49 protein-coding genes (1 of these 49 only partly in view) are annotated in these 57671 nt (G+C 40.6%); 22 read left to right on the top strand and 27 right to left on the bottom strand.

The genetic code is table 11. The annotated features are described in order from the left end of the window. Positions 1-65: 65 nt before the first annotated feature. From PSH50_RS16840 to dnaK, 9 genes are all read right to left on the bottom strand, one after another. Positions 66-1484 carry a coniferyl aldehyde dehydrogenase gene (locus PSH50_RS16840; RefSeq protein WP_055253983.1) on the bottom strand — a complete coding sequence of 473 codons (1419 nt, stop codon included), beginning with the start codon at positions 1482-1484 and terminating at the stop codon, positions 66-68. A gap of 155 nt (positions 1485-1639) precedes the next feature. After that, positions 1640-3364 carry an ATP-binding protein gene (locus tag PSH50_RS16835; RefSeq protein WP_138579083.1) on the bottom strand — a complete coding sequence of 575 codons (1725 nt, stop codon included), beginning with the start codon at positions 3362-3364 and terminating at the stop codon, positions 1640-1642. A gap of 171 nt (positions 3365-3535) precedes the next feature. After that, positions 3536-3802: a hypothetical protein gene (locus PSH50_RS16830; RefSeq protein WP_004588716.1), complete on the bottom strand. Its 267-nt coding sequence runs from the start codon at positions 3800-3802 to the stop codon at positions 3536-3538. Positions 3803-3988: 186 nt separating this feature from the next. Beyond that, a complete protein-coding gene (locus PSH50_RS16825; protein ID WP_054981853.1) occupies positions 3989-4240 on the bottom strand; it encodes a hypothetical protein in 252 nt (83 codons plus the stop codon). Between the two features lie 148 nt (positions 4241-4388). Further along, a complete protein-coding gene (locus PSH50_RS16820; RefSeq protein ID WP_024031358.1) occupies positions 4389-4757 on the bottom strand; it encodes a response regulator in 369 nt (122 codons plus the stop codon). 57 nt (positions 4758-4814) lie between these two features. Continuing rightward, positions 4815-5219 (bottom strand): DUF1761 domain-containing protein, encoded by a 405-nt coding sequence (locus tag PSH50_RS16815; protein ID WP_004588719.1) that lies wholly within the window; start codon positions 5217-5219, stop codon positions 4815-4817. Between the two features lie 120 nt (positions 5220-5339). Next, a complete protein-coding gene (ybaK, locus tag PSH50_RS16810; protein ID WP_248443890.1) occupies positions 5340-5801 on the bottom strand; it encodes a Cys-tRNA(Pro) deacylase in 462 nt (153 codons plus the stop codon). 301 nt (positions 5802-6102) lie between these two features. Next, positions 6103-7245: a molecular chaperone DnaJ gene (gene dnaJ / locus PSH50_RS16805; RefSeq protein ID WP_024031901.1), complete on the bottom strand. Its 1143-nt coding sequence runs from the start codon at positions 7243-7245 to the stop codon at positions 6103-6105. A 201-nt stretch (positions 7246-7446) separates the two neighbouring features. Then, positions 7447-9366: a molecular chaperone DnaK gene (gene dnaK / locus PSH50_RS16800; protein ID WP_273586298.1), complete on the bottom strand. Its 1920-nt coding sequence runs from the start codon at positions 9364-9366 to the stop codon at positions 7447-7449. Positions 9367-9607: 241 nt separating this feature from the next. Here dnaK and PSH50_RS16795 point away from each other — a divergent pair, with 241 nt between their 5' ends. Beyond that, a complete protein-coding gene (locus tag PSH50_RS16795) occupies positions 9608-10429 on the top strand; it encodes a thioesterase family protein (protein WP_004588723.1) in 822 nt (273 codons plus the stop codon). Between the two features lie 24 nt (positions 10430-10453). On the opposite strand, the gene PSH50_RS16790 is transcribed toward PSH50_RS16795, so the two are convergent. After that, on the bottom strand, positions 10454-11140 hold the full coding sequence (locus PSH50_RS16790; RefSeq protein ID WP_273586297.1) for an ABC transporter substrate-binding protein: 687 nt from the start codon (positions 11138-11140) through the stop codon (positions 10454-10456). A gap of 206 nt (positions 11141-11346) precedes the next feature. Between PSH50_RS16790 and PSH50_RS16785 the strand changes: the two genes are divergently transcribed. Genes PSH50_RS16785 through PSH50_RS16775 form a run of 3 tightly spaced genes read left to right on the top strand, consistent with a single transcriptional unit; the run spans position 11347 to position 14773 of the window. Beyond that, positions 11347-12513 carry a paraquat-inducible protein A gene (locus tag PSH50_RS16785; RefSeq protein WP_273586432.1) on the top strand — a complete coding sequence of 389 codons (1167 nt, stop codon included), beginning with the start codon at positions 11347-11349 and terminating at the stop codon, positions 12511-12513. Then, complete coding sequence (pqiB, locus tag PSH50_RS16780) at positions 12510-14165, top strand: intermembrane transport protein PqiB (protein WP_029771939.1); 1656 nt, start codon at positions 12510-12512, stop codon at positions 14163-14165. Before PSH50_RS16785 ends, pqiB begins: the two co-directional genes overlap by 4 nt. After that, the gene (locus PSH50_RS16775) at positions 14165-14773 is read left to right on the top strand and encodes a membrane integrity-associated transporter subunit PqiC (RefSeq protein WP_024031907.1); all 609 of its coding nucleotides are present in this window, start codon (positions 14165-14167) and stop codon (positions 14771-14773) included. The genes pqiB and PSH50_RS16775 overlap by 1 nt, the downstream gene beginning before the upstream one ends. Here the strand turns inward: PSH50_RS16775 and PSH50_RS16770 are convergent. After that, positions 14770-15270 carry a GNAT family N-acetyltransferase gene (locus PSH50_RS16770; protein WP_273586296.1) on the bottom strand — a complete coding sequence of 167 codons (501 nt, stop codon included), beginning with the start codon at positions 15268-15270 and terminating at the stop codon, positions 14770-14772. The two genes, PSH50_RS16775 and PSH50_RS16770, sit on opposite strands and share 4 nt — an antisense overlap. Positions 15271-15556: 286 nt before the next feature. On the opposite strand from PSH50_RS16770, the gene PSH50_RS16765 reads away from it, so the two are divergent. Then, positions 15557-16939, top strand: a complete 1383-nt coding sequence (locus PSH50_RS16765) for a Na+/H+ antiporter NhaC family protein (protein ID WP_273609856.1) — start codon at positions 15557-15559, stop codon at positions 16937-16939. A 118-nt stretch (positions 16940-17057) separates the two neighbouring features. Here the strand turns inward: PSH50_RS16765 and PSH50_RS16760 are convergent, their stop codons facing one another. Next, a complete protein-coding gene (locus tag PSH50_RS16760; RefSeq protein WP_273609855.1) occupies positions 17058-19949 on the bottom strand; it encodes an insulinase family protein in 2892 nt (963 codons plus the stop codon). Positions 19950-20117: 168 nt separating this feature from the next. Between PSH50_RS16760 and PSH50_RS16755 the strand changes: the two genes are divergently transcribed. Further along, a complete protein-coding gene (locus PSH50_RS16755) occupies positions 20118-20537 on the top strand; it encodes an MAPEG family protein (protein WP_264389826.1) in 420 nt (139 codons plus the stop codon). A gap of 48 nt (positions 20538-20585) precedes the next feature. Here the strand turns inward: PSH50_RS16755 and PSH50_RS16750 are convergent, their stop codons facing one another. Continuing rightward, positions 20586-21344, bottom strand: coding sequence for a peptidylprolyl isomerase (locus PSH50_RS16750; protein ID WP_273609854.1), 759 nt, complete (start codon positions 21342-21344; stop codon positions 20586-20588). Positions 21345-21640: 296 nt separating this feature from the next. Here PSH50_RS16750 and ushA point away from each other — a divergent pair, with 296 nt between their 5' ends. Next, positions 21641-23263, top strand: a complete 1623-nt coding sequence (gene ushA, locus PSH50_RS16745; protein WP_273609853.1) for a bifunctional UDP-sugar hydrolase/5'-nucleotidase UshA — start codon at positions 21641-21643, stop codon at positions 23261-23263. Between the two features lie 41 nt (positions 23264-23304). Here ushA and PSH50_RS16740 read toward each other — a convergent pair whose 3' ends face one another. Then, on the bottom strand, positions 23305-24249 hold the full coding sequence (locus PSH50_RS16740) for a hypothetical protein (RefSeq protein WP_273609852.1): 945 nt from the start codon (positions 24247-24249) through the stop codon (positions 23305-23307). Continuing rightward, positions 24242-25123: a hypothetical protein gene (locus PSH50_RS16735; RefSeq protein ID WP_273607992.1), complete on the bottom strand. Its 882-nt coding sequence runs from the start codon at positions 25121-25123 to the stop codon at positions 24242-24244. Before PSH50_RS16735 ends, PSH50_RS16740 begins: the two co-directional genes overlap by 8 nt. A gap of 233 nt (positions 25124-25356) precedes the next feature. On the opposite strand from PSH50_RS16735, the gene PSH50_RS16730 reads away from it, so the two are divergent. Both PSH50_RS16730 and PSH50_RS16725 read left to right on the top strand, forming a co-directional pair. Continuing rightward, positions 25357-26202, top strand: coding sequence for a S1/P1 nuclease (locus PSH50_RS16730; protein ID WP_273609851.1), 846 nt, complete (start codon positions 25357-25359; stop codon positions 26200-26202). A 329-nt stretch (positions 26203-26531) separates the two neighbouring features. Beyond that, positions 26532-29672 carry a TonB-dependent receptor gene (locus PSH50_RS16725; protein WP_029772091.1) on the top strand — a complete coding sequence of 1047 codons (3141 nt, stop codon included), beginning with the start codon at positions 26532-26534 and terminating at the stop codon, positions 29670-29672. 213 nt (positions 29673-29885) lie between these two features. Here the strand turns inward: PSH50_RS16725 and PSH50_RS16720 are convergent, their stop codons facing one another. Beyond that, positions 29886-30311, bottom strand: coding sequence for a MarR family winged helix-turn-helix transcriptional regulator (locus PSH50_RS16720; RefSeq protein WP_029772092.1), 426 nt, complete (start codon positions 30309-30311; stop codon positions 29886-29888). A 415-nt stretch (positions 30312-30726) separates the two neighbouring features. On the opposite strand from PSH50_RS16720, the gene hmgA reads away from it, so the two are divergent. Both hmgA and maiA read left to right on the top strand, forming a co-directional pair. Continuing rightward, positions 30727-32025, top strand: a complete 1299-nt coding sequence (hmgA, locus tag PSH50_RS16715; protein ID WP_138611306.1) for a homogentisate 1,2-dioxygenase — start codon at positions 30727-30729, stop codon at positions 32023-32025. Between the two features lie 5 nt (positions 32026-32030). Beyond that, positions 32031-32660 carry a maleylacetoacetate isomerase gene (gene maiA / locus PSH50_RS16710; RefSeq protein WP_273609850.1) on the top strand — a complete coding sequence of 210 codons (630 nt, stop codon included), beginning with the start codon at positions 32031-32033 and terminating at the stop codon, positions 32658-32660. On the opposite strand, the gene PSH50_RS16705 is transcribed toward maiA, so the two are convergent. Further along, positions 32657-32890 (bottom strand): TIGR02647 family protein, encoded by a 234-nt coding sequence (locus tag PSH50_RS16705; protein ID WP_004588741.1) that lies wholly within the window; start codon positions 32888-32890, stop codon positions 32657-32659. The two genes, maiA and PSH50_RS16705, sit on opposite strands and share 4 nt — an antisense overlap. 117 nt (positions 32891-33007) lie before the next feature. On the opposite strand from PSH50_RS16705, the gene PSH50_RS16700 reads away from it, so the two are divergent. After that, entirely contained in the window at positions 33008-33310 is a 303-nt protein-coding gene (locus PSH50_RS16700) for a DUF1496 domain-containing protein (RefSeq protein WP_273609849.1), read from the top strand. A gap of 54 nt (positions 33311-33364) precedes the next feature. Further along, on the top strand, positions 33365-33673 hold the full coding sequence (locus PSH50_RS16695) for a VF530 family DNA-binding protein (protein WP_004588743.1): 309 nt from the start codon (positions 33365-33367) through the stop codon (positions 33671-33673). Between the two features lie 38 nt (positions 33674-33711). Here PSH50_RS16695 and PSH50_RS16690 read toward each other — a convergent pair whose 3' ends face one another. Continuing rightward, positions 33712-35331, bottom strand: coding sequence for a diacylglycerol kinase family protein (locus PSH50_RS16690; protein WP_273609848.1), 1620 nt, complete (start codon positions 35329-35331; stop codon positions 33712-33714). A gap of 457 nt (positions 35332-35788) precedes the next feature. Between PSH50_RS16690 and PSH50_RS16685 the strand changes: the two genes are divergently transcribed. From PSH50_RS16685 to PSH50_RS16660, 6 genes are all read left to right on the top strand, one after another. Continuing rightward, on the top strand, positions 35789-36313 hold the full coding sequence (locus tag PSH50_RS16685; protein WP_024031922.1) for a sigma-70 family RNA polymerase sigma factor: 525 nt from the start codon (positions 35789-35791) through the stop codon (positions 36311-36313). Next, the gene (locus tag PSH50_RS16680; RefSeq protein ID WP_024031923.1) at positions 36310-36993 is read left to right on the top strand and encodes an anti-sigma factor; all 684 of its coding nucleotides are present in this window, start codon (positions 36310-36312) and stop codon (positions 36991-36993) included. The genes PSH50_RS16685 and PSH50_RS16680 overlap by 4 nt, the downstream gene beginning before the upstream one ends. Positions 36994-37368: 375 nt before the next feature. Beyond that, positions 37369-38961, top strand: a complete 1593-nt coding sequence (locus PSH50_RS16675; RefSeq protein ID WP_029771656.1) for a DUF4331 domain-containing protein — start codon at positions 37369-37371, stop codon at positions 38959-38961. Between the two features lie 10 nt (positions 38962-38971). Beyond that, positions 38972-39484 carry an Ig-like domain-containing protein gene (locus tag PSH50_RS16670; protein ID WP_138579117.1) on the top strand — a complete coding sequence of 171 codons (513 nt, stop codon included), beginning with the start codon at positions 38972-38974 and terminating at the stop codon, positions 39482-39484. Between the two features lie 56 nt (positions 39485-39540). Then, positions 39541-40569, top strand: coding sequence for a tetratricopeptide repeat protein (locus PSH50_RS16665; protein WP_273609847.1), 1029 nt, complete (start codon positions 39541-39543; stop codon positions 40567-40569). Continuing rightward, positions 40566-41669 carry a HupE/UreJ family protein gene (locus PSH50_RS16660; RefSeq protein WP_273609846.1) on the top strand — a complete coding sequence of 368 codons (1104 nt, stop codon included), beginning with the start codon at positions 40566-40568 and terminating at the stop codon, positions 41667-41669. Before PSH50_RS16665 ends, PSH50_RS16660 begins: the two co-directional genes overlap by 4 nt. A gap of 42 nt (positions 41670-41711) precedes the next feature. Here PSH50_RS16660 and PSH50_RS16655 read toward each other — a convergent pair whose 3' ends face one another. The 7 genes from PSH50_RS16655 to PSH50_RS16625 all read right to left on the bottom strand — a co-directional run bounded on the left by PSH50_RS16655 (position 41712) and on the right by PSH50_RS16625 (position 51739). Further along, positions 41712-42338, bottom strand: coding sequence for a TetR/AcrR family transcriptional regulator (locus PSH50_RS16655; RefSeq protein WP_024031928.1), 627 nt, complete (start codon positions 42336-42338; stop codon positions 41712-41714). 78 nt (positions 42339-42416) lie between these two features. Next, positions 42417-43832, bottom strand: a complete 1416-nt coding sequence (locus tag PSH50_RS16650) for an efflux transporter outer membrane subunit (protein WP_054981830.1) — start codon at positions 43830-43832, stop codon at positions 42417-42419. Further along, the gene (locus PSH50_RS16645) at positions 43829-46963 is read right to left on the bottom strand and encodes an efflux RND transporter permease subunit (protein WP_054981829.1); all 3135 of its coding nucleotides are present in this window, start codon (positions 46961-46963) and stop codon (positions 43829-43831) included. Before PSH50_RS16645 ends, PSH50_RS16650 begins: the two co-directional genes overlap by 4 nt. A 12-nt stretch (positions 46964-46975) precedes the next feature. Then, complete coding sequence (locus PSH50_RS16640) at positions 46976-48145, bottom strand: efflux RND transporter periplasmic adaptor subunit (protein WP_055253940.1); 1170 nt, start codon at positions 48143-48145, stop codon at positions 46976-46978. Between the two features lie 258 nt (positions 48146-48403). Beyond that, positions 48404-49684, bottom strand: coding sequence for a hemolysin family protein (locus tag PSH50_RS16635; protein ID WP_055253938.1), 1281 nt, complete (start codon positions 49682-49684; stop codon positions 48404-48406). 114 nt (positions 49685-49798) lie between these two features. Then, positions 49799-50509: an ABC transporter substrate-binding protein gene (locus PSH50_RS16630; protein WP_273586286.1), complete on the bottom strand. Its 711-nt coding sequence runs from the start codon at positions 50507-50509 to the stop codon at positions 49799-49801. A 120-nt stretch (positions 50510-50629) separates the two neighbouring features. Then, on the bottom strand, positions 50630-51739 hold the full coding sequence (locus PSH50_RS16625; protein ID WP_054981827.1) for an arginase family protein: 1110 nt from the start codon (positions 51737-51739) through the stop codon (positions 50630-50632). 435 nt (positions 51740-52174) lie between these two features. Here PSH50_RS16625 and udp point away from each other — a divergent pair, with 435 nt between their 5' ends. Beyond that, entirely contained in the window at positions 52175-52930 is a 756-nt protein-coding gene (udp, locus tag PSH50_RS16620; protein ID WP_004588758.1) for a uridine phosphorylase, read from the top strand. Positions 52931-53011: 81 nt separating this feature from the next. On the opposite strand, the gene cdd is transcribed toward udp, so the two are convergent. Both cdd and ppc read right to left on the bottom strand, forming a co-directional pair. After that, positions 53012-53938 (bottom strand): cytidine deaminase, encoded by a 927-nt coding sequence (gene cdd / locus PSH50_RS16615; RefSeq protein WP_273586285.1) that lies wholly within the window; start codon positions 53936-53938, stop codon positions 53012-53014. A gap of 107 nt (positions 53939-54045) precedes the next feature. Continuing rightward, positions 54046-56691 (bottom strand): phosphoenolpyruvate carboxylase, encoded by a 2646-nt coding sequence (gene ppc / locus PSH50_RS16610; RefSeq protein WP_273586284.1) that lies wholly within the window; start codon positions 56689-56691, stop codon positions 54046-54048. 120 nt (positions 56692-56811) lie between these two features. Here ppc and PSH50_RS16605 point away from each other — a divergent pair, with 120 nt between their 5' ends. Beyond that, positions 56812-57210 (top strand): thiol-disulfide oxidoreductase DCC family protein, encoded by a 399-nt coding sequence (locus PSH50_RS16605; protein ID WP_273586283.1) that lies wholly within the window; start codon positions 56812-56814, stop codon positions 57208-57210. After that, positions 57207-57671, top strand: partial view of an SDR family NAD(P)-dependent oxidoreductase gene (locus PSH50_RS16600; RefSeq protein ID WP_273586282.1) — the 5' portion only. Its footprint extends 258 nt past the window's final position; only the first 465 of its 723 coding nucleotides appear in the window; it begins with the start codon at positions 57207-57209; its stop codon lies beyond the right edge, outside the window. The genes PSH50_RS16605 and PSH50_RS16600 overlap by 4 nt, the downstream gene beginning before the upstream one ends.

Here is a 57671-nt window from a genome sequence, read left to right as displayed (position 1 = left end):
CCTAGCAAAACCTAAGTGTTTAACAAGGGCAAATGCATCTCGCATTTGCCCTTTTTTATACCAATTTACTTAATATATAAAAATTTAAGCAGCTTAATAATAAGGTTGCTCTGTTTGAGTAAAAGCGCGGTACGCGGGTTAAACGAGCTAGACACCAAGGTGTTTTTTGCATGACTAAAGGTTAAAAACCCCTCTTTACCATGATAATGCCCCATTCCTGAATGCCCAACGCCACCAAATGGCACATCGTCTGCTGTCACCTGCACTAAGGCATCGTTTACAGCAACTGTACCACTTAATGTTTGCTCCATGATGTAATCTTGAGCGTGCTTATCTTGGCCTAAAATATATAGCGCTAAAGGGTGATTATGCGCTTTTATGTAGCTAATTGCCTCATCGAGCTTTTCGTAGGTTTTAATAGGCAAAATGGGGCCAAATAACTCATCTTGCATTAGCGTCATATCATCGCTAGGCGCGGTAACAATATGCAAACCCATTCTATGCTTTTGTTTGTCTTGCTGGTTTTGATCTAGCGGCTTAATTACTTGCGCACCTAACTGCTGTGCTTGTGTTAAATACCCTTCTAAACGAGTGTAATGCGCATCGCTAATAATTGACGTTAAGTTTTTGCCTTCAACCCCGTCTTTAAAGTGCTTTTTATAAAGCTCGCACAATTGCTGCACCAGCTGATGCTCAAGGGCCTTAGGCACAAATACATAATCTGGGGCTACACAAATTTGCCCCGCATTAGCCATTTTACCAAACAATAATGTTTGCGCTGCTTTTTTAATATTAGCTTGCTCAGTAATGATCACCGGCGACTTACCACCAAGCTCCAAGGTAACAGGAGTTAAATTTTCGCTGGCCGCTTTCATAACCAGCTTGCCCACTGACGTTGAGCCAGTAAACAGCAGATGTGCAAATGGCAGTGCAGAAAACTCACTCGCTACATCGCTTGCCCCTAACACCACTTTACAGTGCGCTTGTAGCTCGTCTGCAAATATTTTTTCGATGACTGCATTAGTATGCGGGGTAAATTCGCTGAGCTTAAGCATAACTCTATTACCTGCAGCAATGGCGGTAATAACAGGCACTAATGCCAATTGTATGGGGTAATTCCATGGTGCAATCACACCAACTACACCAAGTGGCTGGTAAGTCACACTCACTTTTGATGGCCACAAACTCAAGCTAGTTGAGCGCTTACTGGGTTTTGCCCATTTTGGCAGTTTTTTAATTATGTGCGCTAAACCCTGAACCGTTGGCAGAATATCGCCAAGTAACGTATCGAACGCGGTTCTGTAGCCAAAGTCTTTTGATGCTGCATCGATAAGCGCTTGTTCATTGCTAACAATTCGTTTGTGCAGCGTTTTTAATAATACGATACGCTTATCTATCGGGAGGTACGACTGGGCTAAAAAGCTATTTTGCAGCTCATTAAACGTATCGCTGAGTGACGGTGTGTGTGTGCTATCAGTATCCAAAAGGTGCTACTCGTGTATCATTTTGCTACGACTATAACGCCGTTCTGATTTTCGAGCAATAACACTAACTATCTAAAAATTACCGTTTTTGTAGGAACAAATAGCCACAATTAACCACTACTCGCTCAATAATTTAGCCCTTAAATTACTTTTATTTAGCTCGTTAGCGGCTCACAAGGAAGCGTAATAATAAATTTAGCGCCGCCTTGCTCGCGGTTCTGTGCGCTTAGCGTGCCATTAAGCGCGCTAATAATTTGCTTAGAAATACACAACCCAAGCCCTAGCCCATCAACCGATTTAGTACTGTAAAAAGGCTCAAAAATAGTCTCTATATCGTGCACTTCTATGCCTGGACCGGTATCTTCAATACACAGTTGCACACTATTATTTAGATAATTGGCACTGATACTCAGCTCGCGAGTAATACACCCTTGCATTGCTTGGCTGGCATTCGATATTAAGTTAACTAACACTTCTTCAAGGGCCGCTTTATCTGCTAACACGTTTAATTGGCTGTCAATTTTAGGCGGTAAAACACTTATATTGTCCTGCTTTAGCTGGTTTTTATTAATCTCAAGTGCCTTGGCTACTGATTCACTTAATGGCACTTCGCTAATAATCGCTTTTGCAGAATCAGAAAAATAATTTAGCTGTGCAACTATCTTATGCACTCTTGCTACTAAGGATTCAATAAACTGTAAATTTTCGTTTAGGGCTTCAAACTTTCCTTTAGCTAGCAAGCGTTTAGCACTGGCTAAGTAAGTATTAATGGTATTAAGCGGGTGATTAATTTCGTGGTTAAAGCCCATGCTAAGCTGGCCAATTGTTGCAAGCTTAGTTGATTGTACAAGCGCATCTTGCTGTGCTTTAAAAGCATTGGTACGTGCACTAATTTCCTGACTGACACTGTGATGGGAATAAACCAGCTTTTTAACGCCAACAAAGCGCCTTAAAACAACATACCCTAGGGCAATAATAAGCGCATAAATTACCACAAAGCCAAATAACGCCGGTAATTGGGCAATATTTGCATTAGATACATTTACTAATACGGTAACCGATGCGTTCAAAAAACGTAATTTTTGCTCTACCGATAAATAGTTATGCTCATCAATTGTGCTAAACAGTAACCTTTGTGATGTGTAATTTGAATGGGCAATCAGCTTAGGTTGATAATCTAAATACGCTCGACGCTGAGCGATGTCTCGCCGATGAGTAATATCAAGCGTAGAAAACGTATTCAGGCGCCAATTTTCCATATCTGAAATAGCAATCACGCTATCTTCTAGCTGCACGTAAAAGTGGCTGCCCTTGGCGGTATTTAAAAGCTCACGGTCACTTTCAAATTTGTTCACATTAACTTTTAAAACAACAACCCCTACCGCTTGATTATTGTTATAAATGGCTTGTGAAAAATAGATGCCACGCTCTTTTGTACGCATACCTACGGCAAAATACGCTACTTTCTCCCCTGCAAATGCGCGCTTAAAATACGGTCTAAACGACAGATCGCTGCCTAAAAAGTTATGATCGGCCTGCCAGTTACTGCTTGCAATCACAGCGCCTTGTTCATCAAGAATATAAATATCTGAGGCACCACTGGCTTGTTGTATATCAGCTAAGTAGTTATTAATCTTTTTTTCGTTATTTTGCGCCGCACCTAAAAAATCAATAACCTCATTGTTATAGGTAAGAAGCTGAGGAATTTTTGAAAAACGCGCAAGCTCAGCATCAATATAATGCTTTAACTGAGTTGCTTGCTGGGCTGCTTTTTGCTCGGCCTGATTATAATAATGAGTTCGGCCATAGCAAAACACGACCGACAATAGCACTATCAGTACAACAAAAGATAAAAGAAGTTTTTTAGAAAAGGAGAACATGCCCTAGCTCACAACAAAATAGCTATAAAATTTAAGGGCGCTAGTTTAACGGGTTATGGGCGCTAACAACAGAAACTTTGTGTTAACAAATACAATAAATCTTAATTTATTTATAAACTGCTGCAAGTCTGTACTGACTCGCAACAGTAAACATCATTAGCGGTACTAAAATTAAGAGTTAGTGGCTAATTGAGGCTTATTTTTAGCGTACTTGTATAAGCCGATCAGTGAAGCTGCAATCCAGAAAATCTCAATTACAAAGCTTGCAAGGTTAAAGTTGTAACACAAACTGATTAACAGCAAAATTGCCCCTGTTAAATTCATTATGTTGTACAATAACCCCGTTGGGGATGCTTTATTAAGTTGTAATAAAAAGAATGCACCAACAACTAAGAAAGTACCCGCCATACCTACAATATCAAATAACAGTGCTATCACACGTTTATCCTTTGCTTAAAAAACCCAACTAACTGGCCCTATCCTTGGGGAGGGTGTTTTTCAATCATTGAAACAGCAAAACCGGGCGAGTATATCAGGCTTGTTTATTGGTACAAGGTCAATTGTCCGCCTTACTAAGCAGCAAATCTAAGTTTTTGTAGTTATTACATTTTTAAACGTATTGGGTTATTTAAAGGTAACCTTACCGCCAATTATTTTATAAGCTGGCGTACCGCGTATGATTGCTGAGCGCGCAAATGGGCGCTCGCATTGGGGGCAAATACACGGTGTAGTTGTGTAATCTTGGGTTATTCGCTCTATAAAACACTTTACTAAAGCGCCTTTGCCACCTTTTCTATATTTAAACAGCGCCGCTTTGCAAGCAGAGCAAAAAATATCGACAGTTTTAGTCGGCCCTTTTTTATTTGGCTTAGCCATACACTCCTTAACATACCTACATTGATACAAAGCAGGCATTTTAGCAGTTAATAAATAAAAACGTTACAGAATCTAGCCTAATAAGCGGTGGAGAAAACGCAGGGGATTAAATAATAGGTACGATATAAAACACCATAAAAGCGTTTCGCTAATCTCTAAAAAACAAACGGTTTAATTGCGCTGATAACACATTCATATTAAATGGTTTAATAATAAACCCCGACACTTTTGCTTTAATAACTTGTTTTACTGTATCAGCGTTATCTTCGCAAGTGACCATAATAACAGGTAAATCGACTAAGGCTTGGTCGTGGCGTATATTATCAAGCAAGTTTACACCGTCTACTTTAGGCATATGTAGGTCGGTTATTACTAAATCAAACTTTTGCTGACGCAGTATTTTTAACGCCTGTTGGCCGTCAGTTGCCTCCACAACATTTTTGTAATCAAGCTGCCTTAACATATTAATTAATACGTGGCGCATAAGTGGCATATCATCAACGACTAATATTTTCATAATTATCTTTATTGTATTTTAGCGCTTAGCTTAAAGGTGGCGCCTTATCTAGCGTACTTAGGGCCATACACCTATAATAAAACCCATTAATGTAAATTGTAATGTGTAATACCCTGCATTAATTATAAATAACTTGATTGGCCGCTGCTCATAAATGTAACTGAGCCCCAGCGAGCTACCTACCCAAAACAAACCGATGGCAAAACCTGTAAAGGCGCCCTCTCCCATTCCGGCCTCTTTACCTAAAAATAATGAAAGCACCACCGCCGACAAAAGTGCAAGTACCATACTGCCGCCAAAAATTAACGCAGGTTTTGCTGTTTGTAAATCAAGCTCCGTAAGGCCTGTACACTCTAACCAGGCATTTTTAAAAAAAGCGTTTGAATACCAAATACCGCCAAGCATAAAAGAGGAAAGCGCCGCCACAAGCACGGCAAAAAAATTAACATCAGTAAAATTCATACATACTGCCATAATGCATAGTGTACAAGGGTATTTTGACTGTAGTTAAAAATACCCTAAGCAGCAAATTATCGCCTTTAAAATATATGGTATAGGGCGCGTTGGTTTTTGTGGAGGCTTTTAAAAATCGCCATAGGTGGCACGCGTTTGTGCCTTTAAATCGGTTGGCGAAAGCGCTACCTCAAGCCCTCGCTTACCTGCACTTACATACACTGTTTTAAAGGCCATAGCGCTTGAATGAATAAAAGTGGTTAGGCGCTTTTTTTGCCCAAGCGGGCTAACCCCTCCCAAGATATACCCTGTAGCGGCTTGTACCTTTGGCGCGCTTGCCATTGCGACCTTTTTAGCGTGACTCAGTTTGGCCAATTGCTTTAAATTTACTTGCTGGGATACCGGTGTAATGGCAACAATTAACTGCCCTTCATTGGTTTCAAGCACGAGGGTTTTAAATACCTGCTCACTGTTAAGGTTTAATTTTTCAACGGCTTCTTGGCCATAACGCGTTGTATTAGCATCGTGTTGATAACTGAGTACATCGTGAGGCACATTTTGTTTTTTCAGTAATTCTATTGCCGGGGTCATACAATTTAGCCACATCATTTTAAGCGCATTATTAATCTACAATAAGGGTTAATCATTTTGAAGAGTAACTTAATAGCAGATACGTAAAAAGCCTTTTATTGACGAGGGTATAGGTACAAAGGGTAAAGCAATGTGGGTCAATTGCCTAAGGCAACAAAATAGCTCAGTGAATTAATCGATTGAGTATACGCACTTTATAATATTGCTAAGTCGTGCCCAGTAAAATGGTTAAATCACATGAATTTGAGCCAAAAAAAACGGTGCATCAAGCACCGTTTTTTTTAGTTTTTACGATAACTAATTACTTAGTTAAATCGTCAAAAAACTTTTTAACGCCGTCAAAAAAGCCTTGCTCTTTAGGACGGTTTTTTGAGCTATCTTTGCCCATGCTCTCGTCTAACTCTTTAAGTAACTCGCGTTGACGCTCGTTTAAGTTAACTGGCGTTTCAATCACTACTTTACAAATTAAGTCACCTTGAGCACCACTACGAACCGATTTAACACCTTTGCCACGCATACGGAACATTTTGCCCGTTTGTGTTTCAGACGGTATTTTAAGTTTTGCACGGCCATCAAGCGTAGGCACTTCAATTTCGCCACCTAAACCTGCGGTAGTAAAGCTAATTGGCACTTCGCAGTACAAGTTATTCGCATCGCGTACAAAAATTGGGTGTTCGCGTACAGATACTTGCACGTATAAATCGCCAGCTGGCGCTCCGTGCATACCCGCTTCGCCTTCACCGGTTAAACGAATACGATCGCCTGTATCTACGCCTGCTGGAATTTTAACTGACAACGTTTTCGTTTTCTCAACGCGCCCTTGTCCGTGACACTTATCACATGGGTCTGAAATAATCTGACCTTGCCCCTGACACGTTGGACACGTTTGTTGAACAGCAAAGAAACCTTGGCGCATTTGTACTTGGCCAGCACCATGACACGTAGTACATGTTTTAGGCTTAGAGCCCGCCTTTGCACCACTGCCATCACATGGCTTACAGCTAACCCATGTAGGTACTTTTATTTCTACTTCTTTACCACGGACCGCTTCTTCTAAGCTTAGGTCCATGTTGTAACGTAAATCTGATCCACGTTGTTGACGCGATTGACGACGGCCACCACCGCCACCAAAAATGTCACCGAACACATCACCAAAAATATCACCAAAATCGCCTTGACCACCACCGCCAAAGCCACCGTGACCGCCGCCACCGCCTTGTTCAAAGGCAGCATGGCCGTATTGGTCATACATTTGACGTTTTTGATCGTCGGTTAAAATCTCGTAAGCTTCTTTTACTTCTTTAAATTTAGTTTCGAGATCTTTATCACCGGCGGTACGATCTGGGTGATATTTCATCGCTAAGCGTTTATACGCTTTTTTTATGTCTCTCTCGCTTGCATCTTTGCTTACGCCGAGAACTTCGTAATAATCGCGTTTTGACATATCTATCACACTACTCTTTTCTATTTGCAGCTAGGCTGCGGGATAAACCGATAAATCACATCGATTTATCATGAAAATTTTAAACCTTAAATACATACAAAAGGCGCGACAAGCTGTAGCCTGCGCGCCTCAAAAGTTCATCCTACCCTAAAAACTTGAGCAAATCATGTTGTTTAGGCTAGTTAGAAGCTTAGCTGACAATTACTTGTCGTCTTTTACTTCTTCAAACTCAGCATCAACTACATCGTCGTCTTGCTTGGCAGACTGTTGTGGTTGCTCGCCTGCATCTTCGCCACCTTGTTGCGCTTTAGCTTGAGCGATTTCCATTAGCTTTTGAGACTTTTCAGCAAGTGCTTGCGTTTTAGCTTCAATTTCTGCTTTGTCATCGCTCTTAATAGCAGCTTCAAGGTCAACAACAGCTGCTTCAATTGCATCTTTGTCTTCGCTTGGTAGCGCATCGCCAGCTTCTTCAATTTGCTTGCGAGTACCGTGTACCATTGCATCAGCTTGGTTACGAGTTGCTACTAGCTCTTCAAACTTTTTATCTTCTTCAGCGTTAGCTTCTGCATCACGAACCATTTTTTCTACTTCTTCATCGCTTAAACCTGAAGACGCTTGAATCGTGATTTTTTGCTCTTTACCTGTATCTTTATCTTTCGCTGATACATGTAAGATACCATCCGCATCTACATCGAAAGTTACTTCGATTTGTGGAGTACCACGTTGTGCTGGACGAATACCTTCTAGGTTAAATTGACCTAGAGATTTGTTGTCGCTAGCACGCTTACGCTCACCTTGTAGTACGTGAATCGTAACGGCAGATTGGTTATCTTCTGCTGTAGAAAAAGTTTGCGATTTCTTAGTAGGAATCGTTGTATTTTTCTCAATTAGCGCGGTCATTACTGAGCCCATTGTCTCAATACCTAGCGATAATGGAGACACGTCTAGTAATAGTACGTCTTTAACGTCACCTGCTAATACACCACCTTGAATTGCCGCGCCTACTGCTACAGCTTCATCAGGGTTAACATCTTTACGTGGCTCTTTACCAAAGAACTCAGCAACTGTTTTTTGTACTAGTGGCATACGTGTTTGACCACCTACTAAAATGATATCGTTAATATCATTTACAGATAAATCAGCATCCGCTAGAGCACGTTTAAGTGGCTCAATTGACTTAGTTACTAAGTCTTCAACTAATGACTCAAGTTTAGCACGCGTTAGTTTAACGTTCATGTGCTTAGGACCTGATGCATCGGCAGTTACGTACGGAAGGTTAACTTCTGTAGATTGTGCAGATGATAGTTCGATTTTCGCTTTTTCAGCCGCTTCTTTAACACGTTGCATAGCAAGCGGATCGTTTTGTAAATCGATACCTTGGTCTTTCTTGAACTCAGCTACTAAGTAGTTGATTACGCGGTTATCGAAATCTTCACCACCTAAGTGAGTGTCACCGTTTGTAGCAAGTACTTCAAATGTGTGCTCGCCTTCAACTTCATCAATTTCAATGATTGATAAATCGAAAGTACCACCACCTAAGTCGTATACTGCAACAACATTTTCACCTTTGTTTTTGTCCATGCCGTAAGCAAGGGCAGCAGCTGTTGGCTCATTGATGATACGTTTAACTTCAAGACCCGCAATACGACCAGCATCTTTTGTTGCTTGACGTTGTGAATCGTTAAAGTATGCAGGTACTGTGATTACAGCTTCAGTTACTTCTTCACCTAAGAAGTCTTCTGCTGTTTTCTTCATTTTTTTAAGTACTTCTGCAGAAATTTGTGGTGCAGCGCGTTTTTCACCGCCCGCTTCAACCCATGCATCGCCGTTATCAGCTTTGATGATTTTGAACGGCATAATACCGATATCGCGTTGTACTTCTTCGTCTTCAAAACGACGACCAATTAAACGCTTAATTGCAAATAACGTGTTAGTTGGGTTAGTAACCGCTTGACGCTTAGCAGGTTGACCTACTAGAGTCTCACCGTCTTGCGTGTAAGCAATAATAGACGGGGTTGTGCGATCGCCTTCCGCATTTTCAATAACACGTGCTTTATCACCATCAAGTACTGCAACACAAGAGTTTGTAGTACCTAAATCGATTCCAATAATTTTACCCATGAATCTTCTCCAACTTCAAATTCGTTAATACGTTCGATGACTAGTAAATAGGGATGCCACAAAGTTAATTCAACTGTAAAAATGAAAAAAAATTCATTTTTTGTAATTTATTTAACAAAAAACCTTAATAAAAGTAGGGTTTGATGTTTTTTACGCCAAATACACCTATTCAACACAACTAGTCTGACCAGTTGTTATGTGCTATATATGTCTGATAATGATAATTTCAAGGATATTAACGATGCATTTTGATGACTTATTAAAACAAGCCTCTGCTATTTCAAACTCTTCTTCCGCTTCGCTTGCCAATAACAGCAATACAATGGAGTTTCCTGCTAATTGGTGCCAAGGTAGAACCGCTTTTGGTGGCCTTTCTGCTGCACTACTTTATCAAGCAATCAGAAAACACATTGACCCAAGTAGACGATTACTGTCTTTGAGCACTAATTTTGTTGGGCCGCTGCTTGCCGACACGCCTTTTTCTTTGTCAGTTGAAATTTTACGCCAAGGTAAAAGCAGTACTCAGGTATTAGCTAAAGTGATTCAGAGTGAACAAGTGTGCGTTATTGTCCAAGCGTGCTTTGCTATTGATAGGCAATCGGGTGTTAATGTACCGGTTAGTAAAGAAATGAGATTAAAGCCTGTGGATGCACGTCATACATTGCCGTTTATTGAAGGGCAAATGCCTGAGTTTTTTCAGCATGTTGATTTATGTCCGCAGCAAGGCGCTATGCCTTTTAGCGCTGCACAGACCTCGCATTTAGGCGGCTGGATGCGCTTTAAACATACCCCAGAGGCAATTACCGAAGCACATATAATAGCCCTTACCGATGCATGGCCTCCTACATTATTACAAATGTTTAAACAGCCAGCTCCTGCAAGTAGCATGTCGTGGTATTTAGAATTTGTGCAAGAGCCAACGCTTACACCCGGTGAATGGTTAGGCTTTGAAGCAATTACACATCATGCTAAAGGGGGTTATGGCTTAGAAGATGGCTGTATTTGGTCGCAATCGGGGGAGCTAATTGCTTTGACACGTCAAACCGTTGCTTTGTTTGATTAAGTACCGCTTAGCTTACTAATGAGCTTAGTGGTTACCACTCATTATTTGTTGATATTTTCCCTTTGCTTTTATAGATAGCAGGCCTTTATCAAATGTTTTTTGCAGCACTGCGTTGTTAAAATAAGCAGGGCGTGGGGCTTTTGGAAAAATTGGGTGAATATTAACGGGTAATGAGTGCGCATAGTCATTGTTATAGTAATGAAATATGCGCTCATCGAGAATAATTACATCCACCCAGTCTTTCATTAGCCTATCGACTTGCGCACGCTGATTGACTACTTCTTCATAACTTGCAAACTGAGCAACCCCTTTTGCAAATGGGGGTGGTAAATAAGCTGTTGCATTTTGAAATCCTAATACACTTTTATTGTTTAGTTCATTTATCGTCTCAATAGTAAAGTTGCGCTTTTTAAGTGATACCGCCACATTTTTGTAACTCAATACAGGCTGACTAGGGTAAATACCTGCGCCGCGCTTTCCTGCGTAATTAAGCAGTATATCCACATTACCGCTATGCAGTTGCTGCTCGGCGCGCTTGTTAGACATGTAAATAACCACAATATTGTCTAAGCCCTGCTCAATAAGTGCCGCTTTAATTATATTAAGTTGTATACCCGTATCTTTTTTTTCTATTACATAGGGAGGAATAGTCGCACTGGCAGCAATCACAATTGGCTGTTTTTGCCAAGCGGCAGACACTGGCGGGCTCATAAAAAAACAGCTAATAAAGCAAAGTAATAACAGCCTCACATCTATCCTTAACATATTGTTATTGCGCTTAATGATGAATCGCGTTGTATTAATAACTTAAATATAGCAAAATTGCGTAAACATTCTTCTTTGATGGTTATAACTTGCAAACAATTTGCCCGTGCTGCGACCTAATAATTGATATACCCGCAATAGCCGATAAGCAAATGGCAGTGTGCCCGCATTGTCACCATAAGTTGTGCGAAGGCGATGTAAACAACGACAGTAAAGTAGTTGCGCTAAGTATTGGCTCATTACTAATGCTATTAAGCAGCATGTTTTACCCATTTATTTCATTTAGTAGCAGCGGCATAACGCAAACCATCACCCTGCCCGATGCTGCCCGAATTTTATTTAATTACGACAGTGAGTTACTTGGCTTATTTATTGATTTAAGCATTATTGCGCTGCCAATGAGCTTACTGATCATTCTTATTCCAATGCATCTTGGGCTTTTGCAATCCTTGCCTGAGGCCATCGCTAGGCGATTGCTCAAGTTTACCTTGGCCCTTGAGCCGTGGATCATGTCTGAGATATTTTTAATTGGCGTGTTAGTAAGCATGGTTAAAATTATGTCGCTTGCCGACATTAGTTTTGGCACCAGCTTTTGGGCATATATTGGCTTTGTTATTATGTATATTGCGGCGCTTGCCCATTTAAATAAGCCGCGCTTATGGGCACATATTAAACCAGCAACAACACTTGAAGACGCAGCACATGCCAAACGCGCTATTGATCAAAACATTAAAGCTTGCCACGTATGCCATCAGCTGTGTAAAAGTAATGTTTGCCCGCGTTGTCACACTAAAACCCATGTAAGAAACCCCAACAGTGTTCAAAAAGCAACGGCTTGGTTAGTGACCTCTGTGCTGTGTTACATACCTGCAAATCTATTACCAATAATGCACACCACCAGCCTGGGTGATGTGTCACCGTCAACCTTAATTGGCGGCGTACTAACACTTTGGAAAAGTGGTTCCTACCCCATTGCTGCCATTATATTTTTGGCCAGCGTAGTGGTGCCACTGGCCAAAGCCTTTGTGCTTAGCTTTTTATGCTTTATGGTGGCAAAACCTGCTAACAAGCACACAAAAGGCTATACTAAAATTTATCAACTTACTGAATTTATTGGCAAATGGTCAATGATCGATGTATTTGTTGTTGCTATACTCGTTGCCTTAGTGCAACTAGGCAACTTAATGTCAATTACCCCAGGGCTAGGCATTGTATTTTTTACTGTTATGGTAATATGCCAAATGATGGCTGCACATGCGTTTGATCCGCGCTTGTTGTGGGATACACCAAAAAACAAACATTCAGAGAATAAAGCATGACCGAAACGGCTAATGTAACAACAAAACCAAAAATTTCTGCTATTTGGATTATTCCACTGATAGCCTTATTAGTTGGTATATGGATGTTGTATCAATACCAAGCAAATGTAGGCCCTACTATTTATATAAAAATGCCCCACGCAGAGGGCATTATTGCAGGTAAAACAGAAATAAAAGTGCGCAGTGTTAAAATTGGTCAAATTGATGCTATACGCCTTTCTGACTCTCAAGATAGCGTTATTGCCCGCGCACAAATAGACAAAAACTATAATGAGCTCCTCACCGACGATGCTAAAATTTGGGTTGTTAAACCCCGTATAGACGAAACTGGCATTAGTGGTATGAGTACGCTTTTGTCGGGTGTTTATTTAGAGTTTTCACCGGGGGAGAGTAAAAAACTAAAAGAGCGTTTTGTATTACAAGACGAGCCGGCCCTTATTGGTAAAGATGTAAAAGGTGGGCGTTTTCAGTTACTCAGCTACAACGCTGAAGTACTGGAGGTAAGCACTGGGATATTTTTTAAAAACTATAAAATAGGCCAAATAGAAACCGCTACTTTTGACTGGAAAAACCAAGCAATGAAGTACGGTATTTTTATTAACGAACCGTATCAAAACCTCATAACATTAAACTCTATATTTTGGGTTAATGCCGGCATTGAAATAGATTTGTCGGCCGATGGTATTAATATAAGTACCGGCTCATTAAGTAAACTCCTCAAAGGCGGTATTTCGGTTGGCTTACCAGAGCAACAAGCCCCAGGTGACTTAGCCCAAGACGGCCACAACTTTTCGCTAAGCCAAAGCTACAAAGAAGCACTAGAAGAGCGCTTTTACGACTTTGATTACTACATTATTGATTTTGAACAATCTATACGTGGCCTAAGACCCGGCGCGCCTGTGGAATATCGCGGCACCCGAATTGGTACCGTGGTAGAAGCCCCCGCTAACGTTATTGTTAATGGCAAACCTGCACATTTTAAAAACCATAATACGGCGGTGCCGGTACTGATTAAAATTGAGTATGGCCGTTTATATCACGATAGCGCAGCGGCCAAAGAGTTTTGGCAAAGTAGCCTAACCGGCTGGATAAAAAATGGTATGCGCGCTTCTTTAAAACCCGGCAACCTTTTAACTGGCGCAGTGTATGTAGATTTTGATATATACCCCGACGCACCAAAAGCGCATTTAGCAAAACTTGCCCAATATGATGTATTTCCGAGTATTTCTAGCGGCATTACGGTGCTTGCCGATCAGGTCTCGGATGTGCTTAACAAGGTAAACGATTTAAAAATTGAAGACAGCCTAGCTCAAATGCAGGCTACATTTAGCGACTACCAAGCGCTTGCTAACGAAATGCGTGCGTTATTAAGCCAAAAAGATACCCAAAACTTACCCGGCGACTTTAACCGTAACTTTGATAAAATGACCAAAAGTATGGAGCAGTTTGAAGTGACCATGCGTCAATTTGATAAAACCATGGCAAGTTATCAGGCCGGCTCTGAGTTTCATCATCAATTACAGCAAACCTTGCTTGAATTTAAACGCTTAAGTGAAGAAATTCAGCCGCTTACACGGGGTTTAAACGAACAACCTAATATGTTTATTTTTGATAAAGCACTCCCTGCTGATCCACAACCAAGGAAGCAATAATGAAACACTTATTTTTAGCCATAACCGTGTTAATTACCCTTGCAGGGTGCAGTGCGTCAATTCAAACCGCAACGCAGTATTATCAGTTTGAACAACCCATTGCTTCATCATCACGCCATGTAAAAGAAACTGATGCCCAATTAAGAGTGCAAACCGTGGCCCTTAGAGGCGCATTAAATAATTTGGGCATAGCAATGAAAATTGATAGCAACCAAATTCATGCGGCAAATTACAACCTATGGGGTGAATCGCCCGATGTGATGCTCACCGCTACAGCGCAACAAACCCTTTTTAATGCAATGCCTAATTGGATGGTTATTAAGGGCTTACCGGTAATTACCGAGCTTGATCAGCAAACGTTTTACGAGCTTGAATATGAAGTGCACCACTTTAATGGTGATATGCAAGGCAACGCTGATATTTCTGGCCTGTGGCGCTTATATTACACCCACCCAGAAACCGGCCGCCGCCTAATTAGTGTGCATAATTTTTCGCATGTAGTTCCAATAGAAGATGACGGTTACGATGGCTTAGTGGCTACCCTTGAGCAAACTTGGCAAAACATAAACCTAAGCGTAGCAAAAGCCATAGAGCAAGCGCGACTTTAATAACCATATATAGTTACGGCGGTTTTATCATTATTAATAACCGCCTTGCCTACCCTATTAAAACCTAACTTTAATAATACACACTGAGATGCGGTGTTATTGGCTGCGCAGATAGCACTGACCTGTTTTATCCCAAGTGCGTGCCTATTTTGTAATAGCGCTTTGGCCGCTTCAAAAATATAACCGTTTTTCTCATAACGGGTTAACAAGGCAAAACCTAAATCTGGCAGTTGCAGTACGTCGCGTTTATAAAAACCCACAACTCCTACTACTTCACCATTGTGTAAAGTAATAATATAAGGGCCAAACCCTTGGTGTTTATGGGCTGCCCTAAACGATTGCTCAATGTAACGCTTGGCATCGCTGTGCGTATAAATGGCTTTATCGCCAATATATTTTATAAAATTTGGCTGATTCACCAAAGTAAGTAACATGGCGGCATCGTGCTCATTTGCATAGCGCAATAATAAACGTTGGGTTTTAAATACGGCCTCCACGTTATCTCCTATAAAAAGTTATTTTGTACGTAAATTTTTATTGACTGAAATACAAAACCGGATTATTTTTGCGCCGATGTTTTTACAGGCACAACAATAGTGGCATGCTTCTCTTGCACCGTCTAGCGCCAAAGCCAACGCGTTTCCCTTTCGCTATTAATTTAACATAACAGCAAAGCACCCTACGCGGCAAAAGCAGTGACTTGGCACGTAATAACTATTACCTGCTTTGTTTTTGTTAAGCAATTTATTATTTAAATATGCTTTTAATTTTGTTAATCTTTAAATGCTTGAACCTTCTGCATTAAGTTTACTGCCACCAGCGGTGGTTGTGGTATTGGCTGTTGTTTTACGCCGCCCTATTTTATCTTTACTTATTGGCGCTTTAGTTGGCTTAGTAATAGCCGACCCAGCTCAGGTGCTTGCTAACTTTGCCAGCACGTCACTTAAAGTAATGACCGACGAAACCATAGGTTGGTTAATACTCGTGTGTGGAGGCTTTGGCGCTTTAATCGCTTTATTAGTGCGCACTGGCGGTGCGTCGGCGTTTGGCAAATTAGCGCTAAAATACACTAAAGGTAAACGCTCTTCTTTGTTTATGACCTTTTGTTTAGGTGTGGTTATTTTTATTGATGACTATTTAAATGCGCTTACCGTTGGTGAAACGATGAAACGCATTACCGATAAATTTAAAGTTAGCCGAGAAATGCTTGCCTACGTTGTAGATTCAACAGCGGCACCTATTTGCGTACTTGTCCCTTTATCGACTTGGGCGGTATTTTTTGGCGGCTTGTTAGTCGATAACGGCATTGCCGAGGAAGGCAAAGGCATTGCGGTTTATATTCAAGCCATTCCTTATATGTTTTACGCCTGGTTTGCAGTATTGGTGGTTTTGTTAGTGGTACTGGGTGTAATACCTGCTATTGGGCCTATGAAAAAAGCCGAAAGGTTAGCACAAGTTGAGCAGGCCACTGTAGACCCTGCGCAATTTAGTGATATTCAAACAGCCGATGAATACGCTGTAAAAGCAGTAGAAGAAAGCTTTGAAGATGCCGACCCTAAAGGAAAATTGCACAACTTTTTACTGCCTATAATTTTACTAGTAGCCTTTACAGTTTACTTTGAAATAGATGTATATAAAGGCTTATTGGCAACTATGGCGGTAACGCTTCCTTTTTATGCACTACAAAAATTAATGAGCTTTAGCGAAATGATAGAGCGCATGCTTGATGGCTTTAAAAGCATGATACCGGCTATTGGTACTGTAATAGCCGCATTTATATTTAAAGATGTGTGCGACTTAATTGGCTTAGCGCAGTTTGTGATCGGTAGTTTGAGCCCGTACATGACTGCCCAATACTTACCGGCGGTGGTATTTATTGCTATGGCAGTGTTAGCGTTTGCTACAGGCTCTAGTTGGGGTATTTTTGCTGTGTCGATCCCAATAGTTATGCCACTGGCAACTGCCGTTGATGCAAATATTCCATTGGTTATTGGCGCGTTGTTATCGGCCTCATCATTTGGTAGCCAAGCCTGTTTTTACTCAGACTCTACCGTACTTGCAGCACAAGGCTCTGGCTGTAATTTAATGAGCCATGCAGTAACGCAACTGCCTTATACATTAATTGCCGCGGCACTTGCCGTTGTCGGCTTTATTGTTATGGCATAAATTAAGTTAATTTAAATAAAAAACCCCAATGTAGTACTACACTGGGGTGTTTTACCAATCCACAATAATACTTAATAAAGCGGATTGGTATTCTTTTAGCTGTATAAATATATATAGCTTATTTTTGTAATTTAATACCATTGTAATAGGTTTCAAGCGATTGAATTTTGGTTTGATTTGGTAAATCAGCAAAGTCGCTTTCTACAAACTTAGTACCACGTAACTGCACATTTAAACGTGCGGCTTGTGGGTTTAACATAGTTTGTTTGTAGTACTGCTTAATATCTTCAAGCGTTACTTTTTCAACTTCATCAATTAGCTTTTGCTTAGAGTCAAAGTTAAAGTTTTCACGATACCAATCGGTAATAAGTGGCCCCATTTCATCGCTTAGGTTTTTAGGTTGCTCTTTTAGTGATACAAGCGTGGCGTTTTTAAGTTGAGCAAAAGTATCTAAGCTCATATTATCAAGCTCTACAGCGTACTCTTTTTTGAATTGATCAAAACGTGCCTGTATTTCTTTTGGTCCTTTAACAGGTGTTTGAATAAACAAGCCAATTGCCGAGTAATCCTCTATTGGGCGAGCCAGCGCGCCTACGGCGTATGCAAGTTGCTCTTCGGTACGCATTTTATCAAATGCAATGGTTCTAAAGTGGCTTTGTAACACCGCAGCTTGCGCTTTTTGTTTATACCCTGGCACTGGGTGAACGGTCATATCAACTACTGCCACATCGGCCACATCAATATCTTTTTGCAAGACTCGCGTTTCGCCTGGCTGTGGTAACCATGCTTTACTACGCGCAAACTCACTCGGTGTATGATTGCTTGGTAAAGTGGCACTTAACTCAGTGGCTATCGATTCTATATCTTGTTGGTTGTAATTACCGTAGCTAAATACACGTAAATCGTTGGTGGAAAATGTGGCTGTTTTTAGCTTGTTTAAATCGGCAACGCTTAACGATTCTGCCGCTTTTATCAGTGCCTCTGTATCAAAGCTGCCTGTGCGGATAAGTTTTGAGTAGGCGCCAAATGCTTGTGCATACGGAAATTGCTTTTGCTGATTTAACAAGCCACGTTTGTAGCGATCAATTGCTTGGGTAAATGCTTGTGCCGTTACATCGGCTTTTAACCCGCTTAGCGCTTGTTTTAAAAGTACATCTTGCTTATCGGTAAAGCCACTCATTGATAAAACTAAACCATTACTTGGCGTAAGGTTTACACTCATGCCGGCAATGGCGGCTTCGGTGCTTAGTTGGCTTTGTTGAATGTTATATAAGTCGGCCCATACTGAGTAAAGTACTTCAGCATTAATATCATTTAAGCCTGGCTGAGTATTAATATATACCTCAACCAACCCCTTTGGCTGGGCAGCAAATTTTTGGCTTGCTTGGCGCCATACTTTTACGCCGTTTTTATCGTAAGCCAGTTCAGGGTGTTTTTGCTCTTTAAACTCAGCTGTTTTAATCGCGAAGCTTTCAGGTAGTAAGTTATTTACACTTGGTAAAGCAAGCTTAAACTCGCTTGATGTTTTCCAACTGGCAATTTCGGCATCGCTAATATCTTCTATGCGGTATTTACCATCATAAAAATGCAGTTGCGAGTCGGTTTCTTCTTGTTGCGAAATATACCAAACGCGCAGCGTATCGGCATTTAATTGTTTAAGTACCTCGTTTATCGCCTCTGCGTCAAATTTGGCATAATAGTAAGGCGCATCAATGGCATGATTTAATGGGTAATCTTGCATGCTACCAGTTAGCGAGCTGACATAGCTAAACTCATCGCCTTTTTCTAAAAACTTAAATTGATTGCTAAGTGATGTACGAATTTCATTAAAGTACTTAGCATCTACACCTTCTTTTTTAATCAGTTCAATGTATTGCATAATAGTTGCGACAATTGTTTCGCGGTTTTTCATGCCTTCATCGGTTAATTCTAGCGAAATAGTAAGCGCGCCGTAATTGCCATACTGACTAGGAGAAGGAGACGCTGTTAATTGCGATACCCAGCCTTTGTCGCGTAATAATTGTGCCGGGCTACCTGGCATTTCATTACTTAATAAATAACTGACATAACGGTTAGGTTTAACCGCAAAGTCGCTGCTGTTGTTATTAATAGTAAACTCAAGTTGCAGCTGTTTTACGTCTTCATTAGGTGAGTAATATACTTTTTTGCCACCGGCTTTATCAAAATCAAGCTCTGCAGTAACGGTTGGCTTTTCAATGTGTTTATTTTTGATATCGGCAAAATAAGTTTTTGCTTTTTGTTCCATTTGCTCTATTGGCAAGTTTGAAATAAGCGCTACTTTCATGATGTTAGATGAATAGTATTTATTGTAAAAGTCGACCGTTTCTTTGTGTAATTGGCTGCCTTCTTTGTCTCCTAGCGTTTCTAGGTTACCAATTAAAAAGCGATTTGCCGGGTGATCACCCATCATTTTACGGGCAAGTTTAAACTGGCCAAAAAAGTCCATTTCGCGGCGCATTGACCACTCGGCATTTACAGCGTTTTTTTCTTTATCTGCATATTCAGGGTACAGCTTAGGGGCTTTAAAAAAATCAGCAAAACGGTCTAGCGCTTCATCAAAGGCATCGTTATTAATTTTAAACATGTAGTTGGTAATATCGAGCCAGGTATACGCATTATTTACCCCGCCATTTTTGGTCATAAAGTCAGAGTAGCCTTTTGTATCGGGGTAGCGCTCTGTGCCTAAAAAAAGCATATGCTCTAAGTAATGTGCCATACCTTGCTGCATCATAGGGTCGTGTAGTAAGCCTACCCCTACACTTAGCGATGCTGCTGATTTTTCAGCGCTTGGATCAGAGACTAAAATTACTTCTATTTCGTTTTCGAGGGTAAGGGTTTTATATTCGCGCGTATCATTTGGGCTTACAACTAATGTGTCTGAGAGTAAGGAGCTTTGCGAAGAACTAGCAACCGATGAGGTAGATGATGTATTAGTACAGCCACTTAAAACTGCTAAAGCGATGACGCTAAAACCAAGAATTTTTTTCATTTTGTTTTTCCATTAAAATTGCGCTTAGGATGCGCTCAAAACAACGTAATAGAGCTAAATTAACACTAACAATTAAGGGTTTACCACAAAATAATACTAATTTATGTAACACATTGTGAAAAACACCTGCATACTTAAAGTCAGTAAAATAATAACGAAGGAAATAGGATGGAAAAAATAATAATACTCGCCATGTTTGCACAAGTAACGTTATCGCTCGTTGTAATGTTAATTATGGGCAAGCGACGCTTTGCTGCTGCAAAAAACAAACAATTACAGTTGAGCGATTTTAAAACCATGCGCCTTGATAACGCAGGCGATACCGTACGCGTAGCAGATAGAAACTTTACCAATCAGTTTGAAATACCAGTGCTTTTTTATATCGGTTGTATTGTTGCATTGCAACTTAACAGCGCTAGCTACTTAATTACTGCGCTTGCGTGCTTATTTGTTATTTCGCGTATTGTGCATACGGTTGTTCATATTGGCAGTAATAATGTAAGACTGCGCTTTAATGTTTTTTTACTAGGCTGCGCCAGTGTGTTTGCTTTATGGCTCGCGATTGTTTGGCGTATTTTAGCATTTTAGTAAAAGCGGCTTAATTAGCCGCTTTTTTATTGACTGTTTAACACTTAATTAGTATTTAGCGCGTTTTAAGCGTTTACCCACACCAAGCAGTGCAATTAAGCAAAAACCAACACCCATACTCCCACCCGAACTGCTTGTTGAGCCAGCCTCTGCTGATGAATCGTCCTGGCTTATTAATGTATTGGCTGTTGGGTTTAAGTTGGCAGATGAAAGCGGGTCGTCATCTAATACCACCACACTATTAATAGCTACAAAGTTAGCGCTGCTCAGAGCGACATCGCTACTTGAGCATTGTTCACTGGTTATATCAACCAATGGGATATCGCCGCAGTGTACCAATCCAGCAATATTATCGAGCGTAGCTTGGCTTTGCGCTGTAATTTGCCCAAATACTGTAAAACCGCCATTTTGGGTATCAAGCGCTTCGCTATTATCAACCATATTAAAAAACCACTGGCTCGTTGCGCTGTTTTCATCGTTGGCTAATTTAGCCATCGCAATTGTGCCCTTCACATTAGATAAAACAGGCTCATTAACAACAGCAGGCTTGGTGGTTATTGGCACTAATTCGTCGGTAAATATAAAGCCACCGCCTTGTATTACAAAGTCGCTGACTGAGCGGTGTATTACGGTTTGGTTGTATGCGTCATCTTCAATATAACTTAAAAAGTTAGCAACCGTATTGGGGGCTTGTTGATCAAACAAGTTAAGCTCTATCACCCCGTGCGAAGTTTGCATTTCAACAATAGTGGCTTGGCTAGTAAAGCACGAAAACGCAAGTAGTGAGCCAATCAGGCACTTTTTCATTATGAGTCCTTTTTGTTATTGTTATTTAAATTAAGTGTTAATACTAATCCACACTATACGTCAAGGAAAAGCATTTAGAAGGCACAACTACAATTAACACCCTTTTAGTTACACTTCATTACATATTCTTTTAAATAACACTCGCTGTATTCGCTTTGTCTAAAAGCATTTAATAATTTAATATTACTTTTAAATCTCGAATATAAAAAAGTATAAAATAAGTACGTTATTTATCGCTAAATTAGTTTAAACTAACCGCCTAATAAATTAAGCACACCATAATAAATGGGTATTTCATGCGTATAATTATTTTATTTTCAGTTATTTTATCTGTTATAGGTTGTACAAACTCACCTTTAAACACCTCCTCTGCCCCACAGTATATTACTGTATTACATACTAACGATAATCACGGGCGCTTTTGGCATAACGAAAAAGGTGAATATGGTATGGCAGCGCGTAAAACGTTAATTGACGCTTTACGTAACAAAGCTCAACAACAAGGCCATGCAGTACTGCTGCTTTCTGGCGGTGATATTAACACCGGTATACCTGAGTCAGACTTACAACACGCAGAGCCTGATTTTAAGGGAATGTCGTTACTCGGTTACGATGCTATGGCCATTGGTAACCATGAATTTGATAATCCACTGAGCGTTTTAACTAAGCAGCAACAATGGGCTACCTTTCCCTTACTGTCTGCAAATATTTTTGACAAAGCAACTGGGGAAAGCGCATTTCAAGGCTATAAAATTTTTGAAAAGGGGGGCTTAAAAATTGCGGTTATAGGACTTACCACTACAGACACCGCTAAAATAGCTAACCCACAATATATTGGCCATTTAGAATTTAAAGACCCCGTTGATGTGACGGCAGCTCTCGCTAAAAAAATTAATGAGCAATACAACCCCGATATCACTATTGCACTTACTCACATGGGCCATTATGTAGATGCAAACTTTGGGATTAATGCCCCGGGCGATGTCACACTTGCCCGCTCTTTACCCGCTAATACCTTAGATATGATTATTGGTGGTCACTCCCAAGAGCCGGTTTGTATGGCAGCTAAAAATAAAAATGACGATAACTTTAAACCCGGTCTTGCGTGTAAGCCCGATCAGCAAAACGGCACATGGATTATGCAAGCACATGAGTGGGGTAAGTATGTGGGTAAGGCAGAGTTTAAGCTAGAAAACGAAAAGCTCACCCTACTAGATTATAAATTGCTGCCAGTTAATTTATATGTTGATGAAATTCAAGCCGATGGGTCTAGTAAACAAGTATTAGCCAACGAATACATTAAACCCGATCCGACCCTAGAAGCTTTTTTAGCAAGTTACCAAGCAAAAGGCGCAAAACAAATTGCAGGTAAAATTGGCAGTGTTGATGCGCGTTTAGAGGGCGATAGAAACAAGGTACGTTACCAACAAACTAATTTAGCGCGTGTGATTATACAGGCACAAATGAATGTGGTTGGCGCCGACTTTGGCCTAATTAGTGGTGGCGGAATAAGAAGCTCTATTGAAGCTGGCGATATTAGCTATAAAGATATTTTAAAAGTACACCCGTTTAAAAATCGCATTACTTACATGGACTGGCAAGGGCGTGATTTATGGAACTACTTAGAAACAGTGACCAGCTTCCCTGTTGATGCAGGTGCCTATTTGCAATATCACAAATTAGCGTTTACCCGTAAAAATGGCAAATTAGTCAGTGTACTCATTGATGGTAAGCCACTTGATGAAAATAAAACTTACCGTATGAGTTTAAATAGCTATAACGCATCAGGTGGTGACGGTTACCCTGCTATTAATAAACTCAAAGGGTTTGTGAGCACAGATGAAACCGATGCCCAGGCACTTAAAACCTTTGTATCGCAAAATAGTCCTCTTAAAGCTGCGCAGTTTGCACCTAAATAACAAAACGTTATTAAAAGATAATGTTTAAGGAAAGTAGCTGACTACTTTCCTTTTATTTCTATGTTTCCCTTTGCAATATTTATTAAACCGTAACTGTGTAAACGTGAGCGAGAGCCCTCGCCATATGCTTTAGGCGGATAATAAATGTCTTTCATATCAGGGTGTTCGTTTAAGACTTCGTCTAGGGCTGCACGAATCTCACTGAGTGTTTTTTCTAAGCTGCTATTAAAATTTGGCCGCTTGCGTATAGTATGCCCAAGCTCAATCAACCTATAAAAGTACTTATTAGCAAGCTCTATAAGCTCATCTGGCACGTATTTATTTTGATTTAGCACAACATCTTTATTACCACGACAAAACTCTATTAATGCTAAATAAAAGCATAACGGTTTGTTAGCTAAACACACTGTAGCCTCAGGCATATAACTATTACTGAGTGTTTTAGTGTTTAAATCAATGATCAATGCCAGCTCTTTTGGTTTTCCTAAGTCGGTACCAGCATTCAGTGATGGGCCTTTTGCATCTACAGGCATACCTATAATAGACTTCAGCCATTTGCTAAATAAAATACTCAAAACCAAAAATAACAAACAAATTAAAAACCTGTTTTCTGACCAAAACTGTGCGTTTTTCTCAAACACTAAAGAGACATGGGTAGTGCTCGACTTGAGTGTTCTTACAAACTGGTTTGGCTTTAAAGTTAAAGGCTTAGCAGATTTTGGCACAATTTTAACTAAGCGAAGGTTATTGTCTAAATAGCCGTTGAGCTTTAATAAGTAGTCTTGCACTGCATGTTGGTTACCCGAGTGCTTTAAAAGCTCATTAGAGAGCGCAATTAACGGTAAATCGAGTGCAACTTGTTTTTCGGTTTCAATAACCTGGCGTTTAATAGCGTCACTCTGCTCATTAATTACAGACACATAAAACACTAAACAGTTAATAATAAAAACAGCGCAGCCAAAAAAAACATATTTATACTTATCCATTTTTAACGATCTCATCTTTAGCTGTTACCTGCTCTGAACTGCAATCCCAGTACGATTGCGCCTCTTTGTAATAACTCAGTGTTTGCTCCTTTGACATATCAAGAATATGACGCTGTACAGCACATAAAAGGTCTGTATTGTTTTGCTGCATTTTTAGATACCAGCGCGAACCTGAAATTTTATTACTTAAAGGGGTTATATAATTTTTTGAAAAACGAGCAGCATCACTTTCTTTCCAAAAAGACGCAATAATATCGACCTGCCCATTAGCTAATAAGTCACGAAGCTCGCTGTGCGAACTGGCGTAAGTAATATCTAGATTGGCTAAGTTGATATTTAAATCTTTAAACATTTTCTTTGGAAGTATATGGCCAGAGCGGCTTGTAGGGTAATCTAATAAGCCTATACGCTTATCTAAAAAGTATTGTTTTGTTAAACGTGGCTTCTCTTTTGAGGAGATAAAAAATGCGGTGTAATCAGAAAAGCCCACCACAGATTGATAGTTATAAGTTAGCTCTGCATTAAAGGCATCCATTATATTATTTTTTGCAAGTACGAGGTCTGCAATCCCTTTGCCGACAAAATCGAAGCTTTCCGTTGTACTGTCACCCCAGTAACCTTTAACTGAACCGTATTGTTTCGTTACCACGGTATCAAGGCATAGAGACTCTGTAAGCTTCTCTGCCACGCTTTGCGATGGCGTAAATACAATAAGCTGATTTTTGTTTTCACTGGCTGTTGTATAACATTGTGTTGACGTTTTTATTAGTTCTGGGAAATTTATTTCATCACTTTTAACGCTCACCTTTCCAACAGACCATGCAGCAACCATAACCAGAAACAAAAGTGTAACAAACGACAGTTTATGTAACATGACCTTTCCAAACCCCATCAATAAGATGTACCTAACAACACTAAGGCTTTATTTGAACAATATTATTTACTTATTACAACAAGTAATTTTACCCATCAAAGGTAAGTCATTGATTTAATGCGATTATGAATAAGAAATAATGAATGCTCTTGACTCCTTTCTATATTTAGCAAAAACAATCACAATGTTTACACCAGCTAATAGGTGAATAAAAATAAATGCAGGAAACATTGATGCGCATTAAAATTGCTACTCTCGTAGCAACAACGTTAATAATTGGTGCTGTTTTTACAACTTCTAAAGCGTATGCGTGGGGTCAAAATGGTCATCGAATTGTTGGGCATATTGCTGAGCAACATTTGAGTGATGAAACAGTGCATAACCTGTTGCCACTATTAGAAGGACAATCCATAGCTCAAATTGCTACTTGGGCAGATGAAATGCGATCTAGTCCTGAACTATTTTGGCGTAAAAAATCTTCACGCTGGCACTACATAAACCTTCCTAAAAATAAAACACTTTCTCTAAATCACGCACATACACACAGCAAAGACGATGTAACAAATATTCTAGAAGGTATTTACTTCTCTATTAATACACTTCAGTCATCTACCTCTTCCCTTAATGAAAAACAGTTTGCTTTAAAGTTTTTAGTTCACTTGGTTGGCGACAGCCATCAACCATTTCATGCTGGGCGAAGTGAAGATAGAGGCGGCAATTTAATTAAAGTTGATTTTTTTGACAACGAAACCAATTTGCATAGCCTTTGGGACACTGGATTAATAGAAAATGAAAACTTAGCTTACACTGAATACGCTAAGTTTATAGATACCGACGATGCAGCATTAATTAAAACATACTTAAACAGCAGCCCTACTACTTGGCTGATGGAATCTCACAAACTGGCCGAAGATATTTATACCTCAACCAGTGATGAAGTGAGCTATAGTTATGTTTTCAAATACAATCCGCTTGTTAAGCAGCGTTTGCAAAAAGCAGGCGTTAGGCTTGCGGGTGTATTGAACTATTTATTCGATTCGTCAGATGACAATAAAAAATTAAAAATAACGACAAAATAACAATCAACCTATAAATAAAAAACCTACACACGGGAATTAATTTATGTTTATACACTCTCTGGAGTATAGCTAAAATAATACAGCTAAAAATGTATTAATTACAAAATGTAAATAATTAATTGTAAAAGGAATTATAAAGTTTGCATTTCATAATACTGTCACATAACGGCGGTAACATAACAATAAGTAATTAATCCAAATTTAGTTAAGTATACAAGTATAAATTGTGCAATTAATTTTGCATATTACAAGAGTATAAATTCAACAACACTGCTGACTTTATACTACTTAAAATAACAATTTAATTATAACTTTCACGGGAAATGAAAATGAAGACTAAACTTCAAAAAACAGCACTCTCACTTGCTATCGCTGCGTGCGTAAGTGTAAGTGGCGCTGCATTCGCCAACGAAACAACCTCTGCGATTAAGGGTCAAATTACCGGTCCAAACGGTAACCCAGCTCCAGGTACCAAAATAACAATTTTACACGTACCGTCTGGCTCAGTTAAAACAACAGAAGCAAACGATGCAGGTTACTTTACTGCTAAAGGCCTTCGTGTTGGTGGTCCTTACAAGGTAATCGTTGATTCTGATGTTTATGCTGATCAAGAATTTAATAACATTATCCTAAACATTGGTAACGATTACCCAGTAAATGCTGCACTTGAGCCACAATCAAGCATGGAGCAAATTGTAGTAACGGGTGCACCTATCAGCTCTATGTCTGGTGGTACTGGCCCAGCGTCTACATTTACTTTAACTGATCTTGAAAACACACCTGCTATTAATCGTGATTTAAAAGATATTATTCGTATTGACCCGCGTATCACAATTGACGATAGCCGTGGTTCAATCAACTGTGGTGGTGGTAACCCTCGTTACAACAGCTTAACGCTAGATGGCGTTCGTATGAACGATAACTTTGGTTTAAGCTCTAACGGTTACCCTACTATTCGTGCCCCTTTCTCATTTGATTCAATTGAGCAGGTTTCAGCTGAGCTAGCACCATTTGACGTACAGTACGGTGGTTTTACCTCGTGTAACATTAATGCGGTAACAAAATCTGGTGGTAATGAAGTTCACGGTGGCATCTTCTATGATTACACAAGCGATTCATTAAAAGGCGATAAAATTGAAGGCGAAGACGTTGATAACGGTAACTACACCGAAAAACGTTACGGCTTTAACGTTGGCTTACCGTTAATCGAAGATAAACTGTTTTTATTCACTTCATACGAAAAGCTTGAAGGTGTGCAACAGTTTAACTACGACGGTTTAAGCAGCGGCAGTGTAACTGCAGATGATATTGCTCGTATTACAAACATTGCTCAAACTGTATATGGCTATGACGTAGGCGGTATGCCTTCAAGTATGCCTGTTGAAGATGAAAAAATCTTAGTTAAATTAGATTGGAACATCAACGAAGATCACCGTGCAAACTTAATCTACAACTACAACGACGGTAATACGGTTTCACAGTCAGACACTGGTTCTAGCCGTGTTTCACTATCAAACCACTTTTACGACCAAAGTGCAGAATTTACTTCAATTATCGCGTCTGTGTATTCAGATTGGTCAGATGATTTTTCAACTGAAGTTCGTATTGGTAAATCAGAATTAGACGCAACGGTACAATCGCTTGATGCTGCAAGCAGCTTTGGTGAAATGCAAATAAGCACAGGTAACGGTGGTACAGTTTACATTGGTCCAGATGATTCTCGTCAATCAAATGATTTAGATTACGATACCACTACATTTAAAGTAGCGGGTACTTACTACCTTGACCAACATACCATTACAGCTGGCTATGAGTTTGAAGAGTTAGACGTATTTAACTTATTCGTACAACAAACTGAAGGCGAGTACCGTTTTTATAACGAAAGAGATTCAGACGTAACGGGTATTGATTTATTTGAGCAAGGTATCGCAAACGCTGTTTACTACAACAATGCTGCCGGTACTAATGATCCTAACGATGCGGCTGCAAGTTTCTCATACGCTCAGCATACGTTTTATGTTCAAGACGAATATGCATTTACAGACTTAGATGCAAACATCACATTTGGTTTACGCTACGATAAATACACAAGTGATGACGTACCAAACTTTAACCAAAACTATACTGACCGCTATGGTTTTAGTAACCAAAGCACGTTTGATGGTATTGATTTACTTCAACCACGTGTTGGCTTCCAGTGGTATGCAACAGACGAGTTAGAAGTTCGTGCTGGTGTTGGCTTATTCTCTGGTGGTAACCCAAATGTTTGGTTATCTAACTCTTACTCTAACGATGGTATTACAAACATCGGTACATTCCGCAGCTCGGTTGATTTATTCAACACGCCAAACGTAAATGGTGGCGCGCCTGGTTTTGAAGTACCACAAGAGATGTTTGATGAAGTTGCTAACACTGTAATTGGCTCAGGTGATGCTACAGTAAATGCAGTTGACCCAGACTTTGAAATTCCTTCAGAGTGGAAATACTCAATCGGTGCAACATACACAACTGAAAACGAGTATGTTATTTCACTTGATTACTTATACTCTAAGAAGAAAGATGCTGCCTTAATGCGCGACATCGCACTTCAGGATTCGGGCGAAACTACATTTGATGGTCGTCCTATTTACGAGTCAATCGAAGGCCGTGATGGTGAATACCTTCTTACAAATGTAAGTGGTGATAGCGGTGATTCATCGGTTATTTCATTAGCTGTAAGCAAAATGTTTGACAATGGCGTAAGCGTTAACTTTGGTTACGCATACACAGATTCAGACGATGTTAACCCAATGACAAGCTCTGTTGCTGGCTCAAACTACGGTAACATTGCTCTAACGGATCCTGGTAACCCTGGTGTTGCATCATCAGATTACGAAATCCCACATCGTTTTACTATGACGCTTGGCTACTCTCATGAATTTGTAGATGGTTTTGCTACTCGCTTTAACCTATACGGTGAAGCATACAAAGGCTTACCATACAGCTACACATTTGACGGAAGTGATGACGCATGGGGCGATGCTAACTGGAATGGTGACCGTCAGTTACTTTACGTACCACTTGAAAACGATCCTAACGTTGTTTACGACATGAGCGCTGATGAAATTAACGCGTTTAACGACTTTATCGCATCTAACGGTTTAGAGCGTGGTGAAATCACTGGCCGTAATGCTGAAAACTCAGATTGGTTTGTTAAATTTAACTTTAAAGTTACTCAAGAATTACCAGGCTTTATGGATGGCCATAAAGGTGAAGCATTCTTCGTAATTGATAACTTAACTAACCTGTTAAACGATGATTGGGGCGTACTTAAAAAAGGTCCTTTCGTTGGCGCTAGCATGATTTCAACATCAATTGATGAGCAAGGCCGTTACGTATACTCAGGCTTTAATGAAAACAACGCAAATACATCAGTACAATCTGATGCGTCATTATGGCAAATGCGTGTAGGTGTTCGTTACACTTTCTAATCGCATTAGCGTAAAACACTACTAATTAAAGCCCATCTTTTGATGGGCTTTTTTTTACCAACCAGCTTAATTAAATTATCTATTTTAATGATGGATATATGTGTTGAGAGCTAGGCAAAAAATTTCTATTTAGTTTTCTAAATGAAAATTTTATAACGCAGATAGCGACACATTTAGCCCCTCAAAATGATTAAGTATTATTGCGGATTGGTTTTATAAGGCCTCTTTAAGCTCTTTTAGTAAATTTAGCAATTGGACTTGTTGCTGCTTACTAAATTTTTCAGCTAATTGTGCTTCCCAGTTTTGTGCATCACGTGCTATGAGCTTGTAAATTGCATTGCCCGGCTCATTTAACATAACCTGCGTTACTCGCTTATCTTGCTGATTTAGTTGTGCTTCTACATACCCTCTTTGCAGCAATGATTTTATAGCTCGCGAAACCGTTGACTTATCCATATTGGCCTGTGTACATAAATCTTTTGCATTGCTTTTGCCATATTGTGCTAAGTTTGCCAACACCCGCCATTGAGGGATGGTTAAGTTGTATTTTTGCTGATAAACACGCGCAAAATCATCGCTTATAAGATTTGCCATTTGGTTTAACTGATAGGGCAAAAACTGCTCTAGATCTATTTCCATTATTACTTTCTCATCGCATTTACACACTGTGAAAACTGTGCATTTTTATTTACAGGCTAAAACATGCGCCCATTTGAAATTACTCTCACTTGAGAGTACTTTAAACTAATTAGGGCCTGTTGACCTTTCAGGATTGAAATTTGTTCAATCTAGGGGCCATTTAATCGCGGCGCGAGGTTTGTAACCTAGTGGGCTAAGTAAAAACCGAGCAACAAAGAGTAAATGGCCCCTAGGCAGAACCCTTCGGGCAGCGCCTGTTTGGCTTTTATGCTACGTTATCGCCTATTTATGGGGAACAACCACACTGCATAGGCTCTGCCTTGCCTAATTCCCAAACAGACTGCTGCAAATTCAACCTCGAAAGATAAACAGGCCCTAGAAAGATAAAACAATGTCACTCTCACAGGATCTAAATATGGCCAGCGAAATAAACTACATGAGCGGTTTTGGCAATGAGTTTGAAACCGAAGCGCTACCCGGTGCACTGCCTGTTGGGCAATTTACCCCACAAAAGGTGAAGTACAATTTATACACCGAGCAATTTAGCAGCACGGCCTTTACGGCACCGCGAGCCGCTAATCGTCGCACGTGGCTGTACCGCCTTCGTCCATCGGTGGTACAAGGTGAATACACCGCTATAGATAACGCACTAATAAGAACAGCGCCTATAACTGAAGCAATTACGCCCCCTACAATGATGCGCTGGAGCCCTATTGATATTCCTTCAAAGCCCACTGATTTTATTGATGGCTTAATTACAATGGCTGCAAATGGCAGTGCCAATGGGCAAACCGGTATGGGTATTCATGTTTATGTTGCTAACAGTTCTATGAAAGGGCGTTATTTTTGTAATGCCGATGGTGAGCTATTGTTTGTGCCTCAGCATGGCGAACTGTTATTACACACTGAATGTGGAAAGCTCACAGTAAAGCCGGGGGAAATTGCCGTCATTCCTCGCGGGATTAAATTTTCGGTTGATTTAATTGATGAAACCGCACGTGGCTACATTTGTGAAAACTATGGTCATGCATTTGAACTTGCCGAGCGCGGCCCCGTCGGTGCAAATGGCTACGCCAACGACAGAGACTTTAAATACCCTGTTGCTGCATTTGAAGATAAAGAAGGTAGCTTTGAATTAGTCACTAAATTTAACGGTCATTTATTTAGTTGCCCTATCACACACTCGCCTTTTGATGTAGTTGCTTGGACCGGTAACAGCGCACCGTACAAATACGACTTAGCGCGTTTTAATGTTATTAATACCGTGAGTTTTGACCACCCAGATCCTTCTATATTTACTGTACTTACCTCCCCTTCAGCCACTGAAGGCATGGCAAATGTAGATTTTGTAATTTTTCCACCGCGCTGGATGGTAGCTGAAAATACATTTAGACCTCCTTACTATCATCGCAATATTATGAGTGAGTTTATGGGCTTAATAGAAGGGGTTTACGATGCAAAAGAGCACGGGTTTGTACCAGGAGGCGCTAGTTTGCATAATTGTATGTCGCCACATGGGCCTGAAGCCGAGGTGTTCGAAAAAGCATCTAACGCTGAGCTTGCACCGCAAAAATACGAGAACACGTTGGCCTTTATGTTTGAGTCTCGTTACATAATATCGCCCACTAAATATGCCCTTGAAGGAAAAGAGCGCCAAACTCATTACACTCAGTGCTGGCGTAGTATCACAAAACATTTTACAGGCGAGGAATAATAACAATGAAACTATACAGCTACTTTCGCTCATCTGCCGCATACCGTGTACGCATAGCACTTAATTTAAAAGGTATTGAGCATGATATGCAATTCGTTAATTTACTTAAATCTGAACAGCTAGCGCAGCCTTACTTAGATAAAAATGTGCAAGGTTTACTTCCTGCTCTTGAAACGAACGAAGGCGTATTAGCGCAATCACTCGCTATTTTAGAGTGGTTAGATGAAAGCTATCCGCAAACGCCGTTAATTTATGGCACTGCATGGCAAAAAGCGCAAATTCGTAATATTAGCTATGCAGTGGCATGTGATATTCACCCAGTAAATAATTTACGAGTGCTCAAGTATTTAAGCAACGAATTGGGTGTAGACGAGCAAGCTAAAGCCGCATGGTATAGGCATTGGGTAGAGCTTGGGTTTGAAAAAATTGAAATGATGCTAAGTGAAAACAATGAGTTTTGCGTAGGCAATACACCCACTCTCGCTGATATATGTTTAGTGCCACAGGTATTTAATGCATTGCGTTTTAATGTAGATATGGCTGCGTATCCAAAAATTGCAGCCATTTATGCACGTTGTAATGCATTGCCCGCTTTTAGTGACGCCGCGCCGCAAAATCAGCGCGATGCAGTTTAACTTTTTAACGCGCAGTGAATAACACTCACGTGCTCTATTAAATCAAGGCCCAGTTCGGTTAAATAGCCGCCATCTGGGCTGTCTATCACGCCTTTATCAAACAACCTTTGTGCCGCGCTTAATAAATTTGGTTCAGCATCCGAATGTAACTTAATCCCTTGCATTTTGCTCTCACGTGGAAATTTAGCTAATAACGTAAATTCATCTATCATTGTTTGATTAAATTGCATGTGTTCACCTTTTTATAATTGTGTGTTTAAGTCAGTGTTGTTTAACGCTATTACTTACCCTAGCATGTTTTTTAATCGTGTGTACTATTTTTAAACTATCAAAATTCGAGGTCGCTCATGCGCCATATTATGGTTTTATTTATTTTTTTAATTGCGTTCACTTTGGCCCCTAGCAGTTATGCAAAAACAGTCAAAACGCATTCTCTTATTGACGCTAATGAGATTATTAATAAGGGTGATATTTGTTGGTACGACAACAAACGTTATAGTGAAGGCGCGCTGGTGCAAGTACATTCTTTTACCTTAGTGTGCGCTGCTAATAACCCGCAGCATAATAACAGTGAGCTAATTTGGCTAAAATTAGATAAAAAAGGCAATATTGTTTATCCCACAAAGCCTAAAACCATTACGGTCAATTAGCGCTAAAAGAGGATTTACGCTACAATGCGCACAGTTTAAATAAGTAGTATGGCTATGGATAATCAACCAAAAAATCCTCTTCATGGGGTAACGTTAGAACAAATTTTAGTAGAGCTTGAGCAGCGCTTAGGGTTTAAAGCCATGGGCGAGCAAGTAAACATTAAATGTTTTACCGACTCACCGAGTATTAAATCAAGCTTAAAATTTTTGCGTAAAACCCCTTGGGCTCGCGATAAAGTTGAAGCTCTCTACTTACATACGTTAAGTAACAAACCGCTGCGTAAACCCAAAAGCGCTCAGCGCCCTAAGCCTGCCAGCCAAAGCGATAGCAGTGGTTTTGTTTGGCCAAGCATTAAAAAGTAACACACAAAAATGCACGTCAAATACGTGCATTTTGTATTTTATAGCTCCTTACTAATTACTTTTAACGAGGCGGGGTCAACTGTAATAGTAAGCGTATCCGCTGTTTTAATTTCACCATCCAGTACATACTTAATTTCTTCGTCTGCGGTTATCGTTACTTTTTTAGCGTTGGTATGATGCGAGCTAATTGCTAAATGCGTTTGTGTAATACTACTAAACATAAGTTCAGCAATGCTTAACACGCGAGTGGTGTTTTCATCACTAGGTAGCAGCCAATTAATGTCTAATAGGCCATCTTCGTGATCGGGCTGACCACCTCCTTGAGCTAGTAACGTAGTAAATGGCGCAGCATTAGCCACAATAAAGCTATTTGTATTTACCTCCTGCGTTTGATTATCATCAAGGGTGACATAAAGGGTTTGCGCTTTTTGCTCACTAAATGCCTGAAAAAAACCACTTAAATAGGCAAGCTGACCCGATTCGTTTTTTGAGTCTCTATCTGCTTTTTCTACCATTGATTGCTCATAACCAATCCCAGCTAACAACAGCATAAGCTCGTCATTACAATAGGCCGTATCAATTGTTTGGGTTTGCCCATCAATAATAAGATCGCAGGCCTGCTCAACAGGAATGATTTTAGAGCTAATACCCATGAGCACATGCGCTAAGGCATTCGCTGTGCCCATTGGGATAATTCCCAGCTTGCATTGAGTGTTTACCAACACACTTGCTACTTCTGTCACGGTTCCATCGCCGCCACAGGCAATTATTATATCTGGCTTATCGTTAATGGCTTGTTTAGCAAGCTCAATACCGTCTATTTCTTTGGTGGTGGTTAATACTTCTAAATCATAATACGCCGACAACCTAGCCACTATTAAATGCTCTTTGTCTTGCCACATTTTGGTACCCGACACAGGGTTTGCAATAATAACGGCTTTGTTTTTAATAACTAGCTCGCCCTTTTTATGTCGCTTTGCTAAATGACGAAGCTGATGCTTATTAAGATTTGCGGTTTCGCGGGTTTCTTTTATTTGCGCGAGCACTTGGTGAACATCGGCGTTTTTATCTTGACTCAGTAAATACGCTGCCATAACAAATACCGAACGCCCTCTGCCCAGTGCACAGTGAACTACCACGCGGCGGTCTTCTTTAATATGATGATGTATCCAGTTAATGGCTTGGTTTAATTGCGAATGGGTAGGCACACTATGATCAAGCACCGGAATATTTAAATAGCTAATATTTTCTTGTGTAGAGCTCCATTCTAAGCCATCAAACTCACACGTTACATCTAATATTGCCGTTATGCCGTTTTCTTTTAACGTATCAATGTCAGAGGGGAACAATCGGCATGCTAAAAATAAATGGTCGTTAATTTTTTGAATGGGAGGGACTTTATCGTGCTTGCGAGAATACGCATTGTAAATTTGAGCACCCAGTAAAAAAGGCACAAATGCCCAGCGGATATAAAATGGGATGACACCATTTTCACGCTTTCTAAAAATTTTCGCCAAATTAAAAATGTAAGCACCACTGACAAGAATTAACGACAATGCACTCCAGTAAAATACCACTGCAAAATATACCGAGTTAACCTCCCACCCTATAAATATAAAAATTAACGCTAAAATTAAATAACTCGTTGCAGCCCACATATTTTCTCCTTTATTTTTACTGTTTTGGCACATTTTTTTACAGCTGTGTATAAGTGTAGTAGCAATTTGCACGCCAACAAAAGTTGTTTTTTAGGAACAAAAACAACACTAAGTAACTGATATAAAATAAATAAAAGTAGCTAGCTTTAGCTGTATTCGCATATTAGGCGCTTTTTACACAGTAATCGGTCATTTTTTCTCACTACTCAAAGGTAACTGTTTATATTTAAAACTTGTTTCAATGTGTACAGCAGCTAATATAAATGTCAGCTTAAAAGTTTTTGCATCCAATCACTCTTTTCACACGTTTATTGAGAGTGTGTTTATCTTTATTTGTTAAATTTATAACAGCCTGTTTAATCTCTATTTCAAAGCGATTAGGTTGTGCTTAAATAAAACAATTGTTAATTCACTAAGCTCAACACACCTCGGTAATAATAAAAACAACAGGAACCTTATGGAAAACGACAATTTACTTCCCCTTTTGTGTAAAACAGCACAGGGTAACAAAGCCGCGTTTGCTGATTTGTATCAGCAAACAAGCGCAAAGCTTTTTGCGATTAGTTTAAATATGCTTTCAAACCGCGCGCACGCAGAAGAAGTACTGCAAGAGGCATTTATAAAAATTTGGCATAACGCGTCAGAGTACAACTCATCTAAAGGCACAGTTATTAGCTGGATGATAAGCATTGTGAGATACCGCAGCTTAGATGCATTGCGTTATCACAAGGTAAGAAAAGAGCAGGCAATGGGTGACGATGAATACGACGAACAAGCAGTCGATGTTAGCTACGACGAACAAACCAAACTTGTTAATTGTATTGAGCAACTTGATCCCCAACAAAAACAAGCCATTCATTTAGCCTATTACAAAGGGCTAAGCCATGGTGAGTTAGTCAATCACATAGAAACGCCCTTAGGCACAGTTAAAAGCTGGATCAGGCGTGGTTTGCAGCAGTTGCAGAGGTGTTTAACATTATGAATTATAATAAACCAGAATTACTTGATGCTTTAGCAGGGCAGTATGTATTAGGTACTTTAAAAGGCCTGGCACGAAAACGTTTTCAACGCTTAATGCTCAGCTTACCGCAAGCCCGAGAAGCCACTATAATGTGGGAGCAAAATTTAAATGATTTAGCCAGTGCAATTACACCTCAAACACCCAGCGCGCAAGTGTGGCAGAATATTTTAAATACATTAGAACACACCAACCAACCCGTTAAAACGGTGATCAAACCAGCTACATCGCTATGGCGCAATTGGTCATTTATAGCCACAGCTGCCTGTATTATCTTAGCATTTTTGGTTATTCAGCCCACAACTCAGCCCCAATACAGCCAACAAATTGCTTTAGTACAAAATCAAGATAAGCAATCACTGTGGTTTATTAACGTAGATGAGCAAACATTATCGGTTAAAGCCAGTGATAAACTCGTTGCGCAAACCGATAAAGACTACGAGCTGTGGATGATTTTAAAAGGGCAAGACACGCCAATTTCGTTGGGTCTACTGCCTAAAAACGGTGAAAAACAGTTACTCAAAGGCACGCGCTTTAAGGCACAAGACATTGCCCTACTCGCTGTTAGCTTAGAGCCTTTAGGTGGCTCGCCAAACGGCCTACCAACACAAGTACTGTACACGACAGATTTAGTTATTTTATAACTAAATAAACGCGACTGGTTGGTCAAACTTTGTTTGGCCAACCTTTTTATTTACCTTGGGTAACCATTAATATTTGATTAAACTAAAGTAGACTTAATCGCAGTGCGATGCTTATCATATTGTGTGCTCAATACCTGCTGCGTTATTTTAATTGCATACACCCCCTGTAATAAGTATAAAACCAAACCGCTTCAGCCCCTTAACACTCTCTTATCACTTCCTTATCTAAATGCAAAACAGCCTGCTGAAAATTTAATCTTGAACGTTAAACACCCCTTTATTAACAATAATAAAAAATATTTAACTTTTTTGCATCCATTGTGCTTTTTGCTTCGTTATTAGTTATGACTCCAATCAAAACTAAAGGAAAAAGTCATGAAAGCTTTAACTCCATCTATACTCGCAGTAGTAGTATGCAGTACCTTAGTAAGCACCTCTAGCGAGGCATCAAGTCATCGTGAAGCGCCGAACATTAGCCGCTTTCCAACCTTAGACTCTACCGACTTTTACGTATTTAATAGTTATGAAGCAGGCAGAGACGACTACGTTACATTTATTGCCAACTATATTCCTCTACAAGATGCCTACGGCGGCCCTAACTACTTTGCTATGGACCCAGATGCAACCTACAGTATTCATATTGATAACGACGGTGATGCAGTTGAGGATATTACCTTTGCTTTTAATTTTACCAGTATGCTGCCAAACGATAATCAAGGCGTGCAATTAACCGTTGGCCCAGAAGATAATCAGCGTACTGTATCTGTACCTCTTAAAAACGTTGGTGGTGTAGCAGCAGGTGATGATAGCGCCGCTAATTTTAGCGAGTCATACACACTCAGCATGATAAGCGGTCCACAACGCACGGGTACCAGTACAGCATTAAGTAATACCACCACCAGTTCAACCACGTTTAATAAACCGCTTGATTATATTGGTGACAAAACATTTGGTTCAATGGCTGATTACCAAACCTATGCAGATCAGTTTGTTTATCAAGTTTCGGTACCAGGCTGTGACAGTATGGCCAAAGTATTTGTTGGTCAGCGCAAAGACCCATTTGTCGTTAACTTAGGTAAAACATTCGATTTAGTAAATTACGTTCCCGTTGAAGGTGATAGTGCGCCAGGTGCTGGGGATGGCGGTGGTTTCCCTGGAGGGATCACACAAAGCAGTGAGAATGACGACCTCGTAGATAAAAACGTTACCTCAATTGCAGTTGAAATGCCTAAAAGCTGTATTGTAGGTGAAGGCAACGGCGTAATTGGTTCATGGACAACAGCGAGCCTACCTCAAGCACGCATTTTAAACCCTAACGCTAAATTTGCAGATAACGCGGTAAATGGCGGTGCATTAACGCAGGTTTCACGCTTAGGTAATCCATTAGTTAATGAGCTAGTTATTGGTATTAAAGACAAAGATACCTTCTCAACGGCTCACCCTAAAGACGATGCACAGTTTTTAGATTACGTTTCGCACCCGTCTTTACCAGAGCTGTTAAATATTTTATTTAAAGATGCAGTAAATACCACACTTGGCGCTAATTTAGAAACTCTTGCTCCAACTAACTTTCCACGTACTGATTTAATCACCGCATTTTTAACTGGTTTTGCAGGGGTAAACCAACAAGCCACCGTAACGCCATCAGAAATGCTACGTTTAAATACTGCAATTGCAGCCACAGCACAAACTGATCAGTCTGCATTTGGTGTAGCCGGTGATGATTTAGCAGGTTTTCCAAACGGGCGCCGTCCAGGTGACGATGTCGTTGATATTGCACTTCGCGTGGTAATGGGGCGTTTATGTCACCCTATTCCTGTAAATGGTGAAGACACCGACTTAGGTCTATGTACACCAGAGGATGCTGATGTAGGTACAGTGCCATTCACTGATGGTGCTCCAGTTGATGCGAGCATGATGGATGCCACTTTCCCATACTTAGCCACCCCACTTGCAGGCTCTAAATAAGGAGTAACGTATGCGTAATTTAAACCTTACCCATAGCAGTATATTGTTATGCGCTTTGGCACTAGGCGCGTGTAGCAGTGATGATGATAACAAACAACCCACACCGGTTGTAAATTCTGCGCCCAATGCTAGTGATGCAATGTTAACCACACAAACAGAAGTTGAAATTAACGACATGTTAGTGGCCACCGATGCTGATGGCGATACATTAACATACACATTAACTTCGCAGCCGACATTAGGTAACGCTGTAGTAAATAGCGATGGCAGCTTTACCTATACCCCAAACAAAGAAGCAACCGGTAGCGACAGCTTTATGTTTGGTGTATCAGACGGTGTTAACCAGCAAGTGACTGCAGCGGTAAATATAACCATTGAAGCACTGCAAGTGGACTTTGCACAATTTGCAAGCGATGCATTTAATCAAAGCCCCACTGCGCAACCGCTATCTACCAACGGACGTGTCTTTATCAATACAGACACAGACGTAAGCGGTATTTCATCGGGCGCTTCTGGTAACTAACTCAGTAAGTAAATTAAGCTGATGGCCATGGATGGCTTTTTTAAGAGGATAAAACAATGCGCAGTCATTATAAAAAAATGCTCTTTGTTTTTTGCGCTGCACTGTGTGTAAATAACGTGCTTGCAAAACCAATTACCCCAAAAGATAACGCAATTATTGCCTCAAGCAATGCAACATTAAGTGCTAATTTAACCCTTGAGCAACTCACTGCGCTGGTGCTAAATAGCCAATACATAGGCCAAACAGAGCGCTATCAAGGTGTATTAAAAAAACGCTTAAAAAACCTATATACCGCTTCTGCAACTGCACAAAGCGGTTATTTATATGCACGGGTACTTCAAAAGGAGCATGCGTTTTCGCGTGCCATAGACGTTGCTAATAACGTATTAAAAACCCAGCCAGATCATGTAAACACCCATTTATTACTCGCTAATATGTTGATGACACAAGGCAAATTTGAACAAGCTAAGCGCCATTGTGTGGCATTAATTGGTAACACCAGCCTATTAACGGCCAGCACGTGTGTGCTAGATGTACAAAGCCAACAGGGCAAACTTAGTGAAAGTTATCACGCGTTAGTTAAGCTTACGCAAAACAAAAACAGCAGCTTAGCAACAAAACATGTGCTCAGCGAAATGGCGTTTAGACTCAATAAATTCACCCGTGCGCAGCAGCATATAAATAATATTGATTTAAGCACAGCCCCAGTGAGCCTTATTGTGCTGTGGGCCGATATTCAACTGCAGCAAAACAACCCTGAAAAAGTGCTTAATACACTCGGTAAACTTGCCAATAGCCACTCATCGCTTGAAGACGCTATTTTGCTCAAGTTAGCCATAGCTGAAAAACGCAGTAATAAGCACACTAATACGGTGTGGCAACCGCTCATGCAACAGCGCGTAAAATTACGTGAACAACGCCAAGATACCTTCCATGCCAACGACTTAGCTAACTACTATATTCATGTACAAGCAAACCAAGCCAAGGCACAATACTGGGCAAATATAAATTGGCAGCAAGCAAAAATGAGTACAGATAAACACTTACTAAGCCAAGCAAATACGATGGTTAGGGATTCTTTATGAGTAAAATAAACGCGTTATTTGTTTTATTTATAGTTGCGCTATTTGCCAACTTTAGTGTACAAGCACATCAGTTGAGCACAAGCTATATTTCACTGGATAATACCAACAACGAAAAGCAATACACAGGCACCTGGCAAATAAATATTAGCGATTTAGAACAACAAGTTGCGCTTGATGTTAACCAAGACACACAAATAAGCTGGGGCGAATTAAAATCACAAAAATCAGCTATTAATCGCTATGCCCAAAATACTCTATCGGTTTTACAAAATGAGCAAACTTGCCTATTAACAATTACCGATAACTACCAATTAGATAATCATTTTAATGAAGCATATTTAGTGTTACCGCTAGTTTTTAGCTGTAACACTAATGCAGATGTAACGTTAACGTACCGCGCTTTTTTTAACCAAGACGCAAACCACAAAGTTATTGTAAATGTAAATCAGGTTTCGCGGGTTTTCACTATAGATGAGCAACAACACACTTTTACCACTGGGCAATCAAGTTATTTAACGACTTTTAACCAATATGTTTATCAAGGCGTGTTACATATTTGGATTGGTATTGACCATATTTTATTTTTAATTGCACTACTTTTAACCTGCGTTTTAACCCGCACTGAAAGTCACTGGCAGGCAATAGCAAGTAAAAAGCACATTATTAAACACACTGCGTGGATTGTGACTGCGTTTACCCTTGCGCATTCACTTACCCTTACAGCTACGGCTCTTAATCTTGTTTCTCCAAGTAGCCGCTGGGTAGAGCTAGGTATTGCAATCTCGGTATTATTTGCGGCTTTAAACAATGTATGGCCGGTTATATTACGCCTTGGCTGGCTTACTTTTGCGTTTGGTTTGTTACATGGAATGGGCTTTGCCAGTGTACTGGGTGAGCTTGGGCTCTCGAGCGATTATCAATTGCTCAGCATTTTAGCGTTTAACTTAGGTGTAGAGCTTGGGCAGCTGAGTATACTGTGTATTGCACTGCCGGTGTTACTAACCATGCGCAATAAACCTATTTACATAAAATGGGTGATGCCAATTGGCTCTCTTGCAATCGCTGCAATGGCGCTATTGTGGTGCGTAGAGCGCATTTAGCATTAAAAAAGCGAGTCGTTTGACTCGCTTTTTAGTTTTCTATTACTTGGTTTTATCAAACGGCATTAGCAAGGTTTTCATCGCAGGCCTAAGCGCGATTAACACCGTTTCTTCGGTGAGCTCAGGGTAGAGCATCTTACGAAGCAGTAACCCCGCCATCATCGAAAAAATAACGTTAATGCGGCTTTCAAGTTCGTGTTCATCAGTGTCTTTAAGTGCACTACGTTCACTGGTGAGCAATTGACGCATACGTCCCCGTGCTTGAATATCCATATCTCGTAAAAGCGAGGCCACTTTACTATTGCGACCCGCTTCCGCCATCATGTCTAAATCAACCACACAGGCACCGGTATCCATATGCCTTTGTACACCAATGTTTAAGCCATCTATAAGCGCTTGCAGAACATCACCTGGGTGATCTTCAAACTCCTGAAAGATAGAAAACATTTCTTCCATGTCTTTAGCAATAATACTTTCAATTATTGCCTCTTTGCTTTCAAAGTAGTTATATATATGCCCAGCGCTCATGCCTGCCGTACGGGATATTTCGGCCATGCCTGCGCCATGATATCCCTTGCGTTTAAAACACTCTGAGGCAGCACTAAGCACCTGCTCTCGCCTAGCTTGTGCTAATGCTGGGTCTATATGCCTTTTAGCTTTCGTGCTCATAACCCTACTCCGGTATTAAGCGCATACTTAATACAGCGTAAGCTCATTGCATAGCTTAACTTAACAACACCTTTCATTTTACTGCTCTTGCACAGGTGTTTTAGCTATATTCCAGCCGCCACCTAAAGCTTTATACAAATTAATTTGGCTGGCAAGGTAAGCCTGCTGACCTGTTATTAACTGCTGTTGAGCCGAGTACCACGTACGCTGTGCATCAAGTACCTGTAGGTAGCTATCAGCGCCTTTTTCGTAACGCATTTTTGATAAATCGTACGTTAGCTGACGCGAACTAATTAACATATCGAGGGCATCAAGTTGCTCTTTGTAGCCTTCTCTATCTGCTAATGCATCGGCGGTTTCACGAAACGCATTTTGAATTTTTTGCTGGTACGTCGCCACCGCAATTTCTTGATCGGCCTTAGCCACATCAAGGTTTGCCTGATTACGTCCCATAGTAAAAATTGGTAAGTTGATTGACGGTACAAAGCTCCATGTTCCTGAGCCTGAATCAAACAAGCCACTTAAATCGCTAGACGTACTGCCCGCAGTCGCGGTTAAGCTAATGCTTGGGTAAAACGCCGCACGCGCTATACCTATATTCGCGTTAGCGGCTAATAAAGCGTGCTCAGCGGCTTTAATATCAGGGCGCTGCGTTAATAAATCAGAGGGTAAACCAACAGGTACTTCTGGTAAATCCAGTAAATTAGTTAACGAGTTAGTCGGTAATAAATCACTCGATACAGGACGCCCTACCAGTAAATCTAACGCGCTTTTATCACGCTTTAACAAGCGTTTATATGTTGCTATATCTACTTTTGCAGTAGCAACCGTACTTTTAAGCTGCTCAAGCGTAATTGCCGATGTAGCGCCTAAATCAAAGCTTTTTTGCGTAAGCGAGAGCGACTCCTGCTGCGAGCTTAATGTTTCTTTAGCAAGCTCTAATAGCTGTAAGTCAGTTGCGTAGTTTAACCAAGCATTGGCAAGCTCAGCAATGAGTGAAATTTGCGTGCTGTATTGCGTAAGCTCAGTGTTATAGAGGTTTTGCAGGGCTTGCTCAGACTGGTTACGTACCTTACCCCAAATATCTAATTCATAAGAGGTAATACCGACCGTTGCGCTGTACTGTGAGCTAATACCTGCTTCACCCGTACTGGTTAAGTCAGCCGGTAAACGTTGGCGCGTAGCCCCACCATTAAAATCTAATGAAGGGTATAAACCCGAATCTTCAATTTGGTATAAACCGCGTACACGCTGCACATTTAATACCGCTATTTGCATATCTTTATTATGCTCAAGGCTCAAGCTAATCAAGGTTTGCAATTTTTCATCATTAAAAAATTGCTGCCAGTGTAACTGTTGCGCTGCTGCTTGCTCAGTGTCAGATACATAAGTATCTGGCACTGGTAAACCAAGCTCTTTTTGCTCAGGGGCTAGTTGGCAGCCACTTAAAACAACTAATGTAATTGCGCTTAAAGTGAAGCGTTTAATGCTCATTGTGCGCTCTCCTTTTTATCGTCGGTGTTTTTCATTGGAAATACACGACGAACTAAAACAAAGAATAACGGCACAAATACCACCACTAAAATAGAAGAGGCAAGCGTACCACCTATAATCGAAATACCCAGTGCATTTTGCGCACCTGAACCGGCACTTGAGGCAATAGCAAGCGGTATAACACCACAAATAAAGGCCATTGAGGTCATTAATATTGGACGTAAGCGTAAGCGTACTGCTGCAATAGCCGCATCGACTAACCCTAGACCTTCTTGCATTTTATGAATCGCAAATTCTACGATTAATATTGCATTTTTAGAGGCTAATCCTATGGTGGTTAATAAACCTACCTGAAGGTAAATATCATTAGATAAACCTGCCATTACCGCGGCAACCGTAGCTCCAAATATACCTAATGGCACAATAAGCATAACCGCAAACGGTACAGACCAGCTTTCATAAAGCGCTGCTAAACATAAAAATACAAACAATAGCGATAAACCGTAAAGTAACGGGGCTTGGCCACTGCTAGAGCGCTCTTGAAACGAAATACCCGTCCACTCAGAGGCAATTCCATTAGGAAGTTGTTTAACTAAGCGCTCCATTTCATCCATTGCTTGGCCAGTACTGTAACCTGGTGCAGCAGTACCTTGAATTTCCATTGCTGAAAAGCCGTTATAACGCTCAAGACGTGGTGAACCATAGGTCCAATACGAACTTGCAAAGGCTGAAAATGGCACCATATCGCCGCTGTCATTACGTACATACCACTTGTTTAAATCCTCTGGCACCATACGTCCTTGCGCTTCACCTTGAAGGTAGACCTTTTTAACGCGGCCACGGTCAATAAAGTCATTAACGTAACTACTACCCCACGCAGTTGATAGCGTGCTGTTAATATCTGCCTGAGACACTCCGAGTGCTTGTGCTTTAGCAAGGTCAACATCAAGTTGCAGCTCGGGCATATCTTCTTGTCCGTTAGGGCGTACACCCGCCAAAATTGGGCTTTGACTCGCTAAACCAAGTAATTGATTACGCGCTGCTAATAAAGCATCGTGGCCAAGTCCAACCCTGTCTTGTAAGAAAATATTAAAACCATTTGCAGTACCTAGCTCAACAATGGCTGGCGGCGGGAAAGCAAACACAAACGCTTCTTTAATCGTTGAGAAGTAGCCCATTGCTTTACCTGCCACACCTTGCACAGATAAATCATCACGTTCGCGCTCATCCCAATGCTTAAAGTTTACAAACCCTATTGCTGAGTTTTGACCAGAACCTGCAAAGCTAAATCCGGTTACCGTAAAAATACCGTTAACAGCTTCAGATTGATCGTTTAAATAGTGGTTTTCTACTTTTTTAACCACTTCTAATGTTTCTTCGGTAGTTGAGCCTGCAGGCAGTGAAACCTGGTTAAACAAAATACCTTGGTCTTCATCAGGTAAAAACGCTGTAGGTAGGCTTGAAAAGATATACACCATGCCCGCAACAATAAGGCCATAACATAAAAGGTAGCGCTTAGATAAGCGGATCATACGGCTTACAAAACTTTGCGCGCCGGCATTTGTTTTATCAAACCCGCGGTTAAAACCACTGAAAAAACGGCCAAACATCGAGCTATTATCATGCACGTGGCTAGGCTTTAAAAGCGTGGCACACAATGCAGGTGTTAAAATAAGTGCTACTAATACCGAGAGCCCCATTGCTGATACCAGCGTAATAGAAAACTGACGATAAATAACACCGGTAGAGCCACTAAAGAACGCCATCGGAATAAATACAGCCGACAGCACCATGGCAATACCTACTAGCGCGCCTTTAATTTCATCCATCGATTTACGTGTTGCTTCAAGCGCAGAGAGTTTTTCTTCACTCATTACACGCTCAACGTTTTCTACTACAACAATCGCATCATCAACCAGTAGACCTATGGCAAGTACCATCGCAAACATGGTTAATGTATTTATTGAATAGCCAAACGCGTACAAAATACCAAAAGTACCTAACAACACCACAGGTACAGCTATAGTTGGAATAAGCGTAGCGCGGAAGTTTTGTAAAAACAGATACATAACAACAAATACCAGCACAACCGCTTCTATTAATGTATGCACTACTTTTTCAATCGATAACGAAACAAACGGAGTAGTATCATAAGGAACAACAACATCTAAGCCTTCAGGAAAAAACGCTTTTAACTCTTCAATAGCGGCTTTTACACCTTCTGCGGTATCGAGTGCATTTGCCCCACTGGCAAGCTTAATACCTAAGCCCGATGCTGGTTGTCCATCGTAACGCGCTACAACACGATAGCTTTCACCACCAAGCTCTACACGGGCTACATCTTCAAGGCGTACAAACGAGCCATCGGCGTTTGCCTTAACTATAATGTCTTCAAACTCTTTTGCTGTTTGTAAACGGCTTTGTGCAGTAACGGTAGCATTAAGTTGCTGACCTTCAACCGCAGGCATGCCGCCTAATTGCCCAGCAGACACTTGGGCGTTTTGAGCACTGATTGATGCACTAATATCAGCAGGGGTTAACTTGTAGTTTTGCAGCTTAGCTGGGTCTAACCAAATACGCATAGCATACTGAGAACCAAACAGCTGAACCTCACCTACCCCTTCAACACGCGAAACAATATCTTGAACATTAGATGACACATAATCACCAATATCGATATTCGTCATGCTGCCATCTTTTGATACAAAACCTAGTACCATTAAAAAGTTACGTGCAGACTTAGCCACCGATACACCTTGCCTTTGCACTTCTTCAGGTAGCAAAGGGGTGGCTGTGGCTAACTTGTTTTGCACTTGTACCTGTGCAATATCCGGGTCAGTTTCGGCGCTAAATGAAAGCGTAAGGGTTGCTGAACCACTCGACTCAGAAGTCGATGACATATATAGCAAACCATCAAGGCCTTTCATTTTTTGCTCAATAACTTGGGTAACCGTATCCTCTAGGGTACGTGCTGATGCGCCCGGGTATGTTGCAGTAATACTAATTGCCGGCGGGGCAATTGACGGGTACTGAGCTATTGGTAAACTTTGAATAGCTAAAACACCTGCAAGCATAACCACGATAGCAAGTACCCATGCAAAGATGGGTCTGTCGATAAAAAATCGTGACATTAAAACTCTCCGTTATTGCGCTTTGTCAGCTGTTGCTGATAGTGAAACTTCAGTCGGTGTTACCGGCGCTCCAGGGCGAATTTTTTGTAACCCTTCAATAATCACTTTATCGCCATCGCTTAGCCCGTCGGTTACTAACCAGTTTGAACCAATCGTTCTGTCTACTTTTAAAACGCGGCTTTCAACTGTGTTTTCTTTGCTAACAACCATGGCTGTTGGCTCGCCTTTTGTATTACGGCTAACCCCACGTTGCGGCACTAAAATAGCGTTTTGTTTTACGCCCTCAACCACTGAGGCACGTGCATACATACCCGGTAATAATAACTTATCAGGATTTGGGAATTTAGCGCGTAAAGTAACCGACCCTGTGCTTGGGTCTACAGTCACTTCAGAGAACTGTAACGTGCCTTTAAGTGGGTAAGTTGAGCCATCTTCCATTTGCAGTTCAACATCTGTTTGCGATTGTGAATCAACGCTCAATGAACCTGAAGAAATAGCTTTTTTAAGTTGAGTTAGCTCGTTGCTTGATTGGGTTAAATCAACATAAATAGGGTCAAGCTGGGTCACTGTTGCCAGTGCTGTTGTTTGATTAGCGCTAACAAGCGCACCAACAGTAACGCTCGATTTACTAATTTGGCCACTGATTGGAGAAGATACATGGCTGTAATCTAGGTTAATTTGCGCCGATTTAAGCTGTGCTTTTGCCGTTAATAGCTCTGCTTGCGCTTGCTTTTGCGCTGCATCTGCTTCGTCAAAGTCTTGCTGACTTACGGCTTTAATTTTTAAAAGCTCGCTATAACGCGACGCTTTTGATTTAGTGCTGGCAATACTTGCCTCAGCGCGGGCCACAGCTGCTTCGCTTGCTGCTAGGTCAGCTTCAAACGTAGCGGGGTCAATTTGATAAAGCGCTTGGCCTTGCTTAACTTGAGCACCTTCTTTAAATAAACGCGATTGCACAATGCCACTTACTTGCGGGCGGATTTCCGCAATTTGAAAAGCACTAATGCGACCGGGAAGCTCCTTTTTTAGTGTAAGCGCTTGGCTTTTTAATGTAATTACACCAACAGGTACTGCTTGTGGAGCTGAAGCTTGTTGCGAGTCAGCTGCTTGATCGCAACCTGTTAAAGCAACAGATCCAACGAGGGCTGTTAATACAAATAAAGCGATGCGAGAACGCTGCATGTTAAATACCTTTTAGTCTATTTATGTCTAGAGTGAACGATCATTCTAAAGTAAATCTAAACGAGAATAAATTAAAACGGGTGCAAATTTACACTAACTTACAGTTGCAAAATTAAACTACGCCATAGGTTGTAGAAGGTGTTAATTTGATGAAAAATAAAACGGATAAGTATGAAAAATAAACTTTATTGCGGTGCGTTATTTATTAACCTGCAACAAAAAAGCCAAGCTAAGCTTGGCTTTAATGCAAATTTATAACTATTTATTTATACGAGACACCAATAATTGCTCAACCCTTATGCCCTCAACATCAACCACCTCAAATTTAAAGCCATTAAAGGTAAAGTACTCAGCACGTTTAGGTATACGCTTCATTGTGTATATTAAAAAGCCAGCCACGGTTTCAAAGTGCATTTGATCGGGAAACTCTTCAATGCCTAATACTTTTGCTAAATCAGAAATCGGGGTTAAGCCATCCACTAACCATGAGTGCTCATCGCGGGCAATAATAAGTTCATCGCCTTGATGGGTAATTAAATCTCCCATAAACCCTTTCATTAAATCTTTTACGGTAACAATACCGACTAACAAGGCATATTCATTTACTACCACAGCAAACGGTTTTGCAGCACTTTTAAATGCATTTAGCGCCTCAGACAGGCTTAGGGTTTCAGGTAAATAAAACACGTCTGTTTCAATCAGCTCTTGCTTAATATTAGCTGGCTCACCTTTTAGTACTTGTCGTAGTATATCTTTTGACTCAACAGAGCCGCGTAATTTATCTAAATTACCCGAGACCACTAAAAAATGATTATGGGGGTTTTCAATAATTTTGGTGGCTATATCGTGGCTGCTTTCATTTAAGTCAAAATAAACTATTTGGTCGCGTGGGGTCATTACACTTGATAAAAAGCGTGCTTCTAGTTCAAACACATTGCCAATTAGCTCATACTCTTGTTGTTGTAAGCTGCCGTATTCTGCGCCCGCATCCATCATCGCCACAATGTCTTCGGTGGTAACAATGTCTTCTCGCTCTGCGGGTACTTTAAATAAACGCAGTACAAAATTAGTTAAACCATTAAAAAACATCACTAATGGCGTAAGTGCAAAAGTAACCCATCGCATTATTGTTACCACACGCACAGCCACCGCTTCAGGCATGATCATCGCTAAACGCTTTGGCATTAAATCAGCAAATAATATAAACAGCGAGGTAATGGTAAAAAACGAAAATAAAAAGCTAATTTTTTCAAGGTGTACACCTTGATAAAAAAGCACCAAGATACTTTGTACATAAGGCGATAGCGCTTGTTCGCCCACTATTCCGCCTAAAATAGCAATCGCGTTTAAGGCAATTTGGATCATCGCAAAAAACGCCCCAGGGTTTTCTTGCAGTTTTAATACCGCGGCTGCGTTATCACTGCCTTCATCGGCCATTACCCGCAGTTTAATTTTACGCGATGCTGCAATAGCAATTTCCGACATGGCAAACAACGCACTGATCAAGATCAATAAGCTAATCCCGATTAAATCACCCATTTAACGCTCCAAAAGTTAGCGCTTTTTCAATAAAAAGCAGCTGATTATAGACGCTTTTTTAAACGCGGCAATTTATATTTATGCTTTTACAGGCTAAATTAATAAGCCATTGAATTAGCGTTGTTTATTTTTCTTTTTTGCTTCATCGAATGCCAGCGCGAGTCTATCTTGTAGGCTTTGCGGCATGTTTTTATTACAGGCAAAGTAAAGGGGGGAGTGTTGTGTATTGAGCGTAAATATAGGCTCTAATAATTTAAGCTTTGGCTCAAACTGTGCGCGGTAGTTAAATTGTTTTTTACTTAATATAACAAAGTCGAGAATATCGTGCCGTGTGCTTATTAATTTATCTATTTTGTCTAAGCTATCAATTATCAATAAGTTTTTAGCTTCACTAAAGCCACGCTCTAGCAAATAATGGTGGCTAAAATTATCCCTAAGCACCGCTGTTTTATATTTTTTAGCATCGTTAAGCGTTTTTAAGCGAATGTTACGTGATTTAAGGGCATAAATAGCAGAGTCAAAACTTTCAAGCTCAGCCACCCAGCTAAATTTATCTTCTCGCTTAGGTAACCTTACAATAGAAAATATACAGGTATTCGTATCTCTTAATGCTGCGTTATAAGACACAGCCCAACTATGCGCTAACATAGTGTATTTAATATCTGTATTGGCGAGCGCGTTTCTCACTTTATCTACAGAGCGCCCTGCAAGTTGGTTGTTTTCGTCAATGTATTGAAAGTCGGGGAATACTTCGGTCACTATTGTAATTTCAGCTGCATTGAGCCTTATGCATGCAAAACACAACAAAAATAAGTACAGCTTCATTCAGCTTCGCCTCAAAACTAAAACAGATATACACCAACTATAGCCGAGGGTAACCGAACCGCTAGTTTTTAACCTAGCCCTATACGCTGATAGGACTAGATTTTTTTAAAGACTAACTTGCTATTTATTCATTGCACTAATTAAGAACGCTGAAATTTTAGCGCCTTCACGTAATGTTGTTTCTGAACTTGCTTGGCCTACTAATGAGCTGTCGGTAAATGGCGCTATTTCCATCATGTCGGCGCCAGTAATTGGAAACTCATCGGCAATAGCTTGTAAAATATCCAGTGCATGTTGCGGGGTTAATCCGTTTTCTTCTGGTGTACCCGTGGCTGAGGCAAATTCGGCATCGAGTGCATCTATGTCAAAGCTTACATACACTTCATCTACGTTATCGGCTTTAAGCTGCGCAATGGTTTCATCTGCAACCGCTTTTGCACCACGTTCTATAATTTCATTAGCCCAATGTTGTTTTACACCAAAGGTGCTTTCCCAGTGCGATTTAGGTTTACCGCTTGAGCGAATACCAAACTGGATTAAATGATGCGGTGCAGGTAAAAACTCTAATATATGCGTACACCACGAGCCAAAACATAAATCTATCCCTAAGCGCTCTACTAATAAATCGGTATGCGCATCAAAATGAATAATAGCGGTACGTTTGCCTTGCTCACGCTTAGCTTTTAAATACGCTTTAGTTAGCGGGTAGCTAATTGAGTGATCGCCCCCAATCCCAAATATGCCTTTATCTTTAAATGTGGCGTAAAAGCTGTCACACACATCTTCGGTAATAGAAAGTGGGCTTACGTAGTAATCATCGTTTTTATCGCCGTATAGGGCTTTTTGGCAGTTTGAAATTGTGGCGTCGTTTAAGTATTTATCATGTAATAAATGCGGGATAACGCGTACATCACCTAAATCAAAAGAGCGGCACTGGGTTTGCTGATCAATCAAGGCTGAGCGTAAAAACAATGGCCCCCAGTTTGCTCCACGTAAAATACCGCCGCCACAATCTGAGCTAATACCTAACATAACCGCTTTGTGAGGAGATTCGGGTAATTGTGTTAAAGAATCGCGCCACAAAACATCAACATTTTCGCTTTGCCCATACAATTTATTACGTAATGCCGCTTTACGCTCTTTCGCGGTATTAACTGTAAATACACCATCGCCAGGTGCACATAAACAGTGCTCTACTTTACGTTTAAACGCGTCAAATTGTGTGCTCATAATAAATCCTATACTTGTGTGTTTTATTCATGTGGTTTTGATTAGTTATGCAAAAACTAAAATTATCGACCTATTTGCAAATAACGTGTAATGCGCTCACTTATTGCTCAAGCATTATTTATGCGCTTATATAAAAGCCGTTAAAAAAAAGCTAAAATAAAACCGTAACCGTTTGTTATTAAATAACTAAAAACGCTTTAAACCACGTATTGATAAATTTAAATTATCACCATAATCAATACATATAGACTCTCAATAAACAAGTCAACCACCCGCCTTTTAACGAACTTTAAGCCTTTGATTTAATATTCAATGTGAATGAATAAAGCCATCATTTATAAGTATTTTTCAACATCGGACATACGTCCTGTACTTAGTTTACATTTGCCGTAATGATGCTAGATTGACAACAAATTTTTATAAAAAGGCTTAGTTATGGAAAAGGTATTTCACTTAGGATTATGTATTGACGATTTAAAAGGGGCTGAACTTGCTATTGTCCCTGGTGACCCAGATCGTGCTGCACGCATCTCTCAATTCCTAGACAACCCAACCTGCCTTGCTCAAACACGTGAGTTTCATGTTTATTTAGGCCAGTTAAATGGTCACTCTGTGGTGATTTGTTCAACCGGTATTGGCGGCCCTTCAACCTCTATTGCTGTAGAGGAGCTGGCACAGCTTGGCGTACGTACTTTCTTACGTATTGGTACTACTGGGGCAATTCAGCCACATATTAATGAAGGTGATATTTTAGTAAGCCAAGCGTCTGTGCGTTTAGATGGCGCAAGCCAACACTTTGCACCACTTAGCTACCCTGCAGTATCTGACTTTTTTGCCACTCAAGCTATGGTGCAAGCGTGTAAAAACCTAGATATCGACTTCCACATTGGTATTACTGCCTCAAGCGACACATTCTACCCAGGGCAAGAGCGTTACGATACGCATTCGGGTTATGTACCTAAGTCATTACAAGGTAGCTGTGAAGAGTGGCAAAACCTAGGCGTGATGAACTACGAAATGGAGTCTGCTACCTTATTTACCATGTGTGCAGCGCTAGGCCTTAAAGCGGCGTGTGTTGCCGGTGTATTGGTTAACCGTACTCGCCAAGAAATTCCAAATGTTGATCACGGTGAAATTGAGAAAAAATCAGTGGCTGTGGTATTAGAAGCTGCAAAAGTACTATTAGGCTAATGCCTTTTTAGCGCTTTAATAAAACGCATAAAGCACAGCAATTGCTGTGCTTTATTGTTTTTAGCTTAACCTGAACTCTGGTTACCTTAGCTTTGCGCTAATCACTTCTATTTCTGGCAAATTGCTAAAGCTTGCAAGTACCGCACGTGCTACTCCCCCTTGGTTTTCATGGCCTTGGGTTTCTAACAGTGTAATTGCTTTAATCGTTTTATCGTTAAAGCTAAGACCCGCTAAAAACAATTGACTAAGCGCACTTTGTAGTGGCGAAAGGCTTGGGCTGTAAGCCGCGTTTTCTGCGTAACTGCCGTAAAAGTCACCATTATTAAAGGTACTTATTTTAACTGCGCTAAAGTTGTTACTGTAAGGTACGTAGGCCATTAGCGCCATGGCTGCTAGTTTTTCATCAAGGGCTGTATCTGCAAATGTGTGTTGCTGCTGTTTTGGGTTAAACAGGCTAAAATCGTTGCCTAAATCAGTGGGGCCAAATGAATGCGGTAATAAATCAGCTAATTTAAAGTGCTGATCTGGTAGTAAAATATCAAACTCTTTTGCATCAGCCAGTTCGTTCATAAACTGCCTGCAATAGCCACATGGGGCATCGCTAATTGCTATTTTTAGTATTTTTTTTGCGCCATTTAACCACGCATTGTTAATCGCCGACTGCTCTGCATGCACGACTAAACTAAGCGCTTGGTGATCAAACTCTACATTCGCACCAAAATAAAAATTTATATCACCTTGCTCATCAAGTGCTTTAACAATCGCTCCCACATGAAAATGAGAAACAGGAGCCACCGAAAATTCAGACGCTAAAGGCACTAAACCTTGTAATAACGAATCATCAGATACATTAAGTTGCGCGCATAATTGGCTAATATCGTTAGGATGTAAAATACCGCGCTGGGCTTTTAATTGGCTGCGTAATGCTTGAGTTTGCGTAACGCTTAGTGAGATATGTGAATTTGTGAGTGCAGCGTCTTGTTGCACAGTAAAAGTTGCTGATGCCATAACATATTATAATTATTTAATGGCTAAGTAGTTTAAAAGGTTAGGCGCCTAAATGCCAGCAAAAAAAGGGAGCACACTGTGCTCCCCTGTTTTTTAGTTAAAGTAGACTAACCAGTATTACGCATACCTGCGGCAATACCAGTCATAGTGATCATTAATGCATTATCAATATCACCTTCACTTACTTTATCGCTTGAGCGCGAACGACGCAGCAGCTCAACTTGCAGTACATTAAGCGGATCGGTGTACGGATTACGCAGCGCAATCGACTCTTTTATCCATGGTTGATCTGCCAATAAGCTATTTTGTGGGCTAAGCGATTGCACTAAGCTAATTGCTTCTTCTAGTTCTTTACGTAACGAGGTACCCAGTGGTTTGTACATATCTTCCACCAGCGCGTTATCGTAATGCTCACTTAACCAGCTATCGGCTTTACTAAATACCATTTCTAGCATTTCAAGACGTGCTCTGAAAAATGGCCATTGCAGGCTCATTTCGTGCAGTGTTTCTATGCCGTATTTATCAAGTGCCGCTTTTAAGCCTGTTAATGCACCAAGCCATGCAGGTAACATTAAACGGTTTTGGCTCCATGCAAAAATCCATGGAATAGCACGTAAGCTCTCAACCCCACCATTTGGGTTACGTTTAGCAGGACGCGAGCCCAATGGTAATTTAGACAGCTCTAGCTCAGGCGTTGCCATTCTAAAGTAAGGAACAAAGTTTTCATCATGGCGAACCACATTACGGTAGTGATCGCACGACTGCTCGCTTATCAACTTCATCACTTCACGCCACTCTTGCTTAGGCTCTGGCGGTGGTAATAAGTTACTTTGCAGTACGGCACCCGCGTAAATATTTAAACTTTGCAGTGCTACATCGGGTAAACCAAACTTAAAGCGGATCATTTCGCCTTGCTCAGTTACTCGCAAGCCACCTTTTAATGAACCAGGCGGTTGTGAATGCAGTGCTTGTGCAGCAGGTGCCCCACCGCGCCCTACCGTACCACCACGACCATGGAATAAAACAAGTTCAATGCCGCGCTCATCGGCAAGCTGCACTAGTTTATCCATTGCTTCGTACTGTGCCCAGCCTGCGGCCATCATGCCGGCATCTTTAGCTGAATCAGAATAACCAATCATGACATTTTGGGTATTTTTAATATGCCCGCGGTACCATACGTTATCAAGCAACGTGGTAATTACATCGCTACCGGCGTTTAAATCGTCAAGCGTTTCAAACAAAGGCGCTACTGGTAAATTAAACTGACAGCCACTTTCTTTTAAAAGCAGTTGTACAGCTAAAATGTCAGAGGCGGTACGCGCCATTGAAATAATGTACAAGCCAAATGTTTTTTCATCTTGCTTAGCTATTACATCAAAGGTGTCGAGTACTTCTTGCACCTCTGGACTAGGTTGCCAGTTTTTAGGAATAAGCGGGCGGCGAGAATTAAGCTCGGTAAGCAAAAATGCTTGTTTGTCTTGCTCTTGCCATTGGTTGTAATCACCTAAGCCTAGGTGGCGTGTAAGCTCTGAAAACACATCGCTGTGGCGGTCTGAATCTTGGCGCACATCAAGTTTTGCCAAACGCAGGCCAAAGCTATTTATACGGTGCAGTAAATCAAGTAATAAACCATCGGCGACAACTTTCATGTTGCACTTTAATAAAGAGCGATAGCACACCTCTACTGGGTGCTTGATTTGATTTATATCAGTGATTAAGTCTTCTGAATCGCTGCGCTTATTCTTAATTTTTGCACCTAAATGTACCACTGTTTCAGAGACTTGGTTTTTAAGCTTTTTAAGTACAGCGCGATAAGGTTCAAAGTCTTGTCCTGCCAGCTCAATTAGCTCATCGCTTGCATCTGACATGCTCAGCTCTGCGCTTAGCGTGTCAATATCACGGCTGTATAAATCAAGCGCCATCCAACGACCATGATCAAGTACTTGCTGTGTTACCTGTGCGGTTACAAATGGGTTACCGTCACGGTCTCCGCCCATCCAAGAGGTAAACTCAATGGGGCTGTAATCAATCGGAAGCTCTAAACTTAAATGCTCTTTAACTTGATCTGAAAACTCACGTAAAAAGCGTGGCACAGCATGCCATAAGCTGTTTTCAATAACAGCGTATCCCCATTTAGCTTCATCAACTGGGCTTGGGCGAGAACGACGAATATCATCGGTGTGCCATGCTTGGCTGATAAGCTGAGCGATACGGTTTAAAATAGCTTCACGCTCTTGTGGTAAATTGTCTTTGCGCTCAAGCGAGGCTAGACAATCACTTAATTCTACGTGTTTATTAATGATGGTACGGCGCGTCACCTCGGTTGGGTGAGCGGTTAATACTAAGTTTATGTGGAGTTTTGAGAGTGTTTCGGCCAGATGATTACTATCTAATTGGCCTTCTTTTGCTTTTGCAGTTAACGTTTTTAATGTTTGAGTGAGAGGGTTTAGTTGGCAAAAACCAACATCATTAAAACGCGAAACAGTGTGGAACTGCTCTGCTACATTAGCTAAATTTAAAAAATGATTAAATGAACGGGCAACCGGTAAAAGCTCTTCATCACTAAGCGCATGTAGTACCTCAATTAGCGCTTGTCTGTCGTCTTCGTTACCACTGCGAGATGACTTTGATAAAGCACGAATTTCCTCTACTTTATCTAAAATCGCTTGGCCTTGGGCATCTTTAATAGTTTGTCCTAGTAGCTGCCCAAGTAAATTAACATTACCTCGCAAGGCGGCATATTGTTCACTCATTTCTCAGTCTCCTTTGTTTCATGGAATGCTATTAATATCATCATGAGCGCAGATTTAATAGATCCATTTGCAATGGTGAATCGTAATTAGCTATATGTAAATTATTAGAAAACGGCTTTTATGATCATTTTTTACGACGCCAGCTGCCCGCTTTGCAATACCGAAATGCAGCACCTTAAAGATGCTGATACTAAACATAAAATTGTTTTAGTAGACCTTAATAGCCACGATTTTAGCGCACGTTATCCAAGTGTTAATAAAAACAAGGCCATGGCTATATTGCATGCACAGTTACCAACTGGCGAGATGATTTACGGCTTAGATGTTACCTATCAAGCGTGGAAAACAGTAGGCAAATACCGCTGGTTGAAAATTTTTCGCTTGCCAATAATTCGCTACTTCGCTGATGCCGCCTATATGTTTTTTGCAAAACACAGACAAAAAATAAGCCGTTTGCTCATGCCAAACGCCTCCTGTTTAAACGGCCAATGCACTGTTAATACAAAGGACAAACAATGAAAACAATTGTTTTATTTGGTGCCAGCAGCGCTATAGCACAAGCTTATATTGAGCTCCTACAAATAAATGCCCCCACAGTGCAAGTTATATGTGTTAGCTCAAAAAAGGCAGATACAAATAGTAATATTGTTTACCTAAAGAGCGATTACACAGCGCAAAGCTTAGCCAAGGTTACAACTTACTTAAAAGAGCAAAATGCCGATATTCAACAAGTTGTTGTGTTTAATGGCACATTACACAATAAAAACCACATGCCAGAAAAAAAGCTAGAAGAGCTAAACTCAGACTATTTTAATGAATTATTTAATTCCAACACACTCACTCCCTTACTGTGCTTACAAAGCATTTTACCGCTGTTAACACATAAAACGCAGTGCACTATAACGGCGCTCAGTGCGCGTGTGGGCAGTATTAACGATAATAAATTAGGCGGTTGGTATACATACCGCGCATCTAAAGCG

It is taken from the genome of Pseudoalteromonas sp. Angola-7, from assembly GCF_028599255.1.
Lineage (GTDB): Bacteria > Pseudomonadota > Gammaproteobacteria > Enterobacterales > Alteromonadaceae > Pseudoalteromonas > Pseudoalteromonas atlantica.
The sequence above is the reverse complement of the archived record's forward strand: the minus strand, read 5'-3'. Positions and strand labels throughout refer to the sequence as shown.

Excerpts from the sequence above, each read along its gene's own strand:
- PSH50_RS16625 (WP_054981827.1), bottom strand. The coding sequence starts at position 51,739 with ATGAGCACACAATTTGACGCGTTTAAACGTAAAGTAGAGCACTGTTTA.
- PSH50_RS16730 (WP_273609851.1), top strand. The coding sequence starts at position 25,357 with ATGCGCATTAAAATTGCTACTCTCGTAGCAACAACGTTAATAATTGGT.
- PSH50_RS16790 (WP_273586297.1), bottom strand. The coding sequence starts at position 11,140 with ATGAGCCCGCCAGTGTCTGCCGCTTGGCAAAAACAGCCAATTGTGATT.
- PSH50_RS16825 (WP_054981853.1), bottom strand. The coding sequence starts at position 4,240 with ATGGCTAAGCCAAATAAAAAAGGGCCGACTAAAACTGTCGATATTTTT.
- hmgA (WP_138611306.1), top strand. The coding sequence starts at position 30,727 with ATGGCCAGCGAAATAAACTACATGAGCGGTTTTGGCAATGAGTTTGAA.
- PSH50_RS16685 (WP_024031922.1), top strand. The coding sequence starts at position 35,789 with ATGGAAAACGACAATTTACTTCCCCTTTTGTGTAAAACAGCACAGGGT.
- ybaK (WP_248443890.1), bottom strand. The coding sequence starts at position 5,801 with ATGACCCCGGCAATAGAATTACTGAAAAAACAAAATGTGCCTCACGAT.
- ushA (WP_273609853.1), top strand. The coding sequence starts at position 21,641 with ATGCGTATAATTATTTTATTTTCAGTTATTTTATCTGTTATAGGTTGT.
- maiA (WP_273609850.1), top strand. The coding sequence starts at position 32,031 with ATGAAACTATACAGCTACTTTCGCTCATCTGCCGCATACCGTGTACGC.
- PSH50_RS16765 (WP_273609856.1), top strand. The coding sequence starts at position 15,557 with ATGCTTGAACCTTCTGCATTAAGTTTACTGCCACCAGCGGTGGTTGTG.
- PSH50_RS16675 (WP_029771656.1), top strand. The coding sequence starts at position 37,369 with ATGAAAGCTTTAACTCCATCTATACTCGCAGTAGTAGTATGCAGTACC.
- PSH50_RS16695 (WP_004588743.1), top strand. The coding sequence starts at position 33,365 with ATGGATAATCAACCAAAAAATCCTCTTCATGGGGTAACGTTAGAACAA.
- PSH50_RS16635 (WP_055253938.1), bottom strand. The coding sequence starts at position 49,684 with ATGGGTGATTTAATCGGGATTAGCTTATTGATCTTGATCAGTGCGTTG.
- PSH50_RS16815 (WP_004588719.1), bottom strand. The coding sequence starts at position 5,219 with ATGAATTTTACTGATGTTAATTTTTTTGCCGTGCTTGTGGCGGCGCTT.
- PSH50_RS16775 (WP_024031907.1), top strand. The coding sequence starts at position 14,165 with ATGAAACACTTATTTTTAGCCATAACCGTGTTAATTACCCTTGCAGGG.
- PSH50_RS16705 (WP_004588741.1), bottom strand. The coding sequence starts at position 32,890 with ATGCAATTTAATCAAACAATGATAGATGAATTTACGTTATTAGCTAAA.
- PSH50_RS16670 (WP_138579117.1), top strand. The coding sequence starts at position 38,972 with ATGCGTAATTTAAACCTTACCCATAGCAGTATATTGTTATGCGCTTTG.
- PSH50_RS16700 (WP_273609849.1), top strand. The coding sequence starts at position 33,008 with ATGCGCCATATTATGGTTTTATTTATTTTTTTAATTGCGTTCACTTTG.
- PSH50_RS16795 (WP_004588723.1), top strand. The coding sequence starts at position 9,608 with ATGCATTTTGATGACTTATTAAAACAAGCCTCTGCTATTTCAAACTCT.
- PSH50_RS16750 (WP_273609854.1), bottom strand. The coding sequence starts at position 21,344 with ATGAAAAAGTGCCTGATTGGCTCACTACTTGCGTTTTCGTGCTTTACT.
- PSH50_RS16655 (WP_024031928.1), bottom strand. The coding sequence starts at position 42,338 with ATGAGCACGAAAGCTAAAAGGCATATAGACCCAGCATTAGCACAAGCT.
- dnaJ (WP_024031901.1), bottom strand. The coding sequence starts at position 7,245 with ATGTCAAAACGCGATTATTACGAAGTTCTCGGCGTAAGCAAAGATGCA.
- pqiB (WP_029771939.1), top strand. The coding sequence starts at position 12,510 with ATGACCGAAACGGCTAATGTAACAACAAAACCAAAAATTTCTGCTATT.
- PSH50_RS16605 (WP_273586283.1), top strand. The coding sequence starts at position 56,812 with ATGATCATTTTTTACGACGCCAGCTGCCCGCTTTGCAATACCGAAATG.
- PSH50_RS16690 (WP_273609848.1), bottom strand. The coding sequence starts at position 35,331 with ATGTGGGCTGCAACGAGTTATTTAATTTTAGCGTTAATTTTTATATTT.
- dnaK (WP_273586298.1), bottom strand. The coding sequence starts at position 9,366 with ATGGGTAAAATTATTGGAATCGATTTAGGTACTACAAACTCTTGTGTT.
- ppc (WP_273586284.1), bottom strand. The coding sequence starts at position 56,691 with ATGAGTGAACAATATGCCGCCTTGCGAGGTAATGTTAATTTACTTGGG.
- PSH50_RS16755 (WP_264389826.1), top strand. The coding sequence starts at position 20,118 with ATGGAAAAAATAATAATACTCGCCATGTTTGCACAAGTAACGTTATCG.
- PSH50_RS16645 (WP_054981829.1), bottom strand. The coding sequence starts at position 46,963 with ATGTCACGATTTTTTATCGACAGACCCATCTTTGCATGGGTACTTGCT.
- PSH50_RS16650 (WP_054981830.1), bottom strand. The coding sequence starts at position 43,832 with ATGAGCATTAAACGCTTCACTTTAAGCGCAATTACATTAGTTGTTTTA.
- PSH50_RS16660 (WP_273609846.1), top strand. The coding sequence starts at position 40,566 with ATGAGTAAAATAAACGCGTTATTTGTTTTATTTATAGTTGCGCTATTT.
- PSH50_RS16680 (WP_024031923.1), top strand. The coding sequence starts at position 36,310 with ATGAATTATAATAAACCAGAATTACTTGATGCTTTAGCAGGGCAGTAT.
- PSH50_RS16820 (WP_024031358.1), bottom strand. The coding sequence starts at position 4,757 with ATGAAAATATTAGTCGTTGATGATATGCCACTTATGCGCCACGTATTA.
- PSH50_RS16740 (WP_273609852.1), bottom strand. The coding sequence starts at position 24,249 with ATGGATAAGTATAAATATGTTTTTTTTGGCTGCGCTGTTTTTATTATT.
- PSH50_RS16835 (WP_138579083.1), bottom strand. The coding sequence starts at position 3,364 with ATGTTCTCCTTTTCTAAAAAACTTCTTTTATCTTTTGTTGTACTGATA.
- cdd (WP_273586285.1), bottom strand. The coding sequence starts at position 53,938 with ATGGCATCAGCAACTTTTACTGTGCAACAAGACGCTGCACTCACAAAT.
- PSH50_RS16720 (WP_029772092.1), bottom strand. The coding sequence starts at position 30,311 with ATGGAAATAGATCTAGAGCAGTTTTTGCCCTATCAGTTAAACCAAATG.
- PSH50_RS16785 (WP_273586432.1), top strand. The coding sequence starts at position 11,347 with ATGGCAGTGTGCCCGCATTGTCACCATAAGTTGTGCGAAGGCGATGTA.
- PSH50_RS16735 (WP_273607992.1), bottom strand. The coding sequence starts at position 25,123 with ATGTTACATAAACTGTCGTTTGTTACACTTTTGTTTCTGGTTATGGTT.
- PSH50_RS16640 (WP_055253940.1), bottom strand. The coding sequence starts at position 48,145 with ATGCAGCGTTCTCGCATCGCTTTATTTGTATTAACAGCCCTCGTTGGA.
- udp (WP_004588758.1), top strand. The coding sequence starts at position 52,175 with ATGGAAAAGGTATTTCACTTAGGATTATGTATTGACGATTTAAAAGGG.
- PSH50_RS16665 (WP_273609847.1), top strand. The coding sequence starts at position 39,541 with ATGCGCAGTCATTATAAAAAAATGCTCTTTGTTTTTTGCGCTGCACTG.
- PSH50_RS16725 (WP_029772091.1), top strand. The coding sequence starts at position 26,532 with ATGAAGACTAAACTTCAAAAAACAGCACTCTCACTTGCTATCGCTGCG.
- PSH50_RS16630 (WP_273586286.1), bottom strand. The coding sequence starts at position 50,509 with ATGAAGCTGTACTTATTTTTGTTGTGTTTTGCATGCATAAGGCTCAAT.
- PSH50_RS16760 (WP_273609855.1), bottom strand. The coding sequence starts at position 19,949 with ATGAAAAAAATTCTTGGTTTTAGCGTCATCGCTTTAGCAGTTTTAAGT.